The organism is Rhodopseudomonas telluris, from assembly GCF_042432815.1.
GTDB classification, from domain to species: domain Bacteria; phylum Pseudomonadota; class Alphaproteobacteria; order Rhizobiales; family Xanthobacteraceae; genus Rhodopseudomonas; species Rhodopseudomonas telluris.
On the sequence record NZ_JBHLWM010000008.1, the window covers coordinates 591,583 to 648,214 of the forward strand.

At 65.7% G+C, this 56,632-nt stretch carries 48 protein-coding genes and 1 tRNA gene (1 of these 49 cut by a window edge); 25 read left to right on the top strand and 24 right to left on the bottom strand.

Features of this window, described 5'->3' with window-relative positions; translation table 11 throughout:
• Window positions 1-57 precede the first annotated feature (57 nt).
• A complete protein-coding gene (locus ACFFJ6_RS20185; RefSeq protein WP_378391155.1) occupies window positions 58-681 on the bottom strand; it encodes a CinA family protein in 624 nt (207 codons plus the stop codon).
• 1 nt (window position 682) lies between these two features.
• Window positions 683-1,879, bottom strand: coding sequence for a bifunctional 2-C-methyl-D-erythritol 4-phosphate cytidylyltransferase/2-C-methyl-D-erythritol 2,4-cyclodiphosphate synthase (locus ACFFJ6_RS20190; RefSeq protein WP_378391157.1), 1,197 nt, complete (start codon window positions 1,877-1,879; stop codon window positions 683-685).
• Between the two features lie 201 nt (window positions 1,880-2,080).
• On the opposite strand from ACFFJ6_RS20190, the gene dusB reads away from it, so the two are divergent.
• The 9 genes from dusB (at window position 2,081) to gyrA (ending at window position 15,265) form a co-directional block, all read left to right on the top strand.
• Window positions 2,081-3,145: a tRNA dihydrouridine synthase DusB gene (dusB, locus tag ACFFJ6_RS20195; protein ID WP_378391159.1), complete on the top strand. Its 1,065-nt coding sequence runs from the start codon at window positions 2,081-2,083 to the stop codon at window positions 3,143-3,145.
• The gene (locus tag ACFFJ6_RS20200; protein ID WP_378391161.1) at window positions 3,142-4,314 is read left to right on the top strand and encodes a two-component system sensor histidine kinase NtrB; all 1,173 of its coding nucleotides are present in this window, start codon (window positions 3,142-3,144) and stop codon (window positions 4,312-4,314) included. The genes dusB and ACFFJ6_RS20200 overlap by 4 nt, the downstream gene beginning before the upstream one ends.
• A gap of 10 nt (window positions 4,315-4,324) precedes the next feature.
• Window positions 4,325-5,767, top strand: a complete 1,443-nt coding sequence (ntrC, locus tag ACFFJ6_RS20205) for a nitrogen regulation protein NR(I) (RefSeq protein ID WP_378391163.1) — start codon at window positions 4,325-4,327, stop codon at window positions 5,765-5,767.
• 160 nt (window positions 5,768-5,927) lie between these two features.
• Window positions 5,928-8,216, top strand: a complete 2,289-nt coding sequence (locus ACFFJ6_RS20210) for a sensor histidine kinase NtrY-like (protein WP_378391165.1) — start codon at window positions 5,928-5,930, stop codon at window positions 8,214-8,216.
• Between the two features lie 17 nt (window positions 8,217-8,233).
• Window positions 8,234-9,601 carry a nitrogen assimilation response regulator NtrX gene (gene ntrX / locus ACFFJ6_RS20215; protein WP_378391167.1) on the top strand — a complete coding sequence of 456 codons (1,368 nt, stop codon included), beginning with the start codon at window positions 8,234-8,236 and terminating at the stop codon, window positions 9,599-9,601.
• Between the two features lie 40 nt (window positions 9,602-9,641).
• Window positions 9,642-10,499 (top strand): D-amino-acid transaminase, encoded by an 858-nt coding sequence (locus tag ACFFJ6_RS20220; protein ID WP_378391169.1) that lies wholly within the window; start codon window positions 9,642-9,644, stop codon window positions 10,497-10,499.
• A 212-nt stretch (window positions 10,500-10,711) separates the two neighbouring features.
• The gene (gene hfq / locus ACFFJ6_RS20225; protein WP_002711839.1) at window positions 10,712-10,960 is read left to right on the top strand and encodes an RNA chaperone Hfq; all 249 of its coding nucleotides are present in this window, start codon (window positions 10,712-10,714) and stop codon (window positions 10,958-10,960) included.
• An 11-nt stretch (window positions 10,961-10,971) separates the two neighbouring features.
• Window positions 10,972-12,345 carry a GTPase HflX gene (gene hflX / locus ACFFJ6_RS20230; protein WP_378391172.1) on the top strand — a complete coding sequence of 458 codons (1,374 nt, stop codon included), beginning with the start codon at window positions 10,972-10,974 and terminating at the stop codon, window positions 12,343-12,345.
• A 178-nt stretch (window positions 12,346-12,523) separates the two neighbouring features.
• Window positions 12,524-15,265, top strand: a complete 2,742-nt coding sequence (gene gyrA, locus ACFFJ6_RS20235; RefSeq protein WP_378391174.1) for a DNA gyrase subunit A — start codon at window positions 12,524-12,526, stop codon at window positions 15,263-15,265.
• A gap of 114 nt (window positions 15,266-15,379) precedes the next feature.
• Here the strand turns inward: gyrA and ACFFJ6_RS20240 are convergent, their stop codons facing one another.
• Window positions 15,380-15,637 (bottom strand): hypothetical protein, encoded by a 258-nt coding sequence (locus tag ACFFJ6_RS20240; protein WP_378391176.1) that lies wholly within the window; start codon window positions 15,635-15,637, stop codon window positions 15,380-15,382.
• Window positions 15,638-15,970: 333 nt separating this feature from the next.
• Here ACFFJ6_RS20240 and coaD point away from each other — a divergent pair, with 333 nt between their 5' ends.
• The 5 genes from coaD to tgt all read left to right on the top strand — a co-directional run bounded on the left by coaD (window position 15,971) and on the right by tgt (window position 20,086).
• A complete protein-coding gene (coaD, locus tag ACFFJ6_RS20245) occupies window positions 15,971-16,468 on the top strand; it encodes a pantetheine-phosphate adenylyltransferase (protein WP_378391178.1) in 498 nt (165 codons plus the stop codon).
• 27 nt (window positions 16,469-16,495) lie between these two features.
• Window positions 16,496-17,059: a peptidylprolyl isomerase gene (locus tag ACFFJ6_RS20250; protein WP_378391180.1), complete on the top strand. Its 564-nt coding sequence runs from the start codon at window positions 16,496-16,498 to the stop codon at window positions 17,057-17,059.
• Between the two features lie 188 nt (window positions 17,060-17,247).
• A complete protein-coding gene (locus ACFFJ6_RS20255; protein ID WP_378391182.1) occupies window positions 17,248-17,712 on the top strand; it encodes a peptidylprolyl isomerase in 465 nt (154 codons plus the stop codon).
• Between the two features lie 155 nt (window positions 17,713-17,867).
• Entirely contained in the window at window positions 17,868-18,944 is a 1,077-nt protein-coding gene (gene queA / locus ACFFJ6_RS20260) for a tRNA preQ1(34) S-adenosylmethionine ribosyltransferase-isomerase QueA (protein WP_378391184.1), read from the top strand.
• Entirely contained in the window at window positions 18,941-20,086 is a 1,146-nt protein-coding gene (gene tgt, locus ACFFJ6_RS20265) for a tRNA guanosine(34) transglycosylase Tgt (RefSeq protein ID WP_378391186.1), read from the top strand. The genes queA and tgt overlap by 4 nt, the downstream gene beginning before the upstream one ends.
• A 20-nt stretch (window positions 20,087-20,106) precedes the next feature.
• Here tgt and ACFFJ6_RS20270 read toward each other — a convergent pair whose 3' ends face one another.
• Window positions 20,107-20,322: a hypothetical protein gene (locus ACFFJ6_RS20270; RefSeq protein WP_378391188.1), complete on the bottom strand. Its 216-nt coding sequence runs from the start codon at window positions 20,320-20,322 to the stop codon at window positions 20,107-20,109.
• Window positions 20,323-20,634: 312 nt separating this feature from the next.
• Between ACFFJ6_RS20270 and ACFFJ6_RS20275 the strand changes: the two genes are divergently transcribed.
• A complete protein-coding gene (locus tag ACFFJ6_RS20275) occupies window positions 20,635-20,877 on the top strand; it encodes a BrnA antitoxin family protein (protein WP_378391190.1) in 243 nt (80 codons plus the stop codon).
• Between the two features lie 29 nt (window positions 20,878-20,906).
• Here ACFFJ6_RS20275 and ACFFJ6_RS20280 read toward each other — a convergent pair whose 3' ends face one another.
• Window positions 20,907-21,785: a DMT family transporter gene (locus ACFFJ6_RS20280; RefSeq protein WP_378391192.1), complete on the bottom strand. Its 879-nt coding sequence runs from the start codon at window positions 21,783-21,785 to the stop codon at window positions 20,907-20,909.
• 181 nt (window positions 21,786-21,966) lie between these two features.
• On the opposite strand from ACFFJ6_RS20280, the gene ACFFJ6_RS20285 reads away from it, so the two are divergent.
• Both ACFFJ6_RS20285 and ACFFJ6_RS20290 read left to right on the top strand, forming a co-directional pair.
• Window positions 21,967-22,368, top strand: coding sequence for a RidA family protein (locus ACFFJ6_RS20285; RefSeq protein ID WP_378391194.1), 402 nt, complete (start codon window positions 21,967-21,969; stop codon window positions 22,366-22,368).
• Window positions 22,369-22,452: 84 nt separating this feature from the next.
• Window positions 22,453-22,656 carry a hypothetical protein gene (locus ACFFJ6_RS20290; RefSeq protein ID WP_378391196.1) on the top strand — a complete coding sequence of 68 codons (204 nt, stop codon included), beginning with the start codon at window positions 22,453-22,455 and terminating at the stop codon, window positions 22,654-22,656.
• A 57-nt stretch (window positions 22,657-22,713) separates the two neighbouring features.
• Here the strand turns inward: ACFFJ6_RS20290 and ACFFJ6_RS20295 are convergent, their stop codons facing one another.
• From ACFFJ6_RS20295 to ACFFJ6_RS20335, 9 genes are all read right to left on the bottom strand, one after another.
• Window positions 22,714-24,051, bottom strand: coding sequence for a phenylacetate--CoA ligase family protein (locus ACFFJ6_RS20295; protein WP_378391198.1), 1,338 nt, complete (start codon window positions 24,049-24,051; stop codon window positions 22,714-22,716).
• Between the two features lie 93 nt (window positions 24,052-24,144).
• Entirely contained in the window at window positions 24,145-24,930 is a 786-nt protein-coding gene (locus tag ACFFJ6_RS20300) for a MetQ/NlpA family ABC transporter substrate-binding protein (protein ID WP_378391200.1), read from the bottom strand.
• 245 nt (window positions 24,931-25,175) lie between these two features.
• Entirely contained in the window at window positions 25,176-25,367 is a 192-nt protein-coding gene (locus ACFFJ6_RS20305) for a hypothetical protein (RefSeq protein WP_054163942.1), read from the bottom strand.
• Window positions 25,368-25,950: 583 nt separating this feature from the next.
• A complete protein-coding gene (locus ACFFJ6_RS20310; protein ID WP_378391203.1) occupies window positions 25,951-26,196 on the bottom strand; it encodes a hypothetical protein in 246 nt (81 codons plus the stop codon).
• A 160-nt stretch (window positions 26,197-26,356) separates the two neighbouring features.
• Window positions 26,357-27,655 carry a hypothetical protein gene (locus ACFFJ6_RS20315; protein ID WP_378391205.1) on the bottom strand — a complete coding sequence of 433 codons (1,299 nt, stop codon included), beginning with the start codon at window positions 27,653-27,655 and terminating at the stop codon, window positions 26,357-26,359.
• Between the two features lie 11 nt (window positions 27,656-27,666).
• Window positions 27,667-28,296, bottom strand: coding sequence for a hypothetical protein (locus ACFFJ6_RS20320; RefSeq protein WP_378391207.1), 630 nt, complete (start codon window positions 28,294-28,296; stop codon window positions 27,667-27,669).
• 417 nt (window positions 28,297-28,713) lie between these two features.
• Window positions 28,714-28,789: transfer RNA gene (locus ACFFJ6_RS20325), tRNA-Lys, on the bottom strand.
• A 317-nt stretch (window positions 28,790-29,106) separates the two neighbouring features.
• The gene (locus ACFFJ6_RS20330; protein WP_378391209.1) at window positions 29,107-31,794 is read right to left on the bottom strand and encodes a glycosyltransferase; all 2,688 of its coding nucleotides are present in this window, start codon (window positions 31,792-31,794) and stop codon (window positions 29,107-29,109) included.
• 187 nt (window positions 31,795-31,981) lie between these two features.
• Window positions 31,982-32,602, bottom strand: a complete 621-nt coding sequence (locus ACFFJ6_RS20335) for a beta-1-3, beta-1-6-glucan biosynthesis protein (protein ID WP_378391211.1) — start codon at window positions 32,600-32,602, stop codon at window positions 31,982-31,984.
• A 230-nt stretch (window positions 32,603-32,832) separates the two neighbouring features.
• On the opposite strand from ACFFJ6_RS20335, the gene ACFFJ6_RS20340 reads away from it, so the two are divergent.
• Window positions 32,833-34,509, top strand: coding sequence for a glycoside hydrolase family 17 protein (locus ACFFJ6_RS20340; protein ID WP_378391213.1), 1,677 nt, complete (start codon window positions 32,833-32,835; stop codon window positions 34,507-34,509).
• On the opposite strand, the gene ACFFJ6_RS20345 is transcribed toward ACFFJ6_RS20340, so the two are convergent.
• Window positions 34,469-34,849 carry a hypothetical protein gene (locus tag ACFFJ6_RS20345; RefSeq protein ID WP_378391215.1) on the bottom strand — a complete coding sequence of 127 codons (381 nt, stop codon included), beginning with the start codon at window positions 34,847-34,849 and terminating at the stop codon, window positions 34,469-34,471. The genes ACFFJ6_RS20340 and ACFFJ6_RS20345 overlap by 41 nt on opposite strands.
• 65 nt (window positions 34,850-34,914) lie before the next feature.
• Entirely contained in the window at window positions 34,915-36,189 is a 1,275-nt protein-coding gene (locus ACFFJ6_RS20350) for a hypothetical protein (protein ID WP_378391217.1), read from the bottom strand.
• Between the two features lie 164 nt (window positions 36,190-36,353).
• Between ACFFJ6_RS20350 and glmU the strand changes: the two genes are divergently transcribed.
• The 3 genes from glmU (at window position 36,354) to ACFFJ6_RS20365 (ending at window position 40,717) form a co-directional block, all read left to right on the top strand.
• Window positions 36,354-37,712 carry a bifunctional UDP-N-acetylglucosamine diphosphorylase/glucosamine-1-phosphate N-acetyltransferase GlmU gene (gene glmU, locus ACFFJ6_RS20355; RefSeq protein WP_378391218.1) on the top strand — a complete coding sequence of 453 codons (1,359 nt, stop codon included), beginning with the start codon at window positions 36,354-36,356 and terminating at the stop codon, window positions 37,710-37,712.
• A gap of 152 nt (window positions 37,713-37,864) precedes the next feature.
• Window positions 37,865-39,691, top strand: coding sequence for a glutamine--fructose-6-phosphate transaminase (isomerizing) (gene glmS, locus ACFFJ6_RS20360; RefSeq protein WP_378392229.1), 1,827 nt, complete (start codon window positions 37,865-37,867; stop codon window positions 39,689-39,691).
• A gap of 240 nt (window positions 39,692-39,931) precedes the next feature.
• Complete coding sequence (locus ACFFJ6_RS20365; RefSeq protein WP_378391220.1) at window positions 39,932-40,717, top strand: DUF502 domain-containing protein; 786 nt, start codon at window positions 39,932-39,934, stop codon at window positions 40,715-40,717.
• A 29-nt stretch (window positions 40,718-40,746) separates the two neighbouring features.
• Here the strand turns inward: ACFFJ6_RS20365 and ACFFJ6_RS20370 are convergent, their stop codons facing one another.
• The gene (locus ACFFJ6_RS20370; protein WP_378391222.1) at window positions 40,747-41,619 is read right to left on the bottom strand and encodes a LysR family transcriptional regulator; all 873 of its coding nucleotides are present in this window, start codon (window positions 41,617-41,619) and stop codon (window positions 40,747-40,749) included.
• Window positions 41,620-41,725: 106 nt separating this feature from the next.
• On the opposite strand from ACFFJ6_RS20370, the gene ACFFJ6_RS20375 reads away from it, so the two are divergent.
• Complete coding sequence (locus ACFFJ6_RS20375; protein WP_378391224.1) at window positions 41,726-42,244, top strand: phenolic acid decarboxylase; 519 nt, start codon at window positions 41,726-41,728, stop codon at window positions 42,242-42,244.
• Window positions 42,245-42,364: 120 nt separating this feature from the next.
• Here the strand turns inward: ACFFJ6_RS20375 and ACFFJ6_RS20380 are convergent, their stop codons facing one another.
• The 4 genes from ACFFJ6_RS20380 to recG all read right to left on the bottom strand — a co-directional run bounded on the left by ACFFJ6_RS20380 (window position 42,365) and on the right by recG (window position 47,295).
• Entirely contained in the window at window positions 42,365-42,955 is a 591-nt protein-coding gene (locus ACFFJ6_RS20380) for a class I SAM-dependent methyltransferase (RefSeq protein ID WP_378391226.1), read from the bottom strand.
• A gap of 129 nt (window positions 42,956-43,084) precedes the next feature.
• Window positions 43,085-44,425 carry a sensor histidine kinase gene (locus ACFFJ6_RS20385; RefSeq protein WP_378391228.1) on the bottom strand — a complete coding sequence of 447 codons (1,341 nt, stop codon included), beginning with the start codon at window positions 44,423-44,425 and terminating at the stop codon, window positions 43,085-43,087.
• Between the two features lie 17 nt (window positions 44,426-44,442).
• Window positions 44,443-45,117, bottom strand: a complete 675-nt coding sequence (locus ACFFJ6_RS20390) for a response regulator (RefSeq protein ID WP_378391230.1) — start codon at window positions 45,115-45,117, stop codon at window positions 44,443-44,445.
• A gap of 75 nt (window positions 45,118-45,192) precedes the next feature.
• Window positions 45,193-47,295, bottom strand: a complete 2,103-nt coding sequence (recG, locus tag ACFFJ6_RS20395) for an ATP-dependent DNA helicase RecG (protein WP_378391232.1) — start codon at window positions 47,293-47,295, stop codon at window positions 45,193-45,195.
• Window positions 47,296-47,450: 155 nt separating this feature from the next.
• Here recG and ACFFJ6_RS20400 point away from each other — a divergent pair, with 155 nt between their 5' ends.
• On the top strand, window positions 47,451-47,741 hold the full coding sequence (locus ACFFJ6_RS20400; protein ID WP_378391234.1) for an FAD assembly factor SdhE: 291 nt from the start codon (window positions 47,451-47,453) through the stop codon (window positions 47,739-47,741).
• The gene (gene mfd / locus ACFFJ6_RS20405; RefSeq protein WP_378391236.1) at window positions 47,738-51,256 is read left to right on the top strand and encodes a transcription-repair coupling factor; all 3,519 of its coding nucleotides are present in this window, start codon (window positions 47,738-47,740) and stop codon (window positions 51,254-51,256) included. The genes ACFFJ6_RS20400 and mfd overlap by 4 nt, the downstream gene beginning before the upstream one ends.
• A gap of 154 nt (window positions 51,257-51,410) precedes the next feature.
• On the opposite strand, the gene ACFFJ6_RS20410 is transcribed toward mfd, so the two are convergent.
• The 3 genes from ACFFJ6_RS20410 to ACFFJ6_RS20420 all read right to left on the bottom strand — a co-directional run bounded on the left by ACFFJ6_RS20410 (window position 51,411) and on the right by ACFFJ6_RS20420 (window position 56,036).
• The gene (locus tag ACFFJ6_RS20410; RefSeq protein WP_378391238.1) at window positions 51,411-52,646 is read right to left on the bottom strand and encodes a GGDEF domain-containing protein; all 1,236 of its coding nucleotides are present in this window, start codon (window positions 52,644-52,646) and stop codon (window positions 51,411-51,413) included.
• 61 nt (window positions 52,647-52,707) lie between these two features.
• Complete coding sequence (locus ACFFJ6_RS20415; protein WP_378391240.1) at window positions 52,708-54,231, bottom strand: AMP-binding protein; 1,524 nt, start codon at window positions 54,229-54,231, stop codon at window positions 52,708-52,710.
• On the bottom strand, window positions 54,228-56,036 hold the full coding sequence (locus tag ACFFJ6_RS20420; RefSeq protein WP_378391242.1) for an extracellular solute-binding protein: 1,809 nt from the start codon (window positions 56,034-56,036) through the stop codon (window positions 54,228-54,230). Before ACFFJ6_RS20420 ends, ACFFJ6_RS20415 begins: the two co-directional genes overlap by 4 nt.
• Before the next feature lie 303 nt (window positions 56,037-56,339).
• On the opposite strand from ACFFJ6_RS20420, the gene ACFFJ6_RS20425 reads away from it, so the two are divergent.
• On the top strand, window positions 56,340-56,632 hold the 5' end (the start) of the coding sequence (locus tag ACFFJ6_RS20425; RefSeq protein ID WP_378391244.1) for an invasion associated locus B family protein. 499 nt of this gene lie beyond the right edge of the window; the window shows 293 of its 792 coding nt (coding positions 1-293); its start codon is at window positions 56,340-56,342; the stop codon falls past the right edge of the window.

The following is a 56,632-nucleotide window of genomic DNA, read 5'->3' on the forward strand; positions in this document are numbered from 1 at the left end:
ACGGCGGTGGTGGGACGTTCCGTGCGCCTGATCTTGCTGCCACGAGTAGCTTCGTCGCTAAGTCTTCTTTGGCTTCACCGCACGCTTCGGCGCCACCCGTTTGACGGCGGCGGCGCGGCGGGGGGTGCGGGCGACGCGTTTGTGGACGCCGGTCGCGGGGGCGGGCTTGGCCTTCGTCGGCGGCTTCGGGCCGCGGGCCAGCTCCAGCAGCATCCGCAGCGCTTCGACCACCGAGCGCTGACGCACGTTGCTGCGGCCGATCGCGCCGAAGCGGTGCTCGCGGTGCGTGATACGGCCGTCGCGGGCGGCGACGGCGAAGTGCACGAGTCCGACAGGTTTGTTCGGCGTCGCGCCGCCGGGGCCGGCGATGCCGGTGATCGACACCGCGAGGTCGACGTCGGCTTCTTCCAGCGCGCCGACCGCCATGGCGATCGCTGTCTCCTTGCTGACCGCGCCGAACGTGTTCAGCGTCGCGGTCTCGACGCCCAGCAGATCGTGCTTGGCAGCGTTGGAGTAGGTCACGAAGCCGCGGTCGATGACGTCGGACGAGCCGGGGATATCGGTGAGGGCGCCGGCGACGAGGCCGCCGGTGCAGGATTCAGCCGTCGCGATCATCAGCTTGCGCGAACGGCACAGGTCGAGCAACGCGCGGGCGAGGGTGCGGGCGTTGCTGCTGCTCATCTCAGCCGGCCAGTCCGTCGGCGCCCCAGGGCAGCCGGATAGTGGCGCTGGCGGTGGCGGCGATGCCTTCCTCGCGGCCGGTGAAGCCGAGCCGCTCGCTGGTGGTTGCCTTCACGGCGATCCGCGACACCGGCAGGCCGGTGATCTCGGCGATGCGCTGGCGCATCGGATCGCGTAGCGGGCCGATCTTGGGGCGCTCGCAGATCATCGTCACTTCGAGATTGGCGATGCGGCCGCCGCGCGCGGCGACACGGTCGACCGCGTACTTCAAGAACTTGTCGGAGGCCGCGCCCTTCCACTGCGGATCGGTCGGCGGGAAGTGCGAGCCGATGTCGCCATCGGCCAGCGCGCCGAGGATCGCGTCGACCAAAGCATGCAGGCCGACATCGCCGTCGGAATGCGCCAGGAAGCCGCGATTATGCGGCACCTTCAAGCCGCACAGCCAGACGTGGTCGCCGTCGCCGAAGGCGTGGACGTCGTAGCCGGTGCCGGTGCGGATATCACCGAGCAGCGCCGTGAGACGGCTCTCTTCGCGCGCAAAATCGTCCGGCGTGGTCAATTTCATGTTGGCAGCATCGCCTTCGAAAGTCGCAACCGTCAATCCCGCCCATTCGGCGATCGCGGCGTCGTCGGTGAAATCATCGCGGCCATCGCGCGCGGCGCGGCGGTGCGCGTCGAGAATGACGTCGTAGCGGAAGGCCTGCGGCGTCTGGGCGATTCGCAACGTGGCGCGATCGGGAGTCGCTTCGACTTCGCCGGCGGCGTTGATCTGCTTCACCGTGTCGTTGATTGCGACGACCGGCAGCGCCGCGCCGGTCTGGCCGGCAGCCACGATCGCGCGCGAGATCAGCCCGGGCGTGACAAAGGGACGCGCCGCATCGTGGATCAGCACGATGTCCGGAGCGAGCTGGGCGAGGGCCTCCAGCCCGGCGCGAACCGACGCCTGCCGGGTCGCCCCACCGCCGACCGCGGGGCGGAAGCTGAGGCCGGCGACGGCCTCGTTAAACAGCGCGGTGTCGTCGGGATTGGTCACCGGCTGCACCGCGCAGATCTCCGGATGGCTGCAGAACGGCTCGAGAGACCGCGCAATGACGGGCCGTCCAGCGAGCGTTCGGTACTGTTTTGGGCCGCCAGCGCCTGCGCGCAGGCCGCGGCCGGCGGCAACGATGATGGCGGCGGTACGGGGAGGAGTCGGCATTGGTCTCTGGGTCAGCTTCTTGGCAGGCGGTGAAACTCAGTGAGGTGCGGGCCAGCCCTTAGCATGACCAGAAGTGGATTCAGCATGTTTCGCGGTTCTACCGCTGGGCATAATGCTGCAACGCACTTGCATGTCTGGTATAACTGGCTAAACTGTAGGCAATGACGTATGATGCTCAAACATTGAGCTAGACCAGTCGCAATGACGCGCTGGCGACAGAATGAGCAGCTTGTGACCCGCCCCACAGTAACAGGTTCGCCGCCTTTGAAAATCGGCAATATTGCGGTGGCCAATCGGGTGCTGCTGGCGCCGATGTCCGGAATTACCGACGCGCCGTTTCGCAAACAGGTCGCAGCGCTTGGCGCCGGCCTGGTCGTATCCGAGATGACCGCCAGCGAAGACCTCGTCAACGGTCGCGCAATGTCGATTCGGCGCTGTGATGCGATCGAGGACGGACCGCACGTCGTCCAGCTCGCCGGCTGCCAGCCGCACTGGATGGCGGAGGGGGCGCGAATCGCCGAGGCGGGCGGCGCCGATATCATCGACATCAATATGGGCTGCCCGGCGCGGCACGTCACCGGCGGCCAGTCCGGCTCGGCGCTGATGCGCGATCTCGATCATGCGCTGACGCTGATCGAAGCCACGATCGGCGCGGTGCGCGTGCCGGTGACGCTGAAGATGCGGCTCGGCTGGGACGACCGCTCGCGCAATGCGCCGGGGCTGGCGCGGCGCGCGCAGGACGCCGGCGTGCAGCTCGTCACGGTGCACGGCCGCACCCGCAGCCAGTTCTACAAAGGCGAAGCCGACTGGGCCGCCGTTCGCGCGGTCCGCGAGGCGATCGAGATTCCGCTCGTGGTCAATGGCGACATCACTACCTACGAGGATGCCGTCGCGGCGCTCGATCAGTCGGGCGCCGACGCGGTGATGATCGGCCGCGGCGCGCAGGGTCAGCCATGGCTGCCGGGCCAGATCGGCCGCCGGCTCGAGGGTGGCGCGGCCGAAACGGCACCGTCACTGTCCGATCAGTTCGCTTATCTGCGCGAGCTGTATGACGGCGTGCTCGGCCTCTATGGCGAGCGCATCGGCCTGCGTCATGCGCGCAAACATCTCGGCTGGTCGCTCGATGTCGCGGCTGCCGCCAGCGGCGCGCCGGCCGACACACTCAAACACTGGAGAAGCCAGATCCTGACCGACACGAACCCGGCCCGTGTGCATCGCGCGCTCGCCGATGCCTACGACGACTTTGCCTGGAGAGCCGCAGCATGAACGCCGTCCTCGAACCGCGCGCCGCCAAGCCGAACGAGAGCGATGCGATCCTCAACGCGCTGCCGAATCCGGTGCTGCTGGTCGGCCCCGACGGCAAGATCATCGACGCCAACATGGCGGCGGAATCGTTCTTCGAAATCTCGACGCAGCTGTTGCAGCGGCAGTCGCTCACCGAGCTGGTGCCGTTCGGCAGTCCGCTGCTGGCGCTGATCGAGCAGGTGCGCAGCGGCAATTCGCCGGTGAATGAGTACAAGGTCGATCTCGGCACGCCGCGGATCGGCGCCGACCGTCAGGTCGATCTGCACGTCGCGCCGCTGACCGAGCGTCCCGGCCACATCGTGGTGATGCTGCAGGAGCGCACCATCGCCGACAAGATGGACCGCCAGCTCACCCATCGCAGCGCCGCGCGCTCGGTGATCGCGCTGGCCGCGATGCTGGCGCACGAGATCAAGAACCCGCTGTCCGGCATCCGCGGCGCGGCTCAGTTACTCGAGCAGCAGGCGTCGTCCGAAGACCGCATGCTGACGCGGCTGATCTGCGACGAGGCCGACCGCATCGTCACCCTGGTCGATCGCATGGAAGTATTCGGCGACGATCGCCCGGTGGCGCGCGGCCCGGTCAACATCCACTCGGTGCTCGATCACGTGAAGCGGCTGGCGCAGTCCGGCTTCGCGCGAAATATCAAGTTCGTCGAGGACTACGACCCGTCGCTGCCGCCGGTGCTGGCCAATCAGGATCAGCTGATTCAGGTGTTCCTGAATCTGGTGAAGAATGCCGCCGAGGCGCTGGTGGATCTCGGCTCGGAAGCCGAGATCCAGCTCACCACCGCGTTCCGTCCGGGCGTGCGGCTGTCGGTGCCGGGCAAGAAGACGCGCGTCTCGCTGCCGCTGGAGTTTTGCGTCAAGGACAACGGCCCCGGCGTGCCCGAAGACCTGCTGCCGAACCTGTTCGATCCGTTCGTCACCACCAAGGCCTCGGGCTCGGGCCTCGGGCTCGCGCTGGTCGCCAAGATCGTCGGCGACCACGGCGGAATCATCGAATGTGAATCGCAGCCGCGCAAGACCACGTTCCGCGTGCTGCTGCCGATGTACAACACGGCGAAGGCCTACAATCAGAGTACGGGCGAGGACGAGCCGGCGTCGTCTCCTGCCTCACAGAACGCAAGATGAGGACTGACTAATGCCCGCAGGTAGTATTCTTGTCGCGGACGACGACACCGCCATTCGTACGGTCCTCAATCAGGCGCTGTCGCGCGCCGGATACGAGGTGCGGCTGACCGGCAATGCCGCAACGTTGTGGCGCTGGGTGAGCCAGGGCGAGGGCGATCTGGTGATCACCGACGTGGTGATGCCCGATGAAAACGCCTTCGACCTGTTACCACGTATCAAGAAGATGCGGCCCAATCTGCCGGTCATCGTGATGAGCGCGCAGAACACCTTCATGACGGCGATCCGCGCGTCGGAGAAGGGCGCCTACGAGTATCTGCCGAAGCCGTTCGACCTGAAGGAGCTGATCGCCATCGTCGGCCGCGCGCTGGCCGAACCGAAGGAGCGCTCCAGCAATCCGGCCGAAGAGAACGAGTTCGACTCGATCCCGCTGGTCGGCCGCTCGCCGGCGATGCAGGAAATCTATCGCGTGCTGGCGCGGCTGATGCAGACCGACCTGACGGTGATGATCTCCGGCGAGTCCGGCACCGGCAAGGAACTGGTGTCGCGCGCACTGCACGACTACGGCAAACGCCGCAACGGTCCGTTCGTCGCCGTCAACATGGCGGCGATTCCGCGCGACCTGATCGAGTCCGAATTGTTCGGCCACGAGCGCGGCGCGTTCACCGGCGCCAACAGCCGCGCCTCCGGCCGGTTCGAGCAGGCCGAAGGCGGCACGCTGTTTCTCGACGAAATCGGCGACATGCCGATGGAGGCACAGACGCGGCTGCTGCGCGTGCTGCAGCAGGGCGAGTACACCACGGTCGGCGGCCGCACCCCGATCAAGACCGACGTCCGGATCGTCGCCGCGTCCAACAAGGACCTGCGCATCCTGATCCAGCAGGGCCTGTTCCGCGAAGACCTGTTCTTCCGCCTCAACGTCGTGCCGCTGCGGCTGCCGCCGCTGCGCGAGCACATCGAGGATCTGCCCGATCTGGTGCGACATTTCTTTGCGCTCGCCGAGAAGGACGGCCTGCCGGCCAAGAAGCTCGACGCCGCGGCGCTCGAGCGGCTCAAGCAGCATCGCTGGCCCGGCAACGTTCGCGAGCTCGAGAACCTCGCCCGGCGTCTCGCGGCGCTGTACCCGCAGGACGTCATCACCGCCTCGGTGATCGACGGCGAGCTGGCGCCGCCCGCGGTGGTCTCCGGCGGCAGCGTCTCGCACACCGTCGATAATCTCGGCGGCGCGGTCGAGATGTATCTGTCATCGCACTTCTCGGGTTTCCCGAATGGTGTGCCGCCGCCCGGCCTCTACCATCGCGTGCTGCGCGAGATCGAGGTGCCGTTGCTGACGGCTGCGCTGGCGGCGACGCGCGGTAATCAGATTCGCGCCGCCGATCTGCTTGGGCTGAACCGCAATACGTTGCGCAAGAAGATCCGCGACCTCGACATTCAGGTGTACCGCACCGGCGGCTGAGACGTCGCGACAAGGCTTTCTGCTGTGGACTGCGTAGTCGCCCGAGGTGGTTTGGGCGACGCGCCGCGATATTGTCGCAATTGAGCAACAATGTTGTAGGAATGCATCACATGGCCGCCTACGGGAGGCGGCCATTCGCATTCAATGATTCATTGCCAGAATGACCAGCGCAGAGACGTCGGCCCCAACCGTTGACGACCCCTCGATCGCCGAGCCGCGCACCGCCACCTGGCGCAAGCTGCTGGCGCCGCTCGCCGTGGGCGTGGCGCTGCTCTCGGCGTTTCTGACCTTCGTTGTCCTCACCGGCCTGACGCCGATCGCGCCGACTCGAGATGTCGTGGTGACGTTCCTGATGATCAACGCGGCCACCGTGCTGCTGCTGGTCGGAATCATCGCCCACGAGGTCTGGAAGATCATTCAGGCGCGGCGGCGCGGCCGGGCAGCGGCGCGGCTGCACGTGCAGATTGTGAGTCTGTTCTCGGTGATCGCGGTCCTCCCGGCGGTGCTGGTCTCGGTGGTCGCCAACGTCACGCTCGACCGCGGCCTCGACCGGCTGTTCTCCGGGCCGACCCGGGCGGTGATCCAGAATTCGCTGATCGTCGCCAACGCCTATCTGCACGAGCACGGCCAGCTGATCCGCGGCGACATCCTCGGCATGGCCAACGACATCTCGCACGCACGGCCGCTGTTCGATCAGGACCGCAAGTCCTTCCAGGAGTTTCTGACCGCCAGCGCCAAGACCCGCAATCTGCCGGGCGCGATGCTGATCGACAAGAACCGCGAGGTGCTCGCCTCAGCGCAGACCGGCATCCAGCGTGATTTCGATACGCCGGCGCCGGAGTTTCTCAGCAATGTCGACGACACCGAGCCGCAGATCGCGGTGTTCATCGAGGCCAATTACGTTGCCGCGGTGATCCGGCTGAAGGGGTTCGACGACACCTTCCTTTACGTGGCGCGCCTGCTCGATCCGCGGGTGGTGGCTCAGCTTCGCCAGACCCAGGCCAGCGTCGCCGAATATGCCGAGATCGAAGCGCGCCGGCTCGGCGTGCAGGTGGCGTTCGCACTGATGTTTACGGTGATCGCGCTGACCGTGCTGATGTCGTCGGTGCTGATCGGCCTGAACTTCGCCAACTGGCTGGTGGCGCCGATCCGCCGGCTGATGGGCGCCGCCAAGCTGGTCTCGACCGGTGACCTGCAGGTGCAGGTGCCGGTGTTCAAATCCGAGGGCGACCTGTCGCAGCTCGGCGAGACCTTCAACAAGATGACGCAGGAGCTGCGCACCCAGCGCGACGAGCTGGTCAGCGCCAGCGAGTTGATCGACAGCCGGCGCCGCTTCATCGAAGCCGTGCTGTCCTCGGCGAGCGCCGGCATCATCGGCGTCGACGGCTCGCTGTCGATCGGCATCCTCAACCGCTCCGCCGAGAAGCTGATCGGCCATTCGGAGTCGGAGACGCTCGGCCATCCGCTGTCGGAAGTCATTCCCGAGCTCGACGAGATGATGGCCAATGCCCGCGAGGGCTCGCAGCGGCTGGTGCAGGGGCAGATCACGATCAACCGCGACGGCCGCGAGCGCATCCTGTCGGTGCGTGTCACCGCCGAGCAGACCGGCCACACGCGTGACAGCTACATCATCACGCTGGACGACATCACCGAGCTGGTGTCGGCGCAGCGCACCTCGGCCTGGGGCGATGTCGCGCGCCGCATCGCGCACGAGATCAAGAATCCGCTGACGCCGATCCAGCTCTCGGCCGAACGCATCAAGCGCAAGTTCGGCAAGGTCATCGTCGAAGACAAGGGCATCTTCGAACAGTGCACCGACACCATCGTGCGCCAGGTCGACGACATCCGCCGGATGGTCGACGAGTTCTCGCGCTTCGCCCGGATGCCCAAGCCGGTGATCGAGGGCGAGGATGTCGCCGACACCGTGCGGCAGGTGGTGTTCCTGATGCGGGTCGGGCATCCGGAGGTCGACATCGAGGCGGAGGTCAAGGACGACCCGCTGCGTGCGCGGTTCGACCGCCGGCTGATCTCGCAGGCGCTGACCAACATCATCAAGAATGCCACCGAGGCGATCGAGGCTGTCCCGCCCGAAGAACTTGGCAAGGGCAGGATCGAGGTCGTCGCCGCGCGCGACGGCGAGGACGTCGTCATCGATGTCATCGACAATGGCATCGGTCTGCCCAAACAAAGCCGTTCGCGTTTGCTCGAACCCTACGTGACCACACGCGAGAAGGGCACGGGGCTCGGGCTCGCCATCGTCGGGCGCGTGCTGGTCGACCACGGCGGCGGAATCGAACTCAACGACGCATCCGATATCCGGCCCGGACAGCGCGGAGCGTGGATGCGACTGCGGTTTGCGATGTCCGGTCAGCCCGCGACACCGCCCGCCGGTGAACCAAAAACCAGTGCCGGCAACGAACCAACGATAGCAGCTGCGAGCAGCGGCTGAATTGACAGGCGTGACACATGGCGAATGACATCCTGATCGTCGACGACGAAGCGGACATCCGCGATCTCGTTGCCGGCATTCTCGAGGACGAAGGCTTCAGCACGCGCACCGCGCGTGACAGCGATTCCGCGTTGGCGGAGATCGCGTCCCGTCGTCCGAACCTGATTTTCCTCGACATCTGGCTGCAGGGCAGCAAGCTCGACGGCTTGCAACTGCTCGAACAGATCAAGAAGGAGCACGCCGAGGTCCCGGTCGTGATGATCTCGGGTCACGGCAACATCGAAACCGCGGTGGCGGCGATCAAGCGCGGCGCCTACGACTTCATCGAGAAGCCGTTTAAATCCGATCGGCTGCTGCTGGTCGCGACGCGCGCGCTGGAGACCTCGCGGCTCAAGCGCGAGGTTCGCGAGCTGAAGCAGCAGGCGCCGTCGGCTTCGACGCTGATGGGCCGGTCGGCCTGCATGAACCAGCTGCGCCAGACCATCGAACGCGCCGCCAAGGCCAACAGCCGCATCCTGATCGTCGGCCCGTCCGGCTCGGGCAAGGAGCTGGCCGCGCGGACGCTGCACAACGCGTCGAGCCGCGCCGAGGGGCCGTTCGTGGTGATCAATGCGGCCGCGATCACGCCGGAGCGGATGGAGGTCGAACTGTTCGGCACCGAGCCGAACGGCGAGCAGCCGCGCAAGGCCGGCGCGCTCGAAGAGGCGCATGGCGGCACGCTGTTCATCGACGAAATCGCCGACATGCCGCGCGAGACCCAGAACAAGATCCTGCGCGTGCTGGTCGAGCAGACGTTCCAGCGCCTCGGCGGCACCGCCAAGATCAATGTCGATGTCCGCATCATCTCGTCGACCGCCCGCAATCTGGAAGAGGAAATCGCCGCGGGGCATTTCCGCGAAGATCTGTATCACCGGCTGTCGGTGGTACCGATCCGGGTGCCGCCGCTGTCGGAGCGGCGCGAAGACATTCCCGAACTGATCGAGTACTTCATGGATCAGATCTCGGCCGCCACCGGCCTGCCGAAGCGGCAGATGGGACAGGACGCGATGGCGGTGCTGCAATCGCATGTCTGGCCCGGCAATGTCCGCCAGCTCCGCAACAACGTCGAACGCGTGATGATCCTCGCCGGCGGCGGGCCCGACGCGGTGATCACCGCCGACATGTTGCCGCAGGACGTCGGCTCGATGGTGCCGACCATGCCGACCGGCAACAATGGCGAGCACATCATGGGGCTGCCGCTGCGCGAGGCGCGCGAAGTGTTCGAGCGCGACTATCTGATCGCGCAGATCAGCCGGTTCTCCGGCAACATCTCACGCACCGCCGAATTCGTCGGCATGGAGCGCTCGGCGCTGCATCGCAAGCTCAAGGCGCTCGGCGTCGGCTGATCGGCTTCATAACAACAACAATCAACATTGGACCGAACCGATGTCGCGTATCGCCTATGTGAACGGCCGCTATCAGGATATGCGCGACGCCAGCGTGAACATCGAGGACCGCGGCTATCAGTTCGCCGACGGCATCTATGAAGTCTGCGAGGTTCGTGGCGGCAAGCTGGTCGACATGCCGCGGCATCTGGCGCGGCTGCAGCGCTCGCTCGGTGAATTGCGGATCGCCGAGCCGATGCCGCTGTCGGCGCTGTCGGTGGTGATGCACGAAGTGGTACGCCGCAATCGCGTGCAGTTCGGCATCGTGTACTTGCAGATCAGCCGCGGCGTGGCGCGCCGCGACCACGGCTTTCCGGCCGGCAGCGTGAAGCCCAGCGTCGTGGTGACCGCGCGGACGATCAATCCGGCCAAGGGCGCCGAGAACGCCGCGCGCGGCATCAAGGTGATCACCGTCCCGGAGAACCGCTGGCCCCGGGTCGATATCAAGAGCACCGCGCTGCTGCCGAACGTTCTCGCCAAGCAGGCGGCCCGCGAAGCAGGGGCTTACGAGGCGTGGTATGTGGATAGCGACGGCTTCGTCACCGAAGGCTCATCGAGCAACGCCTGGATCGTGACCAAGGAGGGCCGTGTCGTTACGCGCCCGGACAAGTCGGGTATCCTGTCAGGGATTACCCGAAGCGTTTTGAAGGATGCGCTCGAAGCGCTGCAGATTCGTTTCGAGGAGCGCGCGTTCACGCCGGAGGAGGCCGCCGGCGCGGCCGAGGCGTTCGTCACCGCGGCGAGCATGATCGTGATGCCGGTGGTTGCGATCGATGGCCATACCATCGGAAGCGGCAAACCCGGACCGGTAGCGCTCCGCCTGCGGGAGCAGTTCCACCGCTTCGCCGCGTTTTCCTAATTTTTCGTCGTACGGAAGACGCTGCGTCCGATTTAGCTGCTTGCCTAAAAAGCACGCGTACTCTCTAATCCACTGTCGGCTTTCAGAGGGGGATCTCAGGGAGGCTGGCAACCGTTGCGAAGCTCCGGTGAGACAACGTTTCCGAAGAGACCCGTTTCTGAAGAGAGACACGCTGCGGCAAGAAAAGACCCATTCCAATTGCGGGAATAAAAATGGCGGCAGACCGCGCACAGAATCTACAAGACACCTTCCTAAACCACGTTCGAAAAACAAAAACTCCTCTCACGATCTTCCTGGTGAACGGAGTCAAGTTGCAAGGCATTGTCACGTGGTTTGATAATTTCTGCCTGTTGTTGCGGCGCGATGGACACTCCCAGCTGGTGTACAAGCATGCGATCTCGACGATCATGCCGGGCGCACCGATCCAGTTGTTTGAAGGCGGCGAGGATTCCCCAGCTTGAGACGGTCCTGATTGGAACCCCGTAGCTTCGACGGGGGCGCCGACCGCCCGCAGGGGTCGGCAGACGGCCAGACCGGACGCGTGATTGTCGTCGGGCCGTATCTCCGTGTGCGCAAAGGCGATCCCGACGCCGTCGACCACCGTGCCGTGCGTGACAACGACGCCCGCCTCGACGAGGCGGCGGGGTTGGCGCGCGCCATCGATCTCGATATCGCCGAGGCGGTGCTGACGCCGATCAGCCAGATCCGGCCCGCCACCTATCTGGGCAAGGGCAAGGTCGAGGAAATCGTCGGCGTCATCGCCGCGCATCACGCCGACCTGGTGGTGATGGATTGCGCGCTGTCGCCGATCCAGCAGCGCAATCTGGAGAAGGCCTGGAACACCAAGGTGCTCGATCGCACCGGCCTGATCCTGGAAATCTTCGGGCGCCGCGCCAAGACCAAGGAAGGTGCGCTGCAGGTCGAGCTCGCCCATCTCAACTATCAGCGCTCGCGGCTGGTCCGGTCCTGGACCCACCTCGAACGCCAGCGCGGCGGCTTCGGCTTCATGGGCGGCCCCGGCGAGACCCAGATCGAAGCCGACCGCCGCCTGATCGGCGAGCGCATCACCCGGCTGGAGAACGAGCTCAAGAAGGTCCAGGCGACACGCCGGCTGCACCGCGCCGGCCGGCAGCGGGTACCGTATCGGGTCGTGGCGCTGGTAGGGTATACGAATGCCGGCAAGTCGACGCTGTTCAACCGGCTGACCCGCGCCGACGTGCAGGCGGCCGACATGCTGTTCGCGACCCTCGACCCGACGCTGCGTGCCTTGAGTTTGCCTCATGGTGGAAAGGCGATGTTGTCGGACACCGTGGGCTTCATTTCCAACCTGCCGACCCAGCTCGTCGCGGCCTTCCGCGCCACGCTGGAAGAGGTTCTGGAAGCCGACCTGATCCTGCACGTTCGCGATATCAGCCACGAAGACGCCGAAGCCCAGGAGCGCGACGTCGACACCGTCCTGCGCCAGCTGGGCGTCGATGCAGGTGGCGGCCGCATCCTCGAAGTCTGGAACAAGATCGATCGCTTCGAGCCCGAGCAGCGCGAAAACCTGGCTAATATCGCCGCTCGGCGCGACCAGGAACACCCGGTGTTTCTCGTCTCCGCGGTCAGCGGCGAGGGCGTCGACGATCTGCTCCTCGCGATCGAGCAGCGCCTCGCGGCGACGCGCACGGTACTCGACCTGACGATCGACGCCGCCGATGGCGCCGGCGTCAGCTGGCTGCATCGCAACGCCGAGGTGCTGTCGAAGCAATTGCAGGACGGTCGCTACGTGATGACGGTGCGCGCCGACGAGACCAAACGTGACGCCATTATCGAGCGTTTCCAGGCCGTGGTGCGCGAAGAATAACCAGCTTCCCGGACGGCGCGCCGGGTATCCTGCGAGACGCTTCGATCGGTTCTTCTGAATGGCCGCTAAGTCATTGGAAAAACGACAGGAAAAACCTGCGAAACTGAGCCGGTGAGGGTGGCTTGCGCCGGCCCGATGCGGTATATGAGTCGCATCAGATTCTGACCGGAACTCACCTTTGTCCGACAAAGACGACGAGAAGACCGGGGAGCCGCAGGCGCCCTCGGATATCCGCCCCGTTTCCATCCTCGACGAGATGAAGCGGAGCTACCTCGATTACGCGATGAGCGTGATCGTGGCGCGTGCGCTGCCGGATGCCCGCGACGGGTTGAAGCCGGTGCACCGGCGCATTCTGTACGGCATGTACGAGAACGGCTTCGAGTGGAACAAGCCGTATCGCAAGTCGGCGCGCACGGTCGGCGACGTCATCGGTAAGTATCATCCGCACGGCGACCAGTCGGTGTACGACGCGCTGGTCCGCATGGCGCAGGACTTCTCGATGCGCGTGCCGTTGATCGACGGTCAGGGCAATTTCGGTTCGGTCGACGGCGATATGCCCGCGGCGATGCGCTACACCGAATCCCGCCTGACCAAGATCGCGCAGTCGCTGCTCGACGACATCGACAAGGACACGGTCGACTTCCAGCCGAACTACGACGGCTCCGAGCGGGAGCCGCATGTCCTTCCGGCGAAGTTTCCGAACCTCCTGGTCAACGGCGCCGGCGGCATCGCGGTCGGCATGGCGACCAACATTCCGCCGCACAACCTCGGCGAAGTGATCGACGCCTGCATCGCACTGATCGACGATCCGGCGCTGTCGATCGAAGACCTCAACGGCATCATCCCGGGCCCCGACTTCCCGACCGGCGGCATCATCCTCGGCCGCGCCGGCATTCGCTCCGCCTACAACACCGGTCGCGGCTCGATTGTGATGCGCGGCAAGGTCGAGATCGAAACGGTGCGCAAGGATCGCGAGGCGATCATCGTCTCGGAGATCCCGTACCAGGTGAACAAGGCCACCATGGTCGAGCGCATTGCCGAACTGGTGCGCGAGAAGAAGATCGAGGGCATCTCGGATCTGCGCGATGAATCCGACCGCGACGGCTTCCGTGTGGTGATCGAATTGCGACGCGACGCGGTGCCCGAAGTGGTGCTGAACCAGCTGTACAAGTTCACGCCGCTGCAGACCAATTTCGGCGCCAACATGGTGGCGCTCGACGGCGGCCGGCCGCAACTAATGAACTTGAAAGACCTGTTGCAGGTCTTCGTCGCGTTCCGCGAACAGGTCGTCACCCGCCGCACCAAGTTCCTTCTCAACAAGGCGCGCGACCGCGCCCATATCCTGGTCGGCCTCGCGATCGCGGTGGCGAATATCGACGAGATCATCAGGGTCATTCGCAATTCGCCCGATCCGAACACGGCGCGAGAGACCTTGATGTCGCGCGACTGGCCGGCGGCCGACGTCGCGGCGATGATCACGCTGATCGACGATCCGCGCCACAAGCTCAATCCGGACGGCACGGCACGGCTGTCGTTCGAGCAGGCCAAAGCCATCCTCGATCTGCGGCTGCAGCGTCTCACCGCGCTGGGCCGCGAGGAGATTTCCGACGAGCTCGACAAGCTTGCGCTCGAGATCGCGGACTATCTCGACATCCTGCGCTCGCGCGCGCGGGTGCAGACGATCGTCAAGGATGAACTCGGCGCCGTGAAGGTGGAGTTCGCCACGCCGCGCAAGACCACGATCATCGAGCAAGAAGGCGAGGTCGAAGACGAAGACCTGATCCAGCGCGAGGACATGGTCGTGACCGTGTCGCACGCCGGCTACGTCAAGCGCGTGCCGCTGTCGACCTATCGGGCTCAGCGCCGCGGCGGCAAGGGCCGCTCCGGCATGGCGACGCGCGAGGAGGATTTCGTCTCGCGGCTGTTCGTCGCCTCGACGCATACGCCCGTGCTGTTCTTCTCGTCGCGCGGCCAGGTCTACAAGGAGAAGGTCTGGCGGCTGCCGGTGGCGCCGCCGAACGGCCGCGGCAAGGCGCTGATCAACATCCTGCCGCTGGAGCAGGGCGAGCGTATCACCACGATCATGCCGCTGCCGGAGGACGAGGAGTCCTGGGCCGCGCTGGACGTGATGTTCGCCACCACCGGCGGCAACGTCCGCCGCAACAAGCTGTCGGACTTCGTCGATGTCCGCCGCTCCGGCATCATCGCGATGAAACTCGACGACGGCGAGGCGATCGTCGACGTGCAGATCTGCACCGAGCGTGACGACGTGCTGCTGACCGCCGCTGGCGGCCAGTGCATCCGCTTCCCGGTGCCGGACGTCCGCGTGTTCAGCGGTCGCACCTCGATGGGCGTGCGCGGCATCGCGCTCGCCTCCGGTGACAAGGTGATCTCGCTCAGCATCCTGCGCCACTTCGAGGCGACGCCGGCCGAGCGCACGACCTACCTGAAGCAGTCCGGCGCCAGCCGCCGTGCCGCGACAGGCGAGGACGTTGAAGTCGTCGAGACGCCCGAGGTCGAAGCCGAGGAGGGCGAGGCCGTGACGTCGCTCAGCGTCGAGCGCTACGCCGAGATGTCGGCGTCCGAGCAATTCGTGCTGACGATTTCGGAGAACGGCTACGGCAAGCGCACCTCGTCGTTCGAGTACCGGACGACGGGCCGCGGCGGCAAAGGCATCGGCGCGATGTCGGTGAATGGCCGCAATGGCAAACTGGTGGCGTCGTTCCCGGTCGAGGATTCGGACCAGATCATGCTGGTGACCGACGCCGGCCAATTGATCCGCTGCCCGGTGGAAGGCATTCGCGTCGCCGGACGCTCGACGCAGGGCGTGATCGTGTTCGATACTGCCGACGACGAGAAGGTCGTCTCGGTCGAGCATATTCCGGAAGCGGAAGAAGCTGAAAACGGCAACGGCGGCTGATCGGCCGCCGGGTTACCCCGAATCGAAAGGCCCCCGGCGGGCACACCGAGGGCCTTCAGAGAGCGCTCCTGGAGGGAAAGCGCTTGGAAATCTCTTGGCGTTAACGCGCAAGCCTCAAGGGCGTTCCGCGGTCACGAGGCGGGCCTGCTGGATCGCCGCGTTTCGGCGATCGACGCTGCGCAGGCAGGACGGCTCGAAATTCGGCCAAGCCTGCTCGGAACAGCTGGTCCCCACCGGGCGGATGTCGAGGCGATCACCCTTGGCGAGCGCGACCGGCACGCTGGCTTCGACGCGCGGCGCGAAGCCCGGCAGGATGGTGAGAGCGGCGGCCACGAACGCTGCAACGGCGACTGCGGAAAGAGCCTTGATCATAGCGGTCCCCTGTGTTCCTGCCCGGCCTGGCGTTGGTTTGTGCCTTGTGGCCGGACTTGTTTGTCGCTTCCCAGTGCGGGTGGTGTAACCGAGGCCGGTTTCAGAACGTCTTCGTCGCCGCGCTATTGCGTTTCATCGCGCCGCCGATTGTTTCTCCTGCCCGGGTTCCGCGAAACACTCCGGGAAAAACCGTAATGTTTTCAGCGGCCCGCTTGTCCCCTGATAGACGTTTGAGCCGGCTATTCGGTTCGATCCGCAGAGCGAAATAAAAGCCCGCATCGGGCCGGAACCACACTGGCTTGCGGGCTTCCTGCTGCCGCGCTAGACGGAAGTATGTCCCGTATCGCGCTGTATCCCGGCTCCTTCGATCCCGTCACCAATGGTCATCTCGACGTCGTCCGCCACGCGGTCGCGTTATGTGACAAACTTGTGGTGGCGATCGGCATCCATCCCGGCAAGAAGCCGCTGTTCACCACCGAGGAACGCCTCGCAATGGTGCGCACGGTGTTCGAGCCCGTCGCCCGGCAGGCCGGTTGTGAGTTTGATTGTACCACCTACGACAACCTCACCGTGACCTCGGCCCAGCAGGTCGGCGCGACGATCATGATCCGCGGCCTGCGTGACGGCACCGATCTCGACTACGAGATGCAGATCGCCGGCATGAACGAGACCATGGCGCCGACGATCCACACCGTGTTCGTGCCGGCCTCCGTCGGCGTCCGCCCGATCACCGCCACACTGGTGCGGCAGATCGCTGCGATGGGCGGCGACGTCTCGGCCTTCGTGCCGCCGGAAGTCGCGGCCAGCCTGAAATCCAAACTCGCCGGCTAGCCGGCTTCTTTTCCGATCGGAGTTTCCATGATCCGTTTGATGGGCCTTTTCGCCGCGCTGCTGTTCGCCGTGCCGGCGCTGGCGCAGCCGCTGCCGGCCAATCTCGACAAGGCCAATGCGATCGTCATCGACAGCACCAAGGGCCGCATCGTCATCCAGCTTCGCCCCGACATCGCTCCGCAGCACGCCGAGCGGATCAAGCAGCTGGCGCGCGACGGCTTCTACAACAACGTGCCGTTCCACCGGGTGATGGCCGGCTTCATGGCGCAGACCGGCGACGGCGAGAAGTTCAACGGCACCGGCGGCTCGAAATATCCGAACCTGAAGCAGGAATTCTCCATCGTGCCGTTCAAGCGCGGCATCGTCGGCATGGCCCGCCGCGGCGACAGCGTCGACAGCGCCAACTCGCAGTTCTTCATCATGTTCGACGACGGTCCCAGCCTCAACGGCCAGTACACCGTGATCGGGCAGGTGGTGTCCGGCATGGACGTGGTCGACAAGCTGAAGAAGGCTTCGGCCGGCTCGCCCGGCGGCTCGGTGACCGACCCGGACAAGATGGTCAAGGTGCAAGTCGCCTCCGACATCAAGTAATCGGCTGCAACGCGCCCTGCCGGCTCATCCCGGCACAGCGCGTCCGATCGCAAAAATAGAAACAGATAGCTCCGTTCACGCTTTTGTCGTCGCAAGGCGGCATCGGCCACGCCATCGCAGGACGACGGCGCCTTCACGCTGCGGTTCTTCGATCGCAGGACATTCCCCAAACCAGATGAGAAGAGACCATGGCTGACAACGACAACATCCTGATCCTCGAAACCACCCAGGGCCCGGTGAAGATCGAGATGCGCCCCGACCTCGCGCCGAACCACGTCGCCCGCATCAAGGAGCTGGTGCGCGAGGGCTTCTACGACGGCATCGTGTTCCACCGCGTGATCGAGGGCTTCATGGCGCAGACCGGCTGCCCGCAGGGCACCGGCACCGGCGGCTCGGGCAAGAAGCTCAAGGCCGAGTTCAACAAGGAGCCGCACGTCCGCGGCACCGCCTCGATGGCCCGCGCCGCCAATCCGGATTCCGGCGACAGCCAGTTCTTCATCTGCTTCGACGACGCCCGCTTCCTCGACAACCAGTACACCGTGTGGGGCAAGGTGATCGAAGGCATGGAGAACGTCGACAAGATCAAGCGCGGCGAGCCGGTGCAGAACCCCGACAAGATCGTCAAGGCCTCGATCGCCGCCGACGCGGCTTAAGCCACTTGTGATGTCCTCATGGTGAGGAGCGCGCGCAGCGCGCGTCTCGAACCATGAGCGCCGCGGATACCTCGTCCTTCGAGTCGCCGCGGCGAAGCTCTTCGAGCTTTGCCGCGGCTCCTCAGAACGAGGCGCACTCCGGGTTTAACCCCCTCATGCGCACCGACCTGTTCGACTTCGATCTGCCGGCGGAGAACATCGCGCTGCGGCCGGTGTCGCCGCGCGATGCTGCGCGGATGCTGGTGGTGCGTCCGGGGGGACCGCTCGAGGATCGTATCGTGCGCGATCTGCCGGGGCTGCTTGCCCCCGGCGATCAGCTCGTCGTCAACGACACGCGAGTGATCGCGGCGCAGCTCTCCGGCCGCCGGATCGGCCGCCCCACCGAGCCGAAGATCGACGCGACGCTGATCAAACGGCTCGACGGTTCGCGCTGGCAGGCGCTGGTGAGGCCGGCGAAAAAGCTCAGCGAAGGCGACGTCGTTCGGTTCGGCCACGACGACCGGGTCTGCCTGCTGGGCCATCTCGACGCCACCGTCGAGGCCAAGGGCGATGCCGGCGAGGTGACGCTGAGCTTCAGCTTTCACGGCCCCGCGCTCGACCAGGCGATTGCCGAACTCGGCGCGACGCCGCTGCCGCCCTACATCGCGTCGAAGCGCGCGCCGGACGCGCAGGACGCCGCGGACTATCAGACCATGTTTGCCGCCAAGGAGGGCGCCGTCGCGGCCCCGACCGCGGGGCTGCACTTCACGCCCGAGCTGGATGCGGCCCTGGCCGAGCGCGGCGTGACGGTGCACCGGGTGACGCTGCATGTCGGGGCCGGGACATTCCTGCCGGTGAAGGCCGACGACACGGCCGAGCACAAGATGCACGCCGAGTGGGGCACGATCAGCAAGGCCACGGCCGACGCGCTCAACGCGGCGCGCGCGCAGGGCGGCCGGATCGTCGCGGTCGGCACCACCTCGCTGCGGCTGCTGGAAAGCGCCGCGCGCCCGGACGGCATGATCGCGCCGTTCGCCGACGAGACCTCGATCTTCATCACGCCGGGCTATCGCTTCCACGCCGTCGATATCCTGATGACCAATTTCCACCTGCCGCGCTCGACGCTGTTCATGCTGGTGTCGGCATTCAGCGGCCTCGACACGATGCAGGCGGCCTACCGCCACGCCATCGAATCCGGCTATCGCTTCTACTCCTATGGCGACGCCAGCCTGCTGTTCCGGGAGCCCGCATGAGCGTGCCGAACCATTTCGAACTGCTCGGGACCGACGGCGCAGCGCGCACCGGCCAGCTGACGACGCCGCACGGCGTGGTGCGCACGCCGGCCTTCATGCCGGTCGGCACCGCCGGCGCGATGAAGGGGCTGCACTGGCGCGAAGTCCGCGACGCCGGCGCCGATATCGTGCTCGGCAACACCTATCATCTGATGCTGCGGCCGGGCGCCGAGCGGATCGCGGCGCTCGGCGGGCTGCAGCGCTTCACCACCTGGAACGGTCCGATGCTGACCGACAGTGGCGGCTTTCAGGTGATGTCGCTGGCGCAGCTCCGCAAAGTCTCCGAAAAGGCGGTCACCTTCCGCTCGCATATCGACGGCGCCGCGATCGAGCTGTCGCCGGAGCGCGCCATCGAGGTGCAGCTTCTGCTCGGCAGCGACATCGCCATGCAGCTCGACGAATGCGTGCGGCTGCCGGCGGAACACGCCGACATCGATCGCGCGATGCAGCTGTCGCTGCGCTGGGCCGAGCGCTGCAAGCGGGCTTTCGAGCGCGCGCCGCAAGGGCATATGCTGTTCGGCATCGTGCAGGGCGGCGACGTCCCCGAGCTTCGTCACGCTTCGGCGCGCGGCCTGATCGAGCTCGGCTTCCACGGCTACGCGATCGGCGGCCTCGCGGTCGGCGAGCCGCAAGAGGTGATGTTGGCGATGATCGAGGAGGCGGCGCCGATCCTACCCACCGACCGGCCGCGCTATCTGATGGGCGTCGGCACGCCGGAGGACATTCTCGAAGCGGTGGCGCGCGGCATCGATATGTTCGACTGCGTGATGCCGACACGAAACGGCCGCCACGGCGTCGCGTTCACGAAGTTCGGTCCGGTCAACCTGCGTAACGCGCGCCACGCCGACGATCCGCGCCCGCTCGACGAGACGAGCGACTGGCCCTCGACCCGCAACTGTTCGCGGGCCTATCTGCATCATTTGATCAAGTCTGGCGAAACGCTCGGTGCGATGCTGCTGTCCGAGATCAACATCGGATACTATCAGCACATGATGCGCGATATGCGTGCGGCCATTGCGGCCGGTACATTCGAGGCATTTCGCGCGCAGACGAAGCAGGGATGGGCGCGTGGCGACATTGCGCCTCACGCCAGCGCGTCATGACGACGCGCGACGCCGCGCAATCAATTACAGGTGAAGCGCTTCAGCGCATGCTTGGTCACGAAGCCGTAACCGCAGGTGTCGCAGGTCCACAGATAGCTGATGATGTTCTCGGTCAGATACGCCGAGGCCTCGGCCGCGATCATCGAATCTGCGCAAACCGGGCAGGCCGGCAGATCGCAACCACGCGGCGCCGGACGAGGGGTTTTGGTCGACAGGAACTCAGCGAACGCTGGCATCGTGACCTCCTCAACATCCAGTGGGGCTGAACTTCCGAGTTGCACGAACTATACACCCGGAACTCTGACGATGTCGCAACAGAAATGCGTTCGTTTCGCGAAATTCGATTCTGCGCTGCAGCGCTCGCGATGCAACGGTGTTTTGCGGAGCCTTTGCTGCGCATCGCTTGCGCAGATTGTGCAATCGTGCGGCACATCGGCGTGCGTGGCGTAAACAGTTAGTTACCAAGTCGGATATGCTTTGTGTCAGTTCGTTGCGTCGCCCCACATCCGTCAGCGCTGCTGACTAACTAATCGCCGAAGAGGAAGACCATGTCTCAGCCCCCCCGCCGCCCGCGCACCCTGAACGATGCCCGCACCGAAGCTGAAGCTGCTTTCAAGAAAGTGACGACGAAGCCCGTCGAGGCCCCGGTGGTGAAACGGCAGGGCCTGCCAGGCGTGAAGGAAATGGTGTCGTTGCGGATCGATCAGGACGTGCTGGAACACTTCCAGTCCGAAGGCCCCGGCTGGCAGGACCGCATCAACGCCGCGCTGCGCAAGGCCGCCGGCCTCTAAGCAGCTGATATTCGCGGCCTGGACGTCTACTACGCGGGCTTGCCGGCGGGCGCACGCGGCGCGCTGCGCAGGTTGAGCAGATTGCCGGAGAGGATCAGGACCGCGCCGAGCACGGTGTACAGGTCCAGCCGCTCGCCGTAGAGCAGCCAGCCGGCGGTCGCGGTCAGCGGCACGCGCAGGAAATCCATCGGGATGACGATGGTTGCATCGGCGTAAGTCAGCGCGCGGGCCATGCAGTAGTGCGAGAACGTGCCGCAGAACGCGATGACCACGATCCAGATCCAGCCGGTCGACGACGGCCATTGCCACACATAGAGCGCAGGCAGGAAGCCGAGCGCCGACTGGATGATCAGCATCCAGAACATGATCGTCAGCGTGCTGTCGGTGCGGGTCAGCGATTTCACGATGGTGATCGAGATCGCAAAGCCGAATGCGGCGGCGAGCGCGATCAACTGGCCGGGCTCCACCGTCCCCGTGGCGGGGCGCACGATGACGATGACACCGATCAGGCCGAGCACGACCGCTGTGATCTTCCCGAGATTGAGCCGTTCGCCGAGAAAGATCGCGGCGAGGATCGCGATCCAGATCGGCATGGTGAATTCGATCGCGACGACCTGACCGATCGGGATCATCAGCAGCGCCGCGAACCAGCAATATTGAGCCGCGTAGTGCACCAGGTTGCGGCCGATATGCGACCACGGCCGGGCCGTCGCCATGGCGGCGAAGCCGCCGGCGGACCGGATCAACGGGTACAGCATCAGGAACCCGAGCGTCGACCGCAGTTCCATCACCTGAAACAGGTGCAGCTCGCGCGCCGCCTCGCGGCCGGCGACGGCGATGACCACCATCAGGCCGAGCCAGCCTGCCATCCACAGCGCGGCCATGCTCTTCGAAGGTTGTCTGGTCATGGGCGCTTTTTCTGCTGTTCTGATCGCCGCGGCGTTTCCGCGTTCTGTATCGGCGACCGTGCCGCGCTTGGCAACCGCTGCGCGTATCGGCGCGGTTGATTTCCGCCATGGCCTGTGCCCCGATATCCGCGAAGTTCAGGTCAAGAGCCGCGGCAGTCGGCTCGTTCAGGGGAGAAAACCAATGCGGACCTTGCAGCCGGCGGATTGGGCGAAGCCGAAGGGCTTCTCGCACGGCGTGGCGTTCATCGGGCCTGGGCAGTGGCTGGTGCTGGCCGGCCAGACCGGCACCAACGATCAGGGCGAATACGAATCGGACGATCTCGCCGCGCAGGTCGGCGCGGCGCTGAAGCGGATCGTCACGCTGCTGCGCGAGGCGGGTGCTGGGCCGGAGCACATCGTGCGGCTGACCTGGTACCTGACCAGCCGCGAGGAATACGCGGCTGCGGGCGCCGGCATTGCGGCGGCCTGGCGCGAGACGCTGGGGCGGCATTTTCCGCCGTCAACGCTGCTCTACATCTCAGGGCTGGTGGATGCCCGAGCCAAGGTCGAGATCGAGGTGACGGCCTTCGTGCCGGCGCGCTAGGGGGATCCCGGACGACGCCGGCGGGTCTTGCCAGCAAGGCGGGTTTCCGCCAACAAGCCCGCCAGCTTGCAAGGAGTTCGACCCATGACCCAGCGTTCTACCTCGGCCGATTTTGTCCACGGCTTCGCCACCGGCTGGCCGGAGAACCAGCCCGAGGTGATGATCCTGTCCCTGACCACGCAGAAGGGCGTGCAGGATTTTGCTCTGACCAAGGAGCAGGCGCTGCTGGTCGCCAAGACCATCAAGCGCACCGCGATGCAACTGTCCGCGCCGAAGCAGCAGGCCTGAGGCAAGGCGGCCGCCCGGCCGGGCGGTCGCACCATTTGCAGACGTCGAGCCGCCTCGTCAGCTCCACACGCCGCTGCGGCGGTCCTCCACGCGCTTGGCCTTGTGGGTGGCGCGCGGCAGCGAGTCGGGCTTCAGCACCGACACCGCGGCCGAGACGCCGGTGACGGCCTTGAGCCTACGACCGAAGCGGTCGGCGAGATGCTCGGGCTCCCCGTTGTAGCCGTGGATGTGCTCGACCTCGACGGTCAGTCGGTCGAGATGGTTGATGCGGTCGACCACCAGCCGATACTCGCCGGTGAGTTCGTGATCCTGCCGCGCCACCGCTTCGACGTCGCTCGGGAACAGGTTGACCCCCTTGATGATCAGCATGTCGTCGAGCCTGCCGTGCACGCCGTTGAGGCGGATCGCGGTGCGGCCGCAGCGGCACGGCTCGGGATTGAAGCTGACGATGTCGCCGGTGCGGAATCGGATCATCGGCCGCGCCGTCTTCTGCAGCGTGGTCAGAACCATCTCGCCGCGGTCGCCCGGCTTCACCGGCTCGCCGCTGTCGGGATCGATCACCTCGACCAGGATGTGATCCTCGGCCCAGTGCAGGCCGTCCTTGTGCTCGCACATGCCGGCGCAGGAGCCGAAGATGTCGGACAGGCCGTAGTAGTCATAGACCGACGCGCCCCAGAGCTGCTCGATGCGGTCGCGCGTCTCCGGGATCGAGCCGCCGGGCTCGCCGGCGACGAAGATCCGGCGGACGCTGAGGTCCTTGCGCAGATCGTAGCCTTCCTTGATGGCTGTCTCGCCGAGGTACCAGGCGTAGGACGGCGTGGTCCAGATCACGGTCGCCTGGAATTGGCGGATGATCTGCAGCAGCCGCTCGGACGGCAGCGTACCGGCATGGATTGTCAGCGCGCCGAGCTTCTGCGCGCCGAGCACGCAGGGGCCGCCGATGAACAGCGAGAAATTCAGCGAATGCACGTAGCGGTCGGACGGCCGCATGCCCGACGACCAGAATTGCCGCGCCTCGTAGTCGATCCAGCCGTCGAAATCGGCCTGCGTGAATGGCGAGGCCGTCGGCACGCCCGTCGAGCCGGAGGAGGCGGAGATGTAGACGATGTCGCGCTCCGGCACGGCGACGAGGTCGCCGAACGGCGGCACCGCGAGCTGCCGGTCGCGCAGCGTGCGCTTGTCAATGAAGGGGAAGCGGCGGATGTCGTCGAGCGTCTCGATCTGGTCCGGCGCGACGTCGGCGGCATCGAACGCGGCCCGATAGGCCGGCGAGCCAGCGTAAGCATGGGCGACGTGCTTCTGCAGCAGCGACAGTTTCAGAGCGTCCCAATCGGCGCGCGACTGGGTTTCGAGTTTGGCGTCCCAATACGGACGATCATCGGAAGCGGTGGTCATGAGCGGTGTTCCTGAATGCGGACGACCGGCCGCGCGGGCGGCCGGTCGTGCTATCGATGTAAGGAAGGGCGTCGGTTGCCTTGGCGCTGCCGATCACCAGGTCGTCAGAATGCTGCCGTTGAAGCGCTTCTCGGTGAAGGCTTTGACTTCCGGCGAGCGATAGATCTCGACGAACTTCTTCAGCGTCGGATTGTCCTTGTTCTTGGCGCGCACCGCGAACACCAGGTTCCAGTGGGTGTCGGCACCTTCCAGCACCAGCGCCGACTTCGGATCGAGCCCGGCGCTGAGCGCGTAGTTGAGGTTGACGGCCGAGACGTCGAGGTCGTTCAGCGAGCGCGGCAGCTGTGCGGCGTCGAGTTCGACGAACTTCAGCTTCTTCGGATTCTCGGCGATGTCCGCCGGCGTCGCCTTGATGCCGATGCCCGGCTTCAGTTTGATCAGTCCGGCCTTCTCGAACAGTTGCAGCGCGCGCGCGCCGTTCGACGGATCGTTCGGGATCGCCGCGGTGGCGCCGTCCTTGATGTCGGCGATGGTCTTGACCTTGTTCGAGTAGATCCCGATCGGCACGATGATGCTCTTGGCGATCGAGACAATGTCGTAGCCGCGCTGCGCGACCTGGTTGTCGAGATAGGGCTGGTGCTGGAAGTTGTTGATATCGAGATCGTCCTGCGCCAGCGCGGCGTTCGGCACCGTGTAGTCGGTGAACTCGGTGATCTTCAGCTCGATGCCTTGCTTGGCGGCGAGGTCGCCGGCGTAGCGCAGGATCTCCGCATAGGGGCCGGCGGTGGTGCCGATGCGGACCACTTCGTTGCCCCAGGCGGGCGAGAAGGCCGACAGCGCGGCGAGCGCCGCGGCGGCGAAAGCAAACTTCCGTGTCATGTGATGCGAACCTCGCGTGTTGACCATCTGGGTGGTCAAGGTGGATGGAATCTACAGGCCGCCCCAGCGAGCGGCCATTGCGAATTGGGCCTCGAAACGAGGCTGATGTTTTCCCGGCGCCGCCGCCGGGAGATTTTCGTTTTGCGATGGTGCGACAGCAGCGCTTGAGGACTACGACGGCCGATCTGGATGAAATCCGGTGCGATCGCCGCAGCCTTCAGGCCCAATGCGTGCGATCGGCTCGCTTACTGCAGCCGAGGGCGTGCTTCCTTCGCGCAGCGCGTCGCCGCCTTCTGGGCCGCGATCAGCGAGCCGAATTCCTGGCGTTCGAGGCTGTTGAAGTCGTGGTGCGAGGCGAAGAAGCAGTAGTTGCGGCCGTCCCGGACGACGATGCCGGCGGTGCGCGAGTGGACTTCGATGACGTAAGCGTCGGACATGAGTTCTCAACTGGCGAAGCCAGTGCCTCCTGAAAATCCTGATGATCGGTGATGTGGAACGTGCTGGATCGCGCCGGCTTCAGCCGAGCGCGCAAGGACAGCAACAACACCGCGAGGAGGAGGGGATCAGTCCGGTCGAAGCCGTAAGGTGCGAAAAGGCGATCAATAAGCCGCTTTTCGCTGCGTCGACGTTCGAGATAGTTGTAATTGAGGCAATGCTCTTCATGAGCCGGTCTCCAAGTAACAAGGAGCCCACGACCATGTCGTGGCGCTTTAGCGATTAAACCCGCGGCGCAAGCTGCTCCGTCAAATCCCGCGATCCGACCTCAAGTGCGATCGAACGGGATGAAATCTGCCAGACCCCGACATCAAGTCAACGCGTGCTGAAAAATAAGATCGATTTCCCTTGCGCGCGCTGCGCGATGAAACGACGCGTGCGAGGCGCAAAGATCCACGAGGAAAATGTGCTGTCGCGCAGCTACGAACGCATCGCATCAGCGTGCGACTCGGTTGCGGCGATGCGTTGGGAGCAGTGCGAGCAGTGGATGAGGTGTGGTCGAGAGGGTGTTTCCGCCGATGCCTGTCAGTGAGTCCAGCGATACAGCAGCGCAATGCCGAGCGCGATCGCCAGCCAGATCACACCATACCGCAGCCAGTTCGCCGACGTCCCCGGCCGCAGGAAGCCGCGTCCAATGAACAATGCGAGCGCCATCAGGATGGCCGTTCGGACGACGAGGTCGGACTCGAACAGGCTGCCTGAATAGACACCGTCATTGACGATCGCGGCCGCGCCCGCGACGGCCAGAATGGCCAGCAGTGCCCAGATCATGCACGTCCTCCGAAGACCGGTGTGGGTCCAGAGGTTGCAGCTTTGGAGCCGGCAGGCGATGCGTCAGAAGGAAGCTGACCTGCCGATTGACGGTGTCCGCTCGTTCATCCTGACGATCCCCGCGAGGCGATGACCGCATCTGTGTTGCAACGGCAAGGCCTCAGATTTCGACGATCACGTACTGCAGAAAGAAACCGAGAGGACGGGAGTCCGGCGACGCGCCGGCTTCGAGCGGGCTGTGAGGCCTGTCGATTGAGAATTTGAGCTGCAGTGGCGAAACGGATTGAGCGATCTCGTTCGGCACGAACAGCGTGTACAAGGTCGTGTTGCCGAAGAATTGCTGCGGATGGCGCGGCGGCATCACCCAGCGGTCCTTCCAGGTCGTGCCGGGGATTTCGATCGTCACGTTCATTTCCGGCACGACGGGACTGAGATGAGGCGTGGCGGCGAACAGAAATGTCAGGTTGGGTGAGCGCGTGCGGCCTTGAGGAAGCTTGGGGAAGCTGATCACCGCTTCGGGGCCGACGGTCCAGACTCCCGGGGCTTCGGGCGGAGCAAAGCCGCTGACCAGCATGTCTTTATTCTGCCCGTCCGTGAACGGAATCTGATCGCCGATGACCGACAGGCTTCGCAGCGGGTAGTAGGGCGTCTCGGCGTGCGCCGTGCAGTACGCGCAAGCGTCAGGCAGAGGAGACTTCAGCCAGTCTCGCAGCTCGATCCCCTGTTCCTCCCGGTCGATCCGGTACTCGAGTTCATCGACGCGATCGAGGAAGGCCTTGGTCACACGAGGGCTGAAGCGCGACGCCGGCGCCACACAGCAGCGGTGGACTTCACCCGTATCGGTGAGGCTCACATTGTCCGCGAGTTCGCAATCCAGCGGATAGCCGAAGCGTGGCTCCTCCGTGAAATGCCACTCCCGGAAGTGAAATGCGTCGTTAGTGCTGATCTCTTCCGGTCTTGTCCGTTTCAGCTTCTCGACCAAGGAGTTGTATCGGTCGAGACCGCCGAGATCGTGGATGACATCCGAGTAGCGCGAGAACGTGATGCCATCGCCGGCTTCCAGCCCCGACGGATACTCGTCCATCTCACCAAGCCAAAAGCCGTTGCTGGTGATCAGGAAACGCGCACGATAGGTCATGCCGGCCCGCAGACGGCGATTGAAGTCGGCGAGGTTCTTGTGCAAAAACGGCTCGCCGCCAAGAATATTGATCGTATCGAACTTAACTCCCTGGTCGTACATTCGGTTGATGTACTTGATGAAGCCGTCGACGTCGCCCTGATGCGCGCGACGATGCGGCGAAGATGTCGTGCAGAACTGGCAGCGCTGCGTACAATGGTCAGCCGCGTAGATCTGCAGCGACGGAATCACCAGATAGCCACTCTCATCGCGGAATTTCTCGACCGATTTCGGCGGCCGATGGTCGTAGCTCTTGAACTTGTGCCCGATCATCTCATTCATGTCGCTGGTTCCTAGGCTGCCGCGATGAACGTTTTCCACCCGTGGGTGGCCCGCTTGGTGAATTCCCAAACTGTGAGGGGGCGATCGCCGGCGACGTAGCCCGCGCAGCTGTAGATGCCGCGGCCCGACCGGCGGAGCAGATCGTAAAGACAGAACTCGTCGTGCCTGTGCCGAGCCGGCAGATAGCGCTGGTCCATTACGAAGGCGATGATGCTCTTCGATGTCAGCAGCGTGTGTGCGCCGAGCAGTGCTTCGCAAACGTGGCAGCCGGAGATCTTCACGAAATCCGGTTGATCCTTTTCACCGAAAGTCGCGTCGTAGGTGGTCGACTCGATGTCGGCGATCGCCGCAGCCGAGGGTTCGAAGACCGGGGCATCGCCGATCATTCGAATCTCGGTCTTGTTGGTGATGCTATAAGGACGTCGGTCGTCGGCAAACAGCGCGGGCAGAACCTCACAACGCCGCCCGATCCGCTTGCGAAGTTCTTCGACGGACGCGGGAAAGGCTTCGACCACGACCGCGGTTGCACCGGCAGCTACAAACATCTTGGCGTAGACGCCAGAGAAAGCACCGATGTCGATGCACCTCATGCTGGCTTTGACGTTGCGCGTCACGACCTCGTCGAGATGCACAAACTCCATCGACCGGTCGACGCTCGACAGATCTGGATTTGGAGCGATCAGGGGACCGAGCGGTTGCAAAGGCGTCGGTAGGCGATCGCGGAGACGCGTCCGCAGCCGTTGCGCTTTCAGGTTGAAATCGTGGCCAGCAGGAGACCGGGGCAATGAGCGCAATAGAACACACTCCAAAGTTTAAAGGTATCCCGTAGCTACGTCTTTGCGTTGAATCAACCGGAGATTTTAACTTTAGAAGGTTCCCTGTAGAGGAGAGCTTTGGTCCCGGTCATGGCTGATGAACAAACGCGCCACCGCTCGTACGTGGTCGCCATGCTTCTTTTCGGGGGGAGGGGGACCGCGGGAAGTTTTGGAGGGCTGAGAGAGCAGCGTATAGGCGGCTCAGATCAGCTGGCTTGCCCGCAGCTAAAGCGGAGAGCTTCATGGTGAGCGCGGAGGGACTCGAACCCTCGACCCCATGATTAAAAGTCACGTGCTCTACCGGCTGAGCTACGCGCTCACGTGGAGCGCTGTGTAGGGGGCGGGGGCGCGCGGGTCAATAGGCCGGGAGCGGGGCTGGTTCCGTGTGTGGAGCCGATTGGCTCGTTTGCACAGGGATTTGCGCGGGGATGCTCATCCGGCGATGCAGCGGCGGAAATCCGCGCTGGCGGCTGGCGGAGCTCAAGCCGTGGATGGCCGGGACGAGCCCGGCCATGACGGGTTGAGAGGCTTTCGACGGCGTCGGTTGACATGAGAGCGGGGAACGCTCCGATCGCCGCGCCGTGGGCGTTTCAATAGCCGGCGCAGAGACGGCGTTGGCGAATGCGGGTCGCCGCCTTACGCCGCGTCGGTGTGGATCTCCTGGGCGACCTTCTGCCGCGCCGGGAGCGCCGGGGGCAGCGTCACCGGACGCAGGCCGATCAGCTCCGCGGTGCGGATGCGGGTGTCGGTCCACCACTGGAACGAGTTGATTCGCGAGTTCTCCAATATGGCGATCGCGACCGCCGCCAGGAACGGCAGGCTCTGCAGCACCAAGACGCCGGCGAAGATGTAGATTTCGGAGATCTGCCGGAAGCTGTTGGACGCGACCAGCACGCCGGCGCCGATCAGCAGCAGCACGCCGATCACGGCCTCCCAGAACGCCTGGAATTCCACCGACATCATCGTCAGGCCGCCCTTCGAGGTGCGGGCGAAGGCGAGGTGCTCGGTGATCAGGCCCTGGGCGACAGCGCGGCACACCGTCCACTGCACCGACATCGCGGCAATCATGGCGCCCAGCATCTGCCAGACGTTGATCTTCACCCGCAGCCTGTACAGCGTCAGGAAGTGCGCCAGCGTGACGATGAACGACGCGATGATCGGCAGCGTCAGGATCTTGTCCGGGATGGCGATGTCGGCGAAGGCGACGATCGGCACCCAGATCAGGTTGAGGATCGCCACCACGACGCCGAGGCTTTCGGCGCCGAGCCAGTTCAGCCAGCCAAGGCCGAATTCGCGCTTCTGGTCCTGCGACAGACGGCTGTTGCCGGGCATGAAGCGGCGCCAGTGCTTCTTGATGATCTGGAAGCCGCCATAGGCCCAGCGATGGCGCTGCTTCTTGAACGCCTCGTAAGTGTCTGGCAGCAGGCCGTAGCCGTACCGCGTGTTGGTGTAGTGGGTGAGCCAGCCGTGCTCCATGATCTCGAGGCCGAGATCGGAGTCCTCGCAAATCGTGTCGCTGGACCAGCCGCCGGCCATGTCCATCGCGGCGCGGCGGATCAGGCACATCGTGCCGTGCACGATGATGCCGTTGTATTCGTTGCGCTGGACCATGCCGATGTCGAAGAAGCCGGCATATTCGCCGTTCATGATGTAGTGCATCAGCGAGCGGTCGCCGTCGCGATGCTCCTGCGGCGCCTGCACCAGACCGACGCGCGGGTCGTCGAAGGCGGGCACGAGGTCCTTTAGCCAGTCCGGCGTCACCACATAGTCGGCGTCGATGATGCCGATGATCTCAGCGTCGACCGCGGTACGCTCCATCGCGATCCGCAGGGCGCCGGCCTTGAAGCCCTGCACCTTCTCGGCGTTGATGAACTTGAAGCGCTCGCCGAGCTCGCGGCAGTGATCCTGGATCGGCTGGGTGAAGGTCGGATCCGGCGTGTTGTTGATGATCACCACGCATTCGAAGTTCGGGTAGTCGAGCCGGGCCACCGCGTCCAGCGTCTGCTTCAGCATCTCCGGCGGCTCGAAATAGGCCGGAACGTGGATCGAGACCTTGGGGAAGTGTGCGGCGTCGGCCGGACGCGCTTGCGCCTGCTGCGCGTCGGTCAGCGCGCGCGTGATCAGCCGGCGCGGCTTGCGGCCGAACGCGACGACGGCGATTTCCTCGATCCGCGCCAGGGCGATGATCACCAGCGGCGTCAGCAGGATCATGCCGAGCGTCAGCGCGAAGGCCGAGCCGAACACGAAATAATGCCCGGTCCAATAGGCGAACACGGTCGCGGCCCAGGCGCCGACGCCATGCGCGGCGGCCGACAGCACTCCCGCCTGCATCACCGTCGGGGCGGCGATCTGCAGGATCGGCAGCGACAGCAGGATGCCGACGAGGAGGGCGATGCCGGCGAGCTTCCAGTAGGCCGGGTCGACCACTGGGCCGGTCCAGGCGAATTTCGGCTCACGCGAAGCGTTGAGGATTCCCCAATACGGACCGACGCCGCCTTCGAAGTATTTCCACGGTTGATCGATCGCCTCGACGATGTTGTATTCCATCCCGATCGCTTCGGCGCGGCTGACGAAATTGCGCAGCGTCACGGCCTGTTCGAACGGGCCGGGGACCGCGGCCTTGAGATTGTAGCCGGCGCTCGGCCAGCCGAATTCGGCGATCACGATGCGCTTGCCGGGGAAGGCGTCGCGCAGCTTCTGATAGATGATCAGCGCCTGGTCGACCGCCTGCTTGTCGGAAAAGCCTTCCCAGTAAGGCAGGATGTGCGCGGCGATGAAGTCGACCGAGGAGGCCAGCTCGGGATGCTCGAGCCAGATGTTCCAGATCTCGCCGGTGGTGACCGGGACGCTGACCTGACTCTTCACGCGCTGAATCAGCTTGATCAGGTCCTCGACCTTCTGGTCGGCGCGGTAGATGGTTTCGTTGCCGACGACGATGCCGTTGACGTTGCTGTTGTGCTTGGCGAGGTCGACCGCCGCCTGCATTTCGCGTTCGTTGCGGTCGGTGAACTTGTCGATCCAGGCGCCGACCGTGACCTTGAGGCCGACCTCGTTGGCGATCGGCGGCACCAGTTCGACACCGCCGGTCGACGAATACAGGCGAATGGCGCGCGTCATCGGCGCCAGCGTCTTCAGGTCGGAGCGAATCCGTTCTGCGGTCGGGATGTTGTCGACGTCGGGATGCGCCGAGCCGTCGAACGGGGCGTACGACACGCTCGGCAGGATGCCAGTGAAGTCGGGGGCTTTTTGTTTGTCCCGGAGGATGCCCCAGAGACCGGCATGGGCGGCAGTGACGAACAGCAGAACGGCGACGACGGCGCGCATCGCAACTAAACCATACGGGGCCCTGATGGCTGGTCAGCGGACCCGTCCCCGAGGTCCGACCAAGGCGGTAGCACTTCAAGCATCAAGCTCGGCCCCGTCAGCGATCAATTCATACGACGCCGTGGCGATTTAAGGGCGGTTTGCAATCCAACCGCGAAAGATTTTCGGGTTTCCGAAACTGCGCCGGCTATTTGGCCGGCGCAGGAGTGGGAGCAGGAGTCGGCGCGGGCGCCGGTGTGGCAGGAGCAGTCGCCGGAGTCGCATTCTGCGGAGCAGCGGCCGGCTTGCCGGACGGCGCTGCCGGAGCGGCTGTCGCCGCGGCGGGCTGCGGCTGGGCGCTCGGATTGATCCAGCAGGCATGCACGCGGCCGCTCAGTCCTTCCGGCACTTTGGGATCGATCGGACCGGAGCGGACGAGGCAGCGGAATGCCGCCTGGATGTGGCCGGTCGGGCAACCGAAGCGGTCATACAGATCGAGGTGGCGGAACGCGGTGTCGAGATCGTCGCGCCACATCAGCACGACCACGCGTCGGCCGAGCCAGACGCATTCCGGATTGCCGGCGGGACCGTTGATCGCCTGCGCGGCCTCGACGAATTCGTCGGTCTTGCGCTGGCTGTCCTTGAGGGCGTCGGCGGGTGGCTGCTGCGCCGGCTGGTTGGCATTCGCCGCCGGCTTGGCGTTCTGATCCTGTGCGCGCAAATCGCCGCTCTGGGCAATCGCGCCGCCGATGCCGATCAGCAGGGCAAGTCCGGTCGCGCCCAGGCCACGCCACAGCGCGTTCTGGAACTCAAGGAATACTCGTCGCATAGCGTCCCCGATCTGGTTGGCCGGGCCACAGCGGCGTCGGTCCCCATCCGCCCGATGCCACCAGAATTCGTCGCCGATACGGCGTGACCCTGCACGATTCCCATGACGGACATTTCGGGATTTGTCCAGCAATGACAAATGAGCAGAGCCCACATGGCGACGAATTCATGTAGCTTAATGCGCGTTCATTCCGGCTCGGCGCGGGGTCGCATCCGATCATGCGTCCTCTTATGGTCTTGGCAGATCGGCTGCGAGCGGGTAATCGACGGTCCTTCTGGAGGACGGAACCCATTTCATTTCGCACGCCGCTGGCGCTTCTCCCGATTTCTCTCGGCATCATCTTCGGAGTCTGGTGGTGGATCGCCACGCCGGTCACCTTGTCGCGCGCGCCGATCGACCCAAGCGCCAAGCTGGAATGCGTGTCCTACGCGCCGTTCCGCGGCGAGCAGACGCCGCTCGATCCGACCACGCGGATTCCCGCCGAGCAGATCGAGCAGGACATGGTCCAGCTCGCCAAGATCTCGAAATGCGTGCGGACCTATTCGGTCGACAACGGGCTGGAACAGCTTCCGGCGCTTGCCGGCAAGGCCGGGCTGAAGGTGATCCAGGGCATCTGGCTCGGCAATGAGCGCGCGAAGAACCTCGCCCAGATCGCAGTCGCGGTCGGTCTCGCCAAAGACTATCCGAACGTGATCACCGGGTTGGTCGTCGGCAACGAAGTCCTGCTGCGCGGCGAGATGACGGTCGGCGATCTCGCGGCGACGATCCGGCTGGTGAAGTCGCAGGTCAAGACGCCGGTCACTTACGCGGACGTCTGGGAATACTGGCTGCGCAATCGCGAGATCTACGACGCGGTCGACTTCGTCACGATTCACATCCTGCCGTATTGGGAGGACATCCCGATCCGCGCCCGCAACGCCGCCGCACATGTCGACCAGATCCGCAAGCGCGTCGCCGTCGCGTTCCCGGCCAAGGAAATCCTGATCGGCGAGACCGGCTGGCCGAGCGCCGGGCGGATGCGCGAAGGCGCGCTGCCGTCGCGCGCCAATCAGGCGCGGGTGGTGTCGGAGATTCTGCAACTCGCCAAGATCGAGAACTTCCGCGTCAACCTGATCGAAGCCTATGACCAGCCGTGGAAGCGCGATCTCGAAGGCACGGTCGGCGGCTATTGGGGCCTGATCGATGCCGACAATCGCGCGCTGAAATATCCGGCCGGCGTGCCGATCAGCAACTTCCCGGAATGGAAGCTGTCGATGGGGCTCGGCATGGGGCTCAGCTTTGTGGTATTCGCCACCGCGCTGCTGTCGCTGCGCCGCAAGCCGTGGGCGCCGCGGCTCGCGTCCTGGCTCGCGGTCGGCGCAACGGCGACGGCCGCCGGCGCGCTGCTCGGCATCGCGGTCGACAAGATGCTGGTCGAAAGCTACGGCTGGGGCCGCTGGCTGCAATGGGGATTGCTACTGGCGAGCGGCGTGCTAACGCCGATCTTTGCCGCCCACGCGCTGATGTCCGGACGGCCGTTGCCGACCTTCCTCGAACTGTTCGGCCCGCGCGAGATGCGCGACCGTTCGTTCCTGACCTACGCGCTGGGGTTGTCGCTGGCGGTGACGGTGCTGATCGGCGCCCAGACCGCGCTCGGCTTCACCTTAGATCCGCGCTACCGCGACTTCCCGTTCGCGTCGCTGACCATGGCGGTGCTGCCGCTGTTCCTGCTGATGCTGCTGAACCGGCCTGCGCAGGGCGCGCGGCCGATCGCCGAGGCGGTGTTCGCCGGGGTGTTCGTCGTCTCGGCGATCTACACGGTGTTCAACGAGGGGCCGAAGAATTGGCAGTCGCTGTGGACCTGCGCGGTCTATGCGATGCTGGCGCTCACGCTGTGGCGGGCGCGGGCCGCGCAAAGCCCAAAATAAGCAGCCCGATCGCAATTCCCGACAGGCCTATATTGTAGAGCACGATGCCGAAGCCGGCGGCCACCAGGCCGGCGGTGAGCAGCACGATCGACGGCCGGATAAAGTGCAGCACGGCGATCACCAGCGCCGCGATTCCGAACACGGAATTGCGGAACAAGTAGGTCATCAGCAGCCGGGTCTTGCACAGCATCGACTGCAGGCCGGCGTCGCAGGCCAGCGCCACCGTCGACATTTCGATCGCCAGATAGCGCAGATACAGCGCGTAGCCGACGGTGACGAAACCGACGATCAGCAGCCATTGCACCTGATACGGGGAGAGACGGAACGGTTCTTTCTTCATGGCGCGATTATGCGGCGGTTTGCAGCCGCGAACAACCCGTCAGGACGGCTGAGACGGCCGTCCGATCAATGGATGCCGAGAATCGACGACAGCGGGCCAGGCTTCGGCTGCGGCGGAGCCGGTGGCGGCTCCGGTGCGGCAGGCTGCTCCGGCGCGACGGTCGTGACCTTCGGCGGCGGACGTTTGCGCGGCTGGCGTGGCGGCGGCGGGGCAGTCGAGGCCAGCGGCAGGCGCTGGCCATCGAACACGGTGGTCTCGCACGGTCGGTCGGCTGCGCCGAGCGCCGCGCAGAGCTTGGCCGCAGCGGCTGCGTCGTCGAGCGGGCCCGCGACCAGGCGCAACTGTCCGCCGCTGGCGTTTTCCTTGACCATGATGATCGGCCGCATGTCCTTCAGCTCCTTGTGAGCCTTGGCCATGCGCCGCCACAGATTGCGCAGCCCGTCGACCGAGTTGGCGCCGCCGAGCTCGACCCCGAAACTGGTGCGCGGCACGGCGACGGGCGCTTCGTCCGGTTCGGCATCGGCTTCCCGACCGGCAGAAGTGTCGGCGGGCTGCGGTAAGTTGAGCTTGGTGGCCGCCGCGTCCGGCGGCGCCAGCATCGAGCGCGCCGACATCAGCGGCGCCGGGGGCGTCATCGCGGCAACCGCTGTCTTGTCCACCCGCTTGGGCTCGGGTTCTTGGGGCGGTGGCGCGAGTGCGACGTGGGGCACCGGAGGGGCGGCGACGCTTGGTGTCGGCGGCTCGGTCGCCGCGGCTTCGGCGGGACGCTTGGCGGGCATCGGTGCCGGCGGTGAAGCCGACGCGGCCGCGGCGGGGGACGCCGGGGGAGACGTCTGCGGCGCGCTTGCTTTGGACTCGACCGTCGCGACCGGTGGCGCCGATTCTTTGACCGGAATCTCCGGCAGAGATGCCGCGAGCGCCTTGTCGCCGGCGCTCGATCGGGAGGTCGCCTGCACCCGCGCGATCGAGCCCGTCACCGAGTCCAGCCCCTGTTCGAGCGAGCCGAGCCGGGCGTAGAGGCGGTCGCGATCGGCATTGAGGGTGTCGATTGCCGAGGCCAGGCGGGTGGCCTCACTCTGGCTCTCTTTGGTCAGGCGCTGGATCTGCTGCGACTGCCGGGCCAGATCGGCGGCGGCGACCAGATCGCGGCGCCGGTCCATCGAGGTCTGAGTGGCCAGAATCGCGATCACCAGCGCGCCGAGAGAGCCGGCGCCCCAGGTCGCAAGCCGCCACTTGGAGCGGGCGTCGAAGTCCTCTTCGTCGGCCAGAAAACGCGTCAGCCAGCCACCGGGTTCGTCCGTGGCGAAGCTGTCCGCGAGATCGTCTCTGTTCCGCGCCATTCGAACGCCCGAAAGCCCCTGTCGCCCAATCGAATCACAGCATCAACATTAACAGGGAAATGCCCGGCCGCTGTCGCCGACGAGTCACTTTCGGGTCTGGAAAGCCGTTTCCCCTCCGGCGCAAACGCTCTATGAGGGCTGCAGATCGACTGACGGGAAATGAGATGACGACGAGAACCAGCCTGACGATCGTACTTGCGGCCGGCGAGGGGACGCGGATGCGATCGTCGCTGCCGAAGGTGCTGCACCAGGTCGCGGGTCGCCCGCTGCTGTCGCACGTGCTCGCCGCGGCGCCGCAGGAAGGCGGCAGCCGGATCGCCGTGGTGATCGGCCCGGATCATCAGGCGGTAGCCGACGAGGTCAAACGCGTCCGCCCCGATGCGGAAATCTACGTGCAGCGCGAACGGCTCGGGACCGCGCATGCAGTGCTGGCCGCCAAGAAGGCGATCGCGAAGGGCGCCGACGATCTGCTGATCGCGTTCGGCGACACGCCGCTGATTTCGGCCGAGACTTTTGCGCGGCTGCGCGAACCGCTGAGCCAAGGGGCGTCGCTGGTGGTGCTCGGCTTCCGCGCCGCCGATCCGACCGGCTATGGCCGGCTGGTGGTCGAGGGCGATCAGCTCGCCGCGATCCGCGAACAGGCCGACGCCAGCGCCGACGAGCTGAAGATCACGCTGTGCAACGCCGGCGTTATGGCGATCGACGGCAAGATCGCGCTCGAGGTGCTGGGGCAGATCGGCAACGCCAACAAGAAGGGCGAGTACTACCTCACCGACGCCGTCGGTCTCGTCCGCGCGCGCGGCCTGACCGCCAGCATCATCGAAACCGACGAAGACGAAGTGCGCGGCATCAACACCAAGGCGCAGCTCGCCGAGGCCGAGGCCGTCATGCAGAACCGGCTGCGCCAGGCCGCGATGACGGAAGGCGTCACGCTGATCTCGCCCGAGACGATCCATCTTGCCGCCGATACGACCTTCGGCAGGGACGTGACGATCGAGCCGTTCGTGGTGATCGGCCCCGGCGTCAGCATCGCCGATGGGGCGGTGATCCATTCGTTCTCGCACATCGTCGACGCGAAGATCGGCGCCCGGGCCTCGGTCGGTCCGTATGCGCGGCTGCGGCCCGGCACGTCGCTCGGCGACGGCGCGCGGATCGGTAATTTCGTCGAGACCAAAGCGGCACAAATCGATGCCGGCGCCAAGGTCAATCATCTGACCTATATCGGCGACGCTCATGTCGGCGCGAACGCCAATATCGGCGCGGGCACGATCACCTGTAATTACGATGGCTTCAACAAGCACAAGACCGAGATCGGCGCGGGCGCGTTCGTCGGATCGAACTCGTCGCTGGTGGCTCCCGTCAAGATCGGCGCGGGCGCTTATATCGGCTCGGGCTCGGTGATCACCAAGGCGGTGCCGGACGATGCGCTCGCCGTCGAACGCAACGAGCAGACGCTGCGCGAGGGCTGGGCCAAGCGCTTCCGCGAGGCGAAAGCGCGCGTCAAGAAGCCCACGGGCCACTGAGACAGCTTGATCAGCGCGCGGAGAATTGGTTAACGCGGCGGCGCTAACCCTGTCGCAATCCGCAATAATTCTTGACTACCTTCACTTTCGCCGAACTCGCTACATATCAGCAGGGGCCGGGCATTGCCGGCCGTCGGGGGAACTTCAACCGCATGTGCGGCATCATCGGCATTCTCGGACGCGGACCGGTTGCGGAGCAGCTGGTCGATTCACTGAAGCGGCTGGAGTATCGCGGCTACGATTCCGCGGGCGTCGCGACGCTGGAGGGCCAGCACCTCGCGCGGCGACGTGCCGAAGGCAAGCTGAAGAATCTCGAAGCGCGGCTCGTTCGGGAGCCGCTGTCCGGCCATTCCGGAATCGGCCACACCCGCTGGGCGACTCACGGCAAGCCGAACGAGACCAATGCGCATCCCCATGCGGCTGACGGCGTCGCCGTCGTTCACAACGGCATCATCGAAAATTTCCGCGAGCTGCGCGCTGAGCTTCAGGCTGAAGGTGCGAAGTTCACGAGCGAGACCGACACCGAAACCGTGGCGCATCTCGTCAACAGCTACATCCGCAAGGGCGCATCGCCGGTCGATGCGGTGAAGGCGGCGTTGCCGCGGCTGCGCGGCGCGTTTGCGCTGGCGTTTTTGTTCGAGGGGCAGGACGATCTGATGATCGGCGCCCGCAAGGGCTCGCCGCTGGCGATCGGCTACGGCGATGGCGAGATGTATCTCGGCTCGGACGCGATCGCGCTGGCGCCGCTGACCGACGATATCAGCTATCTGGACGACGACGACTGGGTGGTGCTCACCCGCAAGGGTGCCGAGGTCCGCGACGCCAAGGGCGATATCGTCCAGCGCGGCGTGATCAAGTCCGGCGCGTCGTCCTTCGTGGTCGACAAGGCGAACTATCGCCACTTCATGGCGAAGGAAATCCACGAGCAGCCCGAAGTCGTCGGCCACACGCTGGCGCGCTATCTCGATATGGGCGCTGAGCGCGTGGCGCTGCCGGCGAAGCTGCCGTTCGACTTCAACGACATCCAGCGGATCTCGATCACCGCCTGCGGCACGGCGAACTACGCCGGCTATATCGGCAAGTACTGGTTCGAGCGCTTCGCCCGGCTGCCCGTCGAAATCGATATCGCGTCGGAATTCCGCTATCGCGAGGCGCCGCTGCGCAAGGGCGATCTGGCGATCTTCATTTCGCAATCCGGCGAGACGGCCGACACGCTGGCGGCGCTGCGCTACGCCAAGGAGCAGGGCCTGCACACGCTGTCGGTGGTCAACGTGCCGACCTCGACGATCGCGCGCGAGAGCGAGATCGTGATGCCGACGCTGGCTGGTCCCGAGATCGGGGTCGCCTCGACCAAGGCGTTCACTTGCCAGCTCACCGTGCTGGCCGCGCTGGCGGTCGCCGCTGGCCGGGCGCGGGGCGAATTGTCCGAACAGGACGAGACCAGGCTGGTGCACGGCCTGATCGAACTGCCGCGGCTGATGGCCGCGGCGCTCGCCACCGAACATCAGGTCGAGCGGCTGGCACGCGACATCGCCAAGTCGCAGGACGTTCTCTATCTCGGCCGCGGCACGTCGTATCCGCTGGCGCTGGAAGGCGCGCTGAAGCTCAAGGAAATCTCCTACATTCACGCCGAAGGCTACGCCGCCGGCGAGCTCAAGCACGGCCCGATCGCGCTGATCGACGAGAAGATGCCGGTGGTGGTGATCGCGCCCTACGACCGGGTGTTCGAGAAGACGGTGTCGAACATGCAGGAGGTCGCGGCGCGGGGCGGTCGGATCATCCTGATCACCGACGCCAAGGGCGCCGAGGAAGCGACCGTGGAGTCGCTCGTCACCATCGTGATGCCGGACATGGACGCGGCGTTCACGCCGCTGGTGTATGCGATCCCGGCACAACTGCTCGCGTACCATACGGCCGTCGTCATGGGCACCGACGTCGACCAGCCGCGCAACCTCGCAAAGTCGGTGACTGTCGAATAGGCAGTGCCGCAGCTCTGTCCACATCCGGCAGTTGTTGAAGCGTCCCGAACCGCCTATATCTCGCCCGATACGGGCGGGGCCTTTCCGGTTGTGCCCGATGGCGCGGCGGTTCGCGTGGAAAAGGCGTCGAAACACCAGTCCGGTGGAGCGGTTCCGATGCCAACGGAACCGAAACTGCACTAGACTGGACACACGCCGTCATTTCGCGGCGCATTTCAATGTTGCCGACTTGGACTCCGCATGAACGATACGCCTAATCCGCCTCTCGGTGAGACCGTCCAGGATCCGCCGCGCGGATTCATGGGACGGGTCCGGAATTACTTTCTGACCGGCCTGATCGTCGCGGGCCCGGTCGCCATCACCTTCTATCTGACGTGGTGGTTCGTGAACTGGGTGGACGGATTCGTTCGCCCGTTCGTCCCGATGGACTATCGGCCGGAAACCTATCTGCCGTTCGCCGTGCCGGGTTCGGGGCTGGTGGTCGCCTTCCTGGCGCTGACGCTGCTCGGCTTCCTCACCGCCAATCTGATCGGTCGATCGCTGGTCGATCTCGGCGAGCGGTTGCTCGGCCGGATGCCGGTGGTGCGCGCGATCTATCGCGGCCTGAAGCAGGTGTTCGAGACGCTGTTCTCCGGCAACGGCAACAGCCTGCGCAAGGTGGGGCTGGTCGAGTTTCCGTCGCCGGGGATGTGGTCGATCGTGCTGATCTCGTTGCCGCCGAACCCGGAAGTCGCGACCAAGATTCCGAGCCAGGACGAGCATATCTCGGTATTTCTGCCGTGCGCGCCGAACCCGACCACGGGCTTCTTCTTCTACGTCCCACGCAGCAAGGTGATCCCGGTCGATCTCAGCGCCGAGGAAGCCGCGACGCTGATCATGTCGGCCGGCGTGGTGCAGCCCGGCTCCGACCCGCAGAAGAAGATCGCCGCGCTGGCCGCCACCGCGCTCGCGGCGAAGAAGGCCGCGGGCGAACCGGAGTCGGCGTTCTCGCGCCGCCGGGCGAAGGCGCCCGACAAGGTCGATTGAGGTTCGCGTCTTGAGGTCTCAAGCGCGCGTCAGGAGGGGCCCAGCGCCTCGGCCAGAAATAGAACAGCGCCGTTAGCGGGCTCTTGCTCGGAGAAGCAGAGATCAAGCGGAATCCGCCGTTCGCCTCCTTCGCCCAGGCAGAGTTCGACAAGATCGCCGCATGACAGGTCGCCCTGGATCATGTGGCGAGGCAGCCAGCTGTAGCCCAGCCCTTCGCGAACAACGCCGATGACCGACTCGATGGTGCTCATGTGCCAGGTCTTGCCGCCGGCTTGTGTCTTCAGCGAAGCCGGCCATTCGATGTCGCGGATCTCGATCCCCAAATGTCTCGCGAGGGTGGCTCTGCTGATCGGGCGGCTGCGATGTGCGAGAGGGTGCGTCTTGCTGGCGACCGCAATGAGATCGACGTCAGCCACGCGCGTACCATACCGCGAACCGATCGTCGGCTGGGCAATGGCGATGTCGTAAGTCCTGTCGTTGGGCTCCGGCATCGGCAACCTGACGGCCTCGCGCAAATGCACATCGACATGCGGGTGGGCCCGGGACAGGCTTTGCAAGGCGTTGAACAGCCTGGGCTTGGGGAAGACGCTATCGACCAGAAGCCGGAGCGCTACGCGCTCGCCATGTCCAACGGCGCAAGCCCTTTGTTCGATGCGCAAGAAATCATCGATTAAAGGTCCCACTTCGGCAAGCAACGCTCGGCCGGCCTCGGTCAGGACGGCTCGGCGACCTTCGATCTGAAGCAGCTGAACGTTCGCCGCCTGCTGGAGGTTGGCTATCGCATAGCTGATCGAGGATTGGCTGCGATGCAGCGTCTCGGCCGCTTGTGCGTAGCTGCCGAGCTCCACGACGGCTCGCAAGATGCTCCATTGTTCAATGGTCGTTTTCGGCACCTGAGCCACTGTGGCCCCCATTGTTTCGATTTTCCGATCATAACATGCTGAAATTCGGACTTTTAGTCCCAATTTTCTGATGTGATGGTCGAATCCTGTCCAACAGGAGCGCAGGATGTCTCAGGTCAGTGAATCGCTGAATCCCGCCGAACTGGTCTATTTAGTCGGCCGGCATTTCATCTACACTTACGATAACGGCTGGCAGTACGAGTTCTACGTCAAGAACGAGACCACGGTTGATTATCGCATCCACAGCGGCATGGTCGGGGGGCGCTGGGTACGAGACCAGTTCGTCCACATCGTGCGATTGGACGAGCAGGTCTGCAAGATTTCATGGGACGAACCGACGGGCACTTGCGTCAGCGTTGCCGTCAACCTCGCCGCGCGTAGGATTCACGGCGTGGTCTTTTTTCCCGACTGGATCGTAAAGGACCCAAAGAAGACGGTTTGTTATCAGAACGATCATCTCGATCAGATGCGCGTCTATCGGGATGCCGGTCCGACTTATCCAAAGCTGGTGGTCGACGAATTCGCCACGATCACCTTCATGGAGAAACTCGGCCGCGACGATCAGACCGTCATTGCCTGCCCACCGGCGGAGTTGCCGCCCGGTTATGCCAGCCGTCGCAACTGAGCCACGACAGCGACGCTCGATCCCGGCTGTTGAATGCCAGAGATCGAGCGCCGCTGCTCCGCGCGCTCACCCGTGACTGCCCGATCCTCTTCCCCGAGGCTCACGGCCCGCCGGATGCCATCAAGACATCGTCTCGGCCGCGGCTCGACTGCGGGCGATTCGATAGACCGAGGCTGGCGGAACGTTGAGCAGGACGCGCCCGATGCAGGACGCGTACAGGCCGAGCCGCTGCAATTGCTCGTGCGGGATCGGGCAGGTGACCCCATAGGTGAACTGATACATCGCGCCGTCGTCCTTGAGGCAGTCGAACGCACCGGTGAGGATCGCCTCGATCTTGGCCGGCGTCAGATTGAGCAGCGGGATCCCGCTGACGACCGCTCCGAAACTGGCCTTATCGAACACCCTCTGCGGCCCGATCCAGGCGGCGTCCATCCACAGCACTTGCGCGGCGGGAAAGCGTTGCTGCAGCGACCGCATGAAGTCGGAGCCGTATTCGACCAGCGCAAGATCGCGTTGCCGCACGCCACGCGCGAGCAAAGCTTCGGTGAACACGCCGGTCCCCGGACCGAGTTCGAGTATCTTCCCGGTTGCGCCGTTGATGTCCCGTGTGATGAGGTCGGCGAGGCCCGAACTCGACGGCGCAATCGCGCCGACGGTTCGCGGCGACGAGGCCAGGGCCCGAAAGAACGTGAGAAGGCTGCGCGCAGTCATCCGATCATCCATTCCAATCGCGTGATCACCAACGGTCGTCGGTGCTACGCGTGTTGTGCGGAATCCAGATTGTGCGAACATTACCGGTTGTGAAGGACGATGATTTGTTCGCGCTTTGCAGCAGCGACGTCAGGGCTGGCGGGAGCGCGCGCCGAATTTGATCGAGACATGGGCTCCTGTCGGGCTGTCCTCGATCGCGACCCGCCCGCCGTGCAGCCGAGCCACCTCGCGCACGAGATTGAGGCCAAGGCCGGCGCCGCGCGTGCCTGCATTCAGGCGATAGAACGGCTCGAACACGCGCTCGCGATCTGCGATCGGCACGCCCGGGCCGTTATCGATCACGGATAGTTCGGATTGCGTCACGCGCACCATGATGCGTCCGCCGCGGCCGCCATATTGAATCGCATTCTGGATCAGATTGGCGATCGCGCGCTCGAGCGCGCCTTCGTCGCCGGCGATGGTGAACTGATCGACGGTGTTCTCGAAGCCGATCTCGTAGCCGGCGGTGATCGCCAGCGGGGCGAGATCGGCGGTGACACGTCGCGCCAGGTCGACGAGATCGACGCTGGTCTGCGGCGCGCCGATCTGCGCCAGGCGTTCGACGTCCAGAAGCTGGTCGGCGAGGGTCGACAATCGCTTCACATCCTCCAACAGCCGTGCGGTCTGCGGGCCTGGCTCGAACGATTCGATGCGGGTCTGCAGGATGGCGATCGGCGTCCGGATTTCATGCGCGGCGTTGGCCAGGAACAGTTCGCGGCGCTCATAGCCTTCGTCAAGACGGCGCAGGGCATCGTTGATGGCAGCGACCAAGGGCACGATCTCGCTCGGCACCAAATCGAGCGGAAGTTGTGTGCCGCGCCGGTCGATGTCGATCGCCTCGGCGCGGGCGGCGACCTGCGCCAGTCCGGCGAGCGAGCGACGCACCACGATAGGGGTTGCGAGCAGGGTCGCCAGCGCCATCACGAGGCCGGCGGGGAGGAGGATGCTGATCAGCAGGGTCGCAGTCGAGAGCACAGCCTGATGCCACGGCAGGACGCCACCGCCGGCGGTCAGGATTTGCACCCGGCCGCCGGCCGCATCGACCCAGCGCATCCGTGCTGCCGGGCGCGGCGCATCGCCGACGCTCCAGCCCAAGCGGGCCTGCCCGATATCGTCGAGCGCATCCTTGATGCGCGCGAATTCGGCAGGCACCTGACCGTGCGAGGCCGAATGCCCGGACTTGTCCCTGACCAAGAACCATAACTCTGGCATCTCGGCGGTCCGGCGCGACAGCGCCGCCGTCGGATTGACGGTTAGTCCGCCCGCCGCATCGCGCGCGATCGACTCCCTGATCGCATCGATGGTTTGATCTTCGGGCTCGGGCGCGACCAGATAGCCGCCGGCCCACAACCCGCCGATCACCGCGACCGCCAGCAGCGTCAGCATCAACGCCTGCAGCGCGACCAGGCGCCGGACCAGAAGCCATCGCAATGAGCGGCGCGGGGGCGTCATTGCAGTCGACTGATCAGGTAGCCGATCCCGCGCACGGTGTGGATTTCAACGCCGGCGCCGGCGTCGATCAGTTTGCGCCGCAGCCGCGAGATGTGCGCATCGAGCGCGTTCGACTGGATTTCGTCGTCGAATCCGTACACCGCCTCGTCGAGCGTCGCGCGCGGCACCGTCCGGCCGGCGCGCCGCAGCAGCGTCTCAAGGACGAGCAACTCGCGCCTCGGCAAATTCAGGCTGACGCCTGCGACGCTGGCCTGTCGATGCGCGCCGTCGTAGCAGAGGCGGCCAAGTGTGAGGGTCTCTTCGGACAGATCGCTCGGCCGGCGCAGCACGGCGCGCAGCCGGGCCAGCAGTTCGGCGACCGCGAACGGCTTGCCGAGGTAGTCGTCGGCGCCGCTATCGAGCCCGGCAATGCGTTCGGCGGTTTCGCCACGCGCCGTCAACACGATGATCGGCGTCAGCAGTCCCTTGGCGCGCAGCTTGGGGATCAGCGACAGCCCGTCGCCGTCGGGCAATTGTCGGTCGAGCAGGATCGCGCTGTAGCTGGTGGTCATGAGAGCCTCGCTCGCCAGACCGAGCGTGGCGACCCGATCCACCACCATTTCGTGGGTCTTCAGCGCCGCGGCCAGCGCCGACGCCATTTCGGGTTCATCCTCCACCAGGAGTACGCGCACGGCTCACAATCCTTCATCGTCGCCCGGACAGTTAAGCGGGCAACATTGCGCCAACGTTACGCGGGTCTCAATCGATCAGCCCGCGCCCAGCAGCGGGATCGCCTCATCGCGCTCGTACAGATACAGCAGGCAGCGCAGCGCTTCGCCTTGCGGGCCTTCGAGCTTCGGATTGTCCTTCAGGATGCGCAACGCTTCGTCGCGCGCCTGGGTGATCAGCTGGCCGTGCACTTCGGACCGCGCAATACGGTAGCCGGGCAGGCCGCTCTGGCGGGTGCCGAGCACGTCGCCTTCGCCGCGCAGCTTGAGGTCTTCCTCGGCGATACGGAAGCCGTCGGTGGTCTCGCGGATCACCCGCAGCCGCGCCGCCGACATCTCGCCGAGCGGCTCCTTGTAGAGCAGCAGGCAGGTCGAGGCCTCGCTGCCGCGGCCGATGCGGCCGCGCAGCTGATGAAGTTGCGCAAGCCCGAAACGCTCGGCGTTCTCGATCACCATGATGCTGGCTTCGGGCACATCGACGCCGACCTCGACCACGGTGGTGGCGACCAGCACGCTGATCGCGCCGCTGGCGAACTGCGCCATCACGCGGTCCTTCTCGGCGCCTTTCATCCGGCCATGGACGAGGCCGACCTGATGATCGCCGAAGCGCTGCCGCAGCGACTCGTAGCGCTGCTCGGCGTCGGTGAGTTTGACGTTCTCGGATTCCTCGACCAGCGGGCAGATCCAGTACACGCGCTTGCCGGCGCCGATCGCGCGGCCGATGCCGTCGATGACTTCGGGCAGGCGCTGCTCGGACAGTGCTCGCGTATCGATCGGCTGCCGGCCGGCGGGCTTTTCGCGCAATTCCGAGACATCCATGTCGCCGAAATAGGTCAGCACCAGCGTGCGCGGGATCGGCGTCGCCGACAGCACCAGCACGTCGACGTCGGCGCCCTTGCTGGTCAGCGCCAGCCGTTCGCGGACGCCGAAGCGATGCTGCTCGTCGACCACGGCGAGCGCCAGCGATTTGTAGATCACGTCGTCCTGGATCAGCGCGTGGGTGCCGACCAGGAAATCGATCTCGCCACTTTCCAGTCGCGCCAGAATCTCGCGACGCTCCTTGCCTTTCTCGCGGCCGGTCAGAATCGCGACCTGCATGCCGGCGCGCTCGGCGAGCGGCGCGATGGTCTTGATGTGCTGACGGGCGAGGATCTCGGTCGGCGCCATCAGCGCGGTCTGCTTGCCGGCTTCGGCGACTGCTGCGGCCGCGAGCAGCGCCACCACGGTCTTGCCGCTGCCAACGTCGCCCTGCAGCAGCCGCAACATGCGGACCGGCTGCTGCAAATCCTCGGCGATCGCCGCCGCGGCGTCGCGCTGCGAGTTGGTGAGCGCGTAGGGCAACGCGTCGATGATCTTGTGACGCAGCCGGCCGTCACCGGCGTTGCGGGCGCCGGCAGGACGGCGGAGCTGGGCCCGCACCAGCGCCAGCGCGAGCTGGCCGGCCAGCAGTTCGTCATAGGCGAGGCGGGACCAATAGGGGCCGGCCGGCAGGATGTCGGTCGGCTCCACCGGGATGTGGACGCGCTGCAGCGCCTCGGCGAATGGCGGGAAGCTGCAGCGGCGCAGCACCTCGGGGCTGATCCATTCCGGCAGCGCCGGAAGCCTGGTCAGCGCCTGCGCCACCGCCCGACGCATCGCCCCGATCGCCAGCCCCTCGGTGAGCGGATAGACAGGGTCGATCTTCGGGAGTTTCGCGAAGCCTTCGGCGTCGACGACGCGGTCGGGATGCACGATCTGCAGCGTGCCGTCGTAGAGCTGGCCGGTGCCGGACACGTAGCGGATCTCGCCGACCGGCAGCAGCTTCTCGATGTACTCGGCCTTGGCGCGGAAGAACGCCAGGATGACGTCGCCGGTGTCGTCGCTGGCATAGACCAGATAGGGCGCGCGCGAGCGGCCGGGCGGAGGGGGCCGGTGGCGGTCGACCTTGACCTCCAGCGTCACCACGGTGCCGGGCTGGGCGTCGCGAATCTTCGGCCGCGAGCGGCGGTCGATCACGCTGACCGGCAGATGCAGCAGCAGGTCCGCCAGCCGCGGGGTGTCGTCGCGGTCCAGCAGATAGCGGAACAGCTTGTCCTGCTTCGGACCGACCCCGGTCAGGCTGGTGACCGGCGCGAACAGGGGATTGAGCAGAGCGGGGCGCATCGAACCGGTTGTGGTGGACGACGTTTGCTGCAGGCTTGAATGCATTTCGCGCGGATTGCAATGCGCCGCGGCGGGCTGACAGCCGCCGTCGTGGCGGCTATATCAACCCCGCCCGGCACGTCCGGGCTTTCGTCGTTGACCGAAGGGCTCACCCAATGACCGGCACCACACGATCGAGCGGCGGGCTCGACGACCGTCGTAAGCGTCTGCTGTTCCGCTGCTGGCACCGCGGCACGCGCGAGATGGATCTGATTCTCGGCCAGTTCGCGGACGCCGAAATCGGCACGCTGACGGACGCCGAGCTGGATGAGCTGGAAGGCCTGATCGAGCTCAACGACCACGACCTCTATGCCGCGGTCTCTGGCGCGGACACGCTGCCGGCGGAATTCAAGGGCGGGTTGTTCGAACGGGTCAAGACCTACGGCCACCAGGGCGGCGCGGTATGAAGAGTCCGGCGCGGTCGCCCGCGGAACTGCTCGCGCCCGGCAAGGCGTTGACCTTCGCCAACGTCGCCGAGGGCGCCGAAGGGCTGATCGTGTCCGATCTCGCCCGGGCGGTCGCGGCGCGGCCGAAGCCGCCGGCGGTGAGCGTCGCGGTGATCTGCCGGGACGGGCCGCGGATGCAGGCGCTCGCGCGCAGTCTGGAGTTCTTCGCGCCGGATGTCGGTGTGATGCAGTTTCCGGCCTGGGACTGCCAGCCTTACGACCGCGTCTCGCCGCATGCCGGCATCCTGGCTCAGCGTGTCACCACGCTCGCCAAGCTGTCGCGCCTGACCGGCAGCGACAAGCCGCTGATCGTGCTGACCACCGTCAACGCCGCCGTGCAGCGCGTGCCGGTGCGCGAAATCATCGCCGCGCAGGCGCTGTCGGTCGCGCCCGGCAACATCGTGCCGATGGATTCGGTCGTCGCCTGGCTCGAGCACAATGGCTACAGCCGGGCCTCGACGGTACGCGAGGCCGGCGAGTACGCGGTGCGCGGCGGCATCCTCGATCTGTTTCCGGCGGGCCTCGACCAGCCGGTGCGGTTCGACTTCTTCGGCGACCAGCTCGAATCGATCCGCACCTTCGACGCTGAGACCCAGCGCACGCTGCACACCATGCGCGGCCTGGACTTGGTGCCGGTATCGGAATTCCAGCTCGTCACCGAAACCATCCGCCGTTTCCGCATGGGCTATGTCGCGGCGTTCGGCGCCCCGAGCCCGGACGATCAGCTCTATACCGCCGTCAGCGAAGGCCGCCGCCATCCAGGCATGGAGCACTGGCTGCCGCTGTTTCAGGAGCGGATGGATACGCTGTTCGATTATCTCGACGGCACGGCTGTGGCGATCGAGCCGCAGAGCGAGGATGCGGCGCGCGAGCGCTTCAAGCAAATCGCCGATTACTACGATGCGCGGCGCGAGGCGATGGACCAGCCGGGCTCCGGCGCGATCTACAAGCCGCTGCCGCCGGATCAGCTGTATCTGAGCGAGAGCGAATGGGCCGCGCGGCTTGAGGGCCGGCCGCTGGCGCGGCTGACGCCGTTCGATGTTCCGACCGAGGGCGGCGCCGTGATCGACGCCGGCGCGCGGGCCGGGCGCAACTTCGCGCCGGAGCGTGCCGACGCCAACGTCAACGTGTTCGAGAAGCTGGTCGCGCACGTTCAGTCGCTCCAGGCGGTGCGCAAGAAGGTCGTGATCGCGCTGTGGAGCGAAGGCTCGCGCGACCGCATGGCCAGCATGCTGAAGGACCACAAGCTTGTTAACCTCACCAGCGTCAATTCATGGCGCACCGTGCAGGCGACGCCGCGCAACGAACCGATGCTTGCGGTGGTGGGCCTCGAGTCCGGCTTCGAGACCGACGCGTTCGCGGTGATCACCGAGCAGGACGTGCTCGGCGATCGCCTGGTGCGGCAGCGCAAGGCCAGCAAGAAGCTCGACAACTTCATCTCGGAAGTCACCAGCCTGTCGGCCGGCGATATCGTCGTGCATGTCGAGCACGGCATCGGCCGGTTCATCGGGCTGCAGACGCTGGAGGTCGGCGGCGCGCCGCACGACTGCGTCGAACTGCACTACGCCAACGAGACCAAGCTGTTCCTGCCGGTCGAGAACATCGAGCTGCTGTCGCGCTACGGTTCCGACGGCACGACGGTCGAACTCGACAAGCTCGGCGGCTCGGGCTGGCAGGCGCGCAAGGCCAAGCTCAAGAACCGCATTCGCGAGATCGCCGGCGAGCTGATCAAGATCGCGGCCGAGCGACATCTGCGTCAGGCGCCGAAGCTGCCGGTGCAGCCGCATCTCTACGACGAGTTCTGTGCGCGCTTCCCCTACGACGAGACGGAAGATCAGCTTGCCGCGATCAACGCGGCACTCGGCGATCTCGAAAAGGGCACACCGATGGACCGCCTGGTGTGCGGCGACGTCGGCTTCGGCAAGACCGAGGTAGCGCTGCGGGCCGCGTTCGCGGTCGCGCTCGACGGCAAGCAGGTCGCGGTCGTGGTGCCGACCACGCTGCTGGCGCGGCAGCACGCCAAGACCTTCACCGAGCGCTTCCGCGGCTTCCCGGTGCATGTCGGCCAGGCGTCGCGGCTGGTCAGCGCCAAGGAGCTGACGCAGGTCAAGAAAGGCATCGCCGACGGCACGCTCGACATCGTCGTCGGCACCCACGCGCTGCTCGGCAAGTCGATCAAGTTCAAGGATCTGGGCCTCGTCATCGTCGACGAGGAGCAGCACTTCGGCGTCACCCACAAGGAGAAGCTGAAGCAGCTGCGCGCCGAAGTCCACGTGCTGACGCTGAGCGCGACGCCGATCCCGCGCACGCTGCAGCTCGCCATGACCGGCGTGCGCGATTTGTCGATCATCGCCTCGCCGCCGGTCGACCGGCTCGCGGTGCGCACCTTCGTGGCGCCGCACGATCCGCTGATGATCCGCGAGGCGCTGCTGCGCGAACGGTATCGCGGTGGGCAGGCGTTCTACGTCGTGCCGCGGATCGACGACCTTGCCGAGGTCAAGGACTTCCTCGACAAGCACGTGCCGGAGATGAAGGTCGCGGTCGCGCACGGCCAGATGCCGCCGACGGTGATCGAGGACATCATGTCGGCGTTCTACGAGGGCAAGTTCGACATCCTGCTGTCGACAACCATCGTCGAGTCCGGCCTCGACATTCCGAACGCCAACACGCTGATCGTCCACCGCGCCGACATGTTCGGTCTGGCCCAGCTGTACCAATTGCGCGGCCGCGTCGGCCGCTCCAAGCTCCGCGCCTATGCGCTGTTTACGTTGCCGCAACACGGCATCACTGCGCAGGCGGAACGCCGGCTCAAGGTGCTGCAATCGCTGGAGACGCTTGGCGCCGGCTTCCAACTCGCCTCGCACGACCTCGATATTCGCGGCGCCGGCAATCTGCTCGGTGAGGAGCAATCCGGCCACATCAAGGAAGTCGGCTTCGAGCTTTATCAGCAGATGCTTGAGGAGGCGATCACCAACCTCAAGGCCGGCATCGTCGACGAACCGGTCGCCGACCGCTGGTCGCCGCAGATCACCATCGGCATGCCGGTGCTGATCCCCGAGGAGTTCGTGCCGGATCTGGCGGTGCGGTTGTCGCTGTATCGCCGGCTCGCCGATCTCGACTCGAATGAGGAGATCGAGAATTTCGGCGCCGAGCTGCGCGACCGCTTTGGGCCGCCGCCGGACGAGGTGCGCTACCTGTTCCAGGTCGCGGCCATCAAGGCGTATTGCCGCCACGCGAATGTCGAGAAGGTCGACGCCGGTCCGAAGGGCGTGGTGATCACCTTCCGCGACAACGCCTTCGCGCATCCGGACAAGCTGGTGGGCTTCATCCGCCGCCATGGCGATGCCGCCAAGGTCCGGCCCGACATGAAGGTGGTGTTCTTCCAGGTGTGGAAGACGCCGGAAGAGCGTCTTGCTGGCACGACCGACATCCTCAAGCAGCTTGCGGAGCTGGCCGGAACGAAGAAGGCGGCGTGAAGCGCTCGATGGTTCGATCGGTCACCCGCAACGCTCTCAAACGTCGTGCCCGGGCTCGTTCCGGGCATGACGCCCTCACCATGTAGCAAGACGTGGATGGCCGGGAAGAGGCCGGCCACGACGAGGCAACAAGTACTTTATCGGGATTGTCGGATCACGACGCCGCGCGGCGGGTGTCGAGCTTGGCGAGGCGCGACAGGATCGCGCGGGCGGAGTCACCGGACATCATCGTTGCCAGGGAAACGTCGGGATCAATCCGGCTGTCGCGACGTGCCGAATGCGATGTCTGCCTGATCACGGCCATCAGGCGCCGCGCGATCGTCTGGGCGCCACGCAGATCGGTCTCGGCGAAGACGACCAGAATGCTGCCATCGGGCTGCAGCGTTCCGAAATCCATCTTACGCATCAGCCGGCTGACAATCCGGGCGGTGTCGAACTGCGCGCGCGGATCTGCGCGGTTCAGCACGAACCGAGCCACCGAAAGGCCGTCGCCACGCAATTGTGCTTGATACACCGAGGTGGCGAAGTCGCGTTCGAACGCGGAGGGCGTGAGCAGTCCGCTGCGCGGATCGATCAGCCCGCCGGCATCCAGCGCACGCAGGGTGCGGCCGAGCTGGGCCTCGAACGCATGCTGCCGGACCAGCGGCAGTGCCGCGGCCACCACTTGTGCCGGATCGCCCTGGATGAAATCGAGATTGGGCAGATCGATCGACCGCTCCGGCGGCGGTGCCGTCACGACGATCGGCAGATTGCGGAAGCGCGTGTCCTCGAACAATACGGTGAGAAACGCGTCGACCACCCGAGCGCTGAAGCCTTCGGCCAGGACGATGCCGTCGAGTTCGCGCGCGTTGAGGTTCTTCGCGGCTGCTTCGATCGACAGTGCGCCGACTACGCCGACGCGCTCGCCGAGCGCAACCGACAGCGCCGGATAGGCGGCGCCACGGCCGATCAGCAGCACGGTCGCATCCTGAAGCGGATCATGTTGCGGCTGCCGCTCGATGCCGCCGTCGTCGCTGAGCCGACGGAGCGTGGTGGCATGCAGCGTGCGAACGCGCAGAGCCGTCCGGAGCCGGGCGGGCAGGCGGTCGAGATCGTGCCCCGCGAAGCCGATACAGTTGCCGGCGACCGGGTGACCCAGGCCGGGCACAAGCAACGGCACATAGGGTTCGATCTCGGCGATCTGCGTCGCGAGAGCCGTCAGCGCCCCTTCGGTGCCTTTGATAGCAATCACGGCGGACGGCTGCAGTCGCACCACGGCGTCGCCGGCTTCGTACCAGCCGGCCGTCTCCGCCGGCAGCAGACGTGCCTCAGTGAGAGCCGACAAAACCCGAGATGCTTCGTCCGACGCGGACTCGTCGGCGATGATCAGGATGGGCGCGTGATACGACATCGACGGCAGCCGGTTCTCCGCTGTTCGGAGCCGACCCTAGATCAGGTGCCTTAATACGGCGTCAATGCGGATGCGACGAGTCCTCGGCACGCGCCGGGCTATCCCGGAAGGCTTCGACCATCAAAGGGTTTAGCCCGAGTTCCGAAAGTGCTTCGCGAGCTCTGGCGTTGTCCTGGGCGCGTCCGGCAAGCCGGTATCCACTCCAGCGATCGGGCAGAGCCGTCAGCAGCGCGCCCTGGCCGAGCCGCTTGGCCCATTCCTGAAGATCCTGCGCGAGGAACCTGTACCCGCCGACAGACATCACGCCGGATGGCGGCGCCGTAATGCAGATCGCCCCGGTCGTGCGGTCCAGCCGTGCCGCGAAGCCGGTATCGACGAAATCCGGCGCCGGCGTCGGCCGCGTTCCGCCGTGCAGCGGAGGCAGCGGCGCGTAGGCTGCCAGCGTCACCATCGGGCCGCGTAGTCCCAGCGTGCCTTTCGGAGTGATCAGGACTTCGCCGGCCGAGGTGCCTCCGGGCTGATCGCGCGGCGCGGTGTACGGACCGGACAGGATCGGGACCGCCGAACCGTCGGCGCCGCGGCGGGCGCCGAACAATCCGGCTTCGCCAAACAGGTAAACGTCGGTGAAGCTGGTCGGCGCGCCCGTCCAGGCTGCGCTGGCGGCGACCTGTTCGGGGGCGCGCCACATACCGATCACGCTGCGCAACGTCGGCGCGCGGGCCGGCAGGCCGGCCTCGCCGAGCCGCAATGCGAGCGGCGCCGGCGCGACCAGCGTGTCGCAACCGAGTTCACGGATTTCGGATTCGAGCAGCTCTTCGTCGAACGGGTGGTGCAGTGCCAGCGTGCCGCCGCTCAGCAGCCAGGCCACCATCGACGAAGCGAGCCCGGCGAAGGACGATAGCGTCTGCGCCGACATCAGCATCGCGCCCTGCGGCACGCGGCTCTCGAGGAACACCGCGAGCCCGCCGGCGATCATGTGCAGATGAGTCCGCGGGATTGCCCGAACGCCCTCGGGCGTGGTGTCGAACGAGATGATCGCGGCGCGGCGGGCGTCCTGGACGCCATGATCGGGCTCGACGACGTCTTCGGTCATTGCAACGTCGAGCGAGGCCATGCCCTCCGGCAGATCGTCCCCATAGCCACCGACATAGCGGATCGAGAACGCTTCGGCGGCGGCGTTCATGGCGATGTCGGCGTGGCTGACACCGTCGATCCAGCGAGACGAGACGATCGCGCGGGCGCCGGTGCGGTTCAGGGCCGCGGTGACGTCCGCCTGGCGCCAGAGCTGCGGCAGCAGCGCCACCACCAGGCCGGCGCGGTGCGCCGCCAGCACTGTGAGCGGGAATTCGATCGTGTTCGGGAGCTGCAGCGCGATGACGGCGTTCTGCGGCAGGCCGGCGGCCGTGAAGTGCGCAGCGAGGGCGGAGATTGCCTTGTCGGCCTGCGCATAGGTGAGGCGGGCCGGCGGCTGGCCGGTGATACGCTGCTTATCAGCAGGATCGATCAGCGCGATCGCGTCGGGCTGACGGGCCAGGATGCGGCGGAACAAACCATCGAGGGTCGGCGAAGCGTTCGGCTGGGTCACTTCATCACCTTTGCTGCGTCACCGTGCTGCATCGAAGGCCGTGCCCACCAGGTCTCGGGAAGATAGCCGGTCAGCGCGGTCGCTTGCGGTCGTTCTATCCGATTCCACCGCGCGATCCATTGCTCCTGGATGTTGAAAAGCGGGATCACGTAGAAGCCCGAGGTCAGCACGCGATCGAGCGCGCGGACCGCCGCAACGAAGTCCGGCCGGCCACGCGCGGCGATCATCTGCGCGATCAGCGCGTCGATGGCAGGATCCTTCACGCCCATGTAGTTGCGTGTGCCCTTGATGTCGGCGGCTTCGGACCCCCAGTAAAATGATTGCTCGTTGCCGGGCGACAGCGATTGATCCCAGCGGTTCGGGATCATGTCGAAATCGAACGAGATCCGTCGCTGATCGAACTGGACCGCGTCGACCACCCGTACGGACGCCTGGACGCCGATGCGCTTGACGTCGCGCGCGAACGACAGCGCGATGCGCTCCTGTTCCCGGGTGGTGACGAGGATCTCGAAGCTCAGCGGCTGATGTGTATCGCGCCGCCGCATCACCGTGCCATCGAGCTGATAGCCGGCATCCGACAGCAGCGCCAGTGCACGCCGCAGCGCGGTGCGGTCGCGGCCGGAGGCATCGCTCACGGGGAGGCGGTAGCTGCCGTCGATGAAATCGGGACGCAGCCGGGCCAGATACGGCTGCAGCAGGCGGAGTTCCTCCGGGCCTGCCGGGCGACCGTACGCGGAGAGCTCGGAGCCGGCGAAGTAACTGCCGCTGCGGGCGTAGAGATCGAAGAAGTAGTTATGGTTGATCCAGGCGAAGTCGAACAATTGCAGCAGCGCTTCGCGCACCCGGATGTCCGCAAACACCGGCCGCCGTGTGTTGAACACCAGCACTTCGGTCGGCTGCGGCGTGCCCGGCTTTACGACATCGCGGATGACCTCGCCGGCGCGGGCGGCCGGGAAGCCGTAGCCGTCATGCCAGCGCAGCGGTTCGGTCTCGACCCGGTAGTCGTAGATGCCGCGCTTGAACGCCTCGAACTGCGAATTCGCCTCGCGGAAATACTCGATGCGGATTTCGTCGAAGTTCCATAGCCCGCGATTGATCGGCAGGTCGCGGCCCCAATAATCGGGATTGCGCGTCAGCGTCACGCTGCTGCCCGCCTTCACGTTGCTCACTCGGTACGGTCCCGATCCGGTCGGCGGCGCCAGCGTCGTTTCCTCGAAGGTGTCGGGATTGACGGCGTGTTTGGGAAAGATCGGCATCAGGCCGAGGATCAGCGGAAGTTCGCGATCCTGCGCATCGCTGAAATCGAACCGGACGGTGCGGGAGTCGAGCGCAGCGGCGCGTGCCACCTTGGCGTAGTACAGGCGATGGTTGGGGCGGCCCTTGTCGCGCAGCAATTGCCAGGAGAACAGCACGTCTTCGGCCAGCACCTGCTGTCCATCGGAGAATTTCGCGCGCGGATCGATCCGGAACGAGACGTAGCTGCGCGCATCGTCGGTCTCGACCGACTGCGCAAGCAGACCATAAAGCGTGAACGGCTCGTCGTTGCCGCGCGCCATCAGGCTCTCGACCACGTAGCCGCGGATCCTCTGGACCGCGAGGCCGCGCACGATGAACGGGTTGAGACTGTCGAAGGTGCCGAGTACGCCCTCGACCAGACGGCCGCCCTTCGGTGCGTCCGGGTTGGCGTAGGGCATCGCGGTGAAATCCGCGGGCAGGGCCGGCTCGCCATGCATCGCCAGAGCATGAGTGGGCTTCGGTCCGCGCGTCGTCTCCGCCGATGCAAGGCGGCCGGTTGACGCGACCATGCCGAGCACAACGAGCGTCGTGAGCACGGCTCCGAGACGGCGCGTGCCGGTCGCGAATCGTTCATGTGATTCGGCGCTCTTCACCCGCGGAGATTTACCACAAGGGAGTGATCCAACGAGCCGCGGATGATTGTCGCCATTGATCTTTTCGTATGCCGATGTATTGAAAGCGGACGCGCGGCGGCGCCGGACCGGCTCGTCACGTAACTGCCTCAATTGGCTCAGAGACACCGGCCGAACGGCCAGATGCCAGCTCCCGCGTCGCTGTGGGGTGCGCGACCGTTTCAGAAAGGGTTTTCCGCAATGAAGTCTTGCAACTTGGTCGCGCCGGCTGGGCCGCGCGGGCGGGCATTCGCCCTGCTGACGGCGGCGGCTGTGTCCGTCCTTGCCGTCACCTCCGCAGCGCAAGCGCAAGCCCCGCAGCCGCCGGCAGCCCCCAAGGCGCCCGCGGCGGCGCCGAAGGCTGCTGCCCCCAAGGCGCCGGCGAAGGGCGCTCCGGCAGCTCAGGCGCCAGCTGCCCCTGGTGCCGCGCAGCCGCAGGAACAGCAGCAGGTTCAGCTGATCTACGCGCCGTGGACCAAGTTCTGCCTGAAGGG

Excerpts from the sequence above, each read along its gene's own strand:
- ACFFJ6_RS20365 (WP_378391220.1), top strand. The coding sequence starts at position 39,932 with ATGAACGATACGCCTAATCCGCCTCTCGGTGAGACCGTCCAGGATCCG.
- ACFFJ6_RS20300 (WP_378391200.1), bottom strand. The coding sequence starts at position 24,930 with ATGACACGGAAGTTTGCTTTCGCCGCCGCGGCGCTCGCCGCGCTGTCG.
- ACFFJ6_RS20275 (WP_378391190.1), top strand. The coding sequence starts at position 20,635 with ATGTCTCAGCCCCCCCGCCGCCCGCGCACCCTGAACGATGCCCGCACC.
- ACFFJ6_RS20305 (WP_054163942.1), bottom strand. The coding sequence starts at position 25,367 with ATGTCCGACGCTTACGTCATCGAAGTCCACTCGCGCACCGCCGGCATC.
- hfq (WP_002711839.1), top strand. The coding sequence starts at position 10,712 with ATGGCGGCAGACCGCGCACAGAATCTACAAGACACCTTCCTAAACCAC.
- ACFFJ6_RS20295 (WP_378391198.1), bottom strand. The coding sequence starts at position 24,051 with ATGACCACCGCTTCCGATGATCGTCCGTATTGGGACGCCAAACTCGAA.
- ACFFJ6_RS20340 (WP_378391213.1), top strand. The coding sequence starts at position 32,833 with ATGGTCTTGGCAGATCGGCTGCGAGCGGGTAATCGACGGTCCTTCTGG.
- ACFFJ6_RS20335 (WP_378391211.1), bottom strand. The coding sequence starts at position 32,602 with ATGCGACGAGTATTCCTTGAGTTCCAGAACGCGCTGTGGCGTGGCCTG.
- ACFFJ6_RS20290 (WP_378391196.1), top strand. The coding sequence starts at position 22,453 with ATGACCCAGCGTTCTACCTCGGCCGATTTTGTCCACGGCTTCGCCACC.
- ACFFJ6_RS20315 (WP_378391205.1), bottom strand. The coding sequence starts at position 27,655 with ATGAATGAGATGATCGGGCACAAGTTCAAGAGCTACGACCATCGGCCG.
- ACFFJ6_RS20285 (WP_378391194.1), top strand. The coding sequence starts at position 21,967 with ATGCGGACCTTGCAGCCGGCGGATTGGGCGAAGCCGAAGGGCTTCTCG.
- ntrX (WP_378391167.1), top strand. The coding sequence starts at position 8,234 with ATGGCGAATGACATCCTGATCGTCGACGACGAAGCGGACATCCGCGAT.
- ACFFJ6_RS20255 (WP_378391182.1), top strand. The coding sequence starts at position 17,248 with ATGGCTGACAACGACAACATCCTGATCCTCGAAACCACCCAGGGCCCG.
- ACFFJ6_RS20410 (WP_378391238.1), bottom strand. The coding sequence starts at position 52,646 with ATGTCGTATCACGCGCCCATCCTGATCATCGCCGACGAGTCCGCGTCG.
- ACFFJ6_RS20220 (WP_378391169.1), top strand. The coding sequence starts at position 9,642 with ATGTCGCGTATCGCCTATGTGAACGGCCGCTATCAGGATATGCGCGAC.
- mfd (WP_378391236.1), top strand. The coding sequence starts at position 47,738 with ATGAAGAGTCCGGCGCGGTCGCCCGCGGAACTGCTCGCGCCCGGCAAG.
- glmU (WP_378391218.1), top strand. The coding sequence starts at position 36,354 with ATGACGACGAGAACCAGCCTGACGATCGTACTTGCGGCCGGCGAGGGG.
- ACFFJ6_RS20240 (WP_378391176.1), bottom strand. The coding sequence starts at position 15,637 with ATGATCAAGGCTCTTTCCGCAGTCGCCGTTGCAGCGTTCGTGGCCGCC.
- ACFFJ6_RS20320 (WP_378391207.1), bottom strand. The coding sequence starts at position 28,296 with ATGGAGTTTGTGCATCTCGACGAGGTCGTGACGCGCAACGTCAAAGCC.
- ACFFJ6_RS20185 (WP_378391155.1), bottom strand. The coding sequence starts at position 681 with ATGAGCAGCAGCAACGCCCGCACCCTCGCCCGCGCGTTGCTCGACCTG.
- ACFFJ6_RS20345 (WP_378391215.1), bottom strand. The coding sequence starts at position 34,849 with ATGAAGAAAGAACCGTTCCGTCTCTCCCCGTATCAGGTGCAATGGCTG.
- ACFFJ6_RS20190 (WP_378391157.1), bottom strand. The coding sequence starts at position 1,879 with ATGCCGACTCCTCCCCGTACCGCCGCCATCATCGTTGCCGCCGGCCGC.
- coaD (WP_378391178.1), top strand. The coding sequence starts at position 15,971 with ATGTCCCGTATCGCGCTGTATCCCGGCTCCTTCGATCCCGTCACCAAT.
- ACFFJ6_RS20280 (WP_378391192.1), bottom strand. The coding sequence starts at position 21,785 with ATGACCAGACAACCTTCGAAGAGCATGGCCGCGCTGTGGATGGCAGGC.
- ntrC (WP_378391163.1), top strand. The coding sequence starts at position 4,325 with ATGCCCGCAGGTAGTATTCTTGTCGCGGACGACGACACCGCCATTCGT.
- ACFFJ6_RS20400 (WP_378391234.1), top strand. The coding sequence starts at position 47,451 with ATGACCGGCACCACACGATCGAGCGGCGGGCTCGACGACCGTCGTAAG.
- dusB (WP_378391159.1), top strand. The coding sequence starts at position 2,081 with ATGACGCGCTGGCGACAGAATGAGCAGCTTGTGACCCGCCCCACAGTA.
- ACFFJ6_RS20210 (WP_378391165.1), top strand. The coding sequence starts at position 5,928 with ATGACCAGCGCAGAGACGTCGGCCCCAACCGTTGACGACCCCTCGATC.
- ACFFJ6_RS20250 (WP_378391180.1), top strand. The coding sequence starts at position 16,496 with ATGATCCGTTTGATGGGCCTTTTCGCCGCGCTGCTGTTCGCCGTGCCG.
- ACFFJ6_RS20375 (WP_378391224.1), top strand. The coding sequence starts at position 41,726 with ATGTCTCAGGTCAGTGAATCGCTGAATCCCGCCGAACTGGTCTATTTA.
- ACFFJ6_RS20200 (WP_378391161.1), top strand. The coding sequence starts at position 3,142 with ATGAACGCCGTCCTCGAACCGCGCGCCGCCAAGCCGAACGAGAGCGAT.
- ACFFJ6_RS20330 (WP_378391209.1), bottom strand. The coding sequence starts at position 31,794 with ATGCGCGCCGTCGTCGCCGTTCTGCTGTTCGTCACTGCCGCCCATGCC.
- ACFFJ6_RS20380 (WP_378391226.1), bottom strand. The coding sequence starts at position 42,955 with ATGACTGCGCGCAGCCTTCTCACGTTCTTTCGGGCCCTGGCCTCGTCG.
- ACFFJ6_RS20420 (WP_378391242.1), bottom strand. The coding sequence starts at position 56,036 with ATGGTCGCGTCAACCGGCCGCCTTGCATCGGCGGAGACGACGCGCGGA.
- queA (WP_378391184.1), top strand. The coding sequence starts at position 17,868 with ATGCGCACCGACCTGTTCGACTTCGATCTGCCGGCGGAGAACATCGCG.
- ACFFJ6_RS20310 (WP_378391203.1), bottom strand. The coding sequence starts at position 26,196 with ATGATCTGGGCACTGCTGGCCATTCTGGCCGTCGCGGGCGCGGCCGCG.
- ACFFJ6_RS20270 (WP_378391188.1), bottom strand. The coding sequence starts at position 20,322 with ATGCCAGCGTTCGCTGAGTTCCTGTCGACCAAAACCCCTCGTCCGGCG.
- ACFFJ6_RS20350 (WP_378391217.1), bottom strand. The coding sequence starts at position 36,189 with ATGGCGCGGAACAGAGACGATCTCGCGGACAGCTTCGCCACGGACGAA.
- tgt (WP_378391186.1), top strand. The coding sequence starts at position 18,941 with ATGAGCGTGCCGAACCATTTCGAACTGCTCGGGACCGACGGCGCAGCG.
- glmS (WP_378392229.1), top strand. The coding sequence starts at position 37,865 with ATGTGCGGCATCATCGGCATTCTCGGACGCGGACCGGTTGCGGAGCAG.
- recG (WP_378391232.1), bottom strand. The coding sequence starts at position 47,295 with ATGCGCCCCGCTCTGCTCAATCCCCTGTTCGCGCCGGTCACCAGCCTG.